At 65.3% G+C, this 56,037-nt stretch carries 53 protein-coding genes (2 of these 53 only partly in view); 26 read left to right on the top strand and 27 right to left on the bottom strand.

What is annotated here, in order from left to right; all coding sequences use genetic code 11:
• A protein-coding gene (locus IVB46_RS07810) for a protein-glutamate O-methyltransferase CheR (protein ID WP_063979740.1) crosses the window boundary here: on the top strand, nt 1-231 show its final stretch. Its footprint begins 642 nt before the window's first position; only the last 231 of its 873 coding nucleotides appear in the window; the start codon falls outside the window, past its left edge; it ends in the stop codon at nt 229-231.
• Between the two features lie 298 nt (nt 232-529).
• Nucleotides 530-970 (top strand): hypothetical protein, encoded by a 441-nt coding sequence (locus tag IVB46_RS07805; protein WP_223153690.1) that lies wholly within the window; start codon nt 530-532, stop codon nt 968-970.
• Nucleotides 971-1,026: 56 nt separating this feature from the next.
• Here IVB46_RS07805 and IVB46_RS07800 read toward each other — a convergent pair whose 3' ends face one another.
• From IVB46_RS07800 to IVB46_RS07785, 4 genes are all read right to left on the bottom strand, one after another.
• Nucleotides 1,027-2,187: a glutathionylspermidine synthase family protein gene (locus IVB46_RS07800; protein WP_247311608.1), complete on the bottom strand. Its 1,161-nt coding sequence runs from the start codon at nt 2,185-2,187 to the stop codon at nt 1,027-1,029.
• Nucleotides 2,188-2,272: 85 nt separating this feature from the next.
• A complete protein-coding gene (locus IVB46_RS07795; protein ID WP_071916422.1) occupies nt 2,273-2,656 on the bottom strand; it encodes a hypothetical protein in 384 nt (127 codons plus the stop codon).
• Nucleotide 2,657: 1 nt separating this feature from the next.
• The gene (locus IVB46_RS07790; RefSeq protein ID WP_014497691.1) at nt 2,658-3,062 is read right to left on the bottom strand and encodes a DUF350 domain-containing protein; all 405 of its coding nucleotides are present in this window, start codon (nt 3,060-3,062) and stop codon (nt 2,658-2,660) included.
• Nucleotides 3,063-3,232: 170 nt separating this feature from the next.
• The gene (locus IVB46_RS07785; RefSeq protein ID WP_008138878.1) at nt 3,233-3,934 is read right to left on the bottom strand and encodes a response regulator transcription factor; all 702 of its coding nucleotides are present in this window, start codon (nt 3,932-3,934) and stop codon (nt 3,233-3,235) included.
• Between the two features lie 431 nt (nt 3,935-4,365).
• Here IVB46_RS07785 and fliI point away from each other — a divergent pair, with 431 nt between their 5' ends.
• The 6 genes from fliI (at nt 4,366) to IVB46_RS07755 (ending at nt 10,557) form a co-directional block, all read left to right on the top strand.
• On the top strand, nt 4,366-5,691 hold the full coding sequence (fliI, locus tag IVB46_RS07780) for a flagellar protein export ATPase FliI (RefSeq protein WP_038936482.1): 1,326 nt from the start codon (nt 4,366-4,368) through the stop codon (nt 5,689-5,691).
• A gap of 121 nt (nt 5,692-5,812) precedes the next feature.
• Nucleotides 5,813-6,232, top strand: a complete 420-nt coding sequence (gene fliJ, locus IVB46_RS07775; protein ID WP_008138882.1) for a flagellar export protein FliJ — start codon at nt 5,813-5,815, stop codon at nt 6,230-6,232.
• 180 nt (nt 6,233-6,412) lie between these two features.
• Nucleotides 6,413-6,958: a sigma-70 family RNA polymerase sigma factor gene (locus IVB46_RS07770; RefSeq protein WP_041955015.1), complete on the top strand. Its 546-nt coding sequence runs from the start codon at nt 6,413-6,415 to the stop codon at nt 6,956-6,958.
• 37 nt (nt 6,959-6,995) lie between these two features.
• Entirely contained in the window at nt 6,996-8,051 is a 1,056-nt protein-coding gene (locus IVB46_RS07765; RefSeq protein ID WP_247311610.1) for an anti-sigma factor, read from the top strand.
• A 210-nt stretch (nt 8,052-8,261) separates the two neighbouring features.
• Nucleotides 8,262-9,221, top strand: a complete 960-nt coding sequence (locus IVB46_RS07760) for an AraC family transcriptional regulator (protein ID WP_028149526.1) — start codon at nt 8,262-8,264, stop codon at nt 9,219-9,221.
• A 115-nt stretch (nt 9,222-9,336) separates the two neighbouring features.
• The gene (locus IVB46_RS07755) at nt 9,337-10,557 is read left to right on the top strand and encodes an NAD(P)/FAD-dependent oxidoreductase (RefSeq protein ID WP_247311612.1); all 1,221 of its coding nucleotides are present in this window, start codon (nt 9,337-9,339) and stop codon (nt 10,555-10,557) included.
• 270 nt (nt 10,558-10,827) lie between these two features.
• Here the strand turns inward: IVB46_RS07755 and IVB46_RS07750 are convergent, their stop codons facing one another.
• From IVB46_RS07750 to IVB46_RS07715, 8 genes are all read right to left on the bottom strand, one after another.
• Nucleotides 10,828-11,031 carry a hypothetical protein gene (locus IVB46_RS07750; protein ID WP_014497685.1) on the bottom strand — a complete coding sequence of 68 codons (204 nt, stop codon included), beginning with the start codon at nt 11,029-11,031 and terminating at the stop codon, nt 10,828-10,830.
• 294 nt (nt 11,032-11,325) lie between these two features.
• Nucleotides 11,326-13,467 carry a flagellar biosynthesis protein FlhA gene (gene flhA, locus IVB46_RS07745; protein WP_071916417.1) on the bottom strand — a complete coding sequence of 714 codons (2,142 nt, stop codon included), beginning with the start codon at nt 13,465-13,467 and terminating at the stop codon, nt 11,326-11,328.
• A gap of 358 nt (nt 13,468-13,825) precedes the next feature.
• Entirely contained in the window at nt 13,826-14,128 is a 303-nt protein-coding gene (locus tag IVB46_RS07740; protein WP_247311619.1) for a copper-binding protein, read from the bottom strand.
• A gap of 14 nt (nt 14,129-14,142) precedes the next feature.
• On the bottom strand, nt 14,143-14,598 hold the full coding sequence (locus IVB46_RS07735; RefSeq protein ID WP_028149531.1) for a cupredoxin family protein: 456 nt from the start codon (nt 14,596-14,598) through the stop codon (nt 14,143-14,145).
• Between the two features lie 35 nt (nt 14,599-14,633).
• A complete protein-coding gene (locus IVB46_RS07730) occupies nt 14,634-15,971 on the bottom strand; it encodes a copper oxidase (RefSeq protein ID WP_247311622.1) in 1,338 nt (445 codons plus the stop codon).
• Between the two features lie 13 nt (nt 15,972-15,984).
• Nucleotides 15,985-17,409, bottom strand: coding sequence for a TolC family protein (locus IVB46_RS07725; RefSeq protein ID WP_247311625.1), 1,425 nt, complete (start codon nt 17,407-17,409; stop codon nt 15,985-15,987).
• 9 nt (nt 17,410-17,418) lie between these two features.
• Nucleotides 17,419-17,703 carry a hypothetical protein gene (locus IVB46_RS07720; protein WP_247311628.1) on the bottom strand — a complete coding sequence of 95 codons (285 nt, stop codon included), beginning with the start codon at nt 17,701-17,703 and terminating at the stop codon, nt 17,419-17,421.
• 79 nt (nt 17,704-17,782) lie between these two features.
• The gene (locus tag IVB46_RS07715) at nt 17,783-18,220 is read right to left on the bottom strand and encodes a hypothetical protein (RefSeq protein ID WP_247311631.1); all 438 of its coding nucleotides are present in this window, start codon (nt 18,218-18,220) and stop codon (nt 17,783-17,785) included.
• 150 nt (nt 18,221-18,370) lie between these two features.
• On the opposite strand from IVB46_RS07715, the gene IVB46_RS07710 reads away from it, so the two are divergent.
• Entirely contained in the window at nt 18,371-19,636 is a 1,266-nt protein-coding gene (locus tag IVB46_RS07710) for an MFS transporter (RefSeq protein ID WP_247311634.1), read from the top strand.
• On the opposite strand, the gene IVB46_RS07705 is transcribed toward IVB46_RS07710, so the two are convergent.
• Both IVB46_RS07705 and IVB46_RS07700 read right to left on the bottom strand, forming a co-directional pair.
• On the bottom strand, nt 19,633-20,040 hold the full coding sequence (locus tag IVB46_RS07705; protein WP_247311637.1) for a DUF4864 domain-containing protein: 408 nt from the start codon (nt 20,038-20,040) through the stop codon (nt 19,633-19,635). The genes IVB46_RS07710 and IVB46_RS07705 overlap by 4 nt on opposite strands.
• A 65-nt stretch (nt 20,041-20,105) precedes the next feature.
• Nucleotides 20,106-20,747, bottom strand: a complete 642-nt coding sequence (locus tag IVB46_RS07700; protein WP_247311841.1) for a TetR/AcrR family transcriptional regulator — start codon at nt 20,745-20,747, stop codon at nt 20,106-20,108.
• Between the two features lie 252 nt (nt 20,748-20,999).
• Between IVB46_RS07700 and IVB46_RS07695 the strand changes: the two genes are divergently transcribed.
• The 3 genes from IVB46_RS07695 to IVB46_RS07685 are packed head-to-tail and all read left to right on the top strand — an operon-like array spanning nt 21,000 to nt 24,803.
• Nucleotides 21,000-21,497 carry a 2Fe-2S iron-sulfur cluster-binding protein gene (locus IVB46_RS07695; protein ID WP_247342405.1) on the top strand — a complete coding sequence of 166 codons (498 nt, stop codon included), beginning with the start codon at nt 21,000-21,002 and terminating at the stop codon, nt 21,495-21,497.
• The gene (locus IVB46_RS07690; protein ID WP_247311640.1) at nt 21,494-22,549 is read left to right on the top strand and encodes a xanthine dehydrogenase family protein subunit M; all 1,056 of its coding nucleotides are present in this window, start codon (nt 21,494-21,496) and stop codon (nt 22,547-22,549) included. Before IVB46_RS07695 ends, IVB46_RS07690 begins: the two co-directional genes overlap by 4 nt.
• The gene (locus tag IVB46_RS07685) at nt 22,542-24,803 is read left to right on the top strand and encodes a xanthine dehydrogenase family protein molybdopterin-binding subunit (RefSeq protein WP_247342403.1); all 2,262 of its coding nucleotides are present in this window, start codon (nt 22,542-22,544) and stop codon (nt 24,801-24,803) included. The genes IVB46_RS07690 and IVB46_RS07685 overlap by 8 nt, the downstream gene beginning before the upstream one ends.
• A gap of 43 nt (nt 24,804-24,846) precedes the next feature.
• On the opposite strand, the gene IVB46_RS07680 is transcribed toward IVB46_RS07685, so the two are convergent.
• Both IVB46_RS07680 and IVB46_RS07675 read right to left on the bottom strand, forming a co-directional pair.
• Complete coding sequence (locus tag IVB46_RS07680) at nt 24,847-24,999, bottom strand: hypothetical protein (RefSeq protein ID WP_166082130.1); 153 nt, start codon at nt 24,997-24,999, stop codon at nt 24,847-24,849.
• Between the two features lie 146 nt (nt 25,000-25,145).
• Nucleotides 25,146-25,694, bottom strand: coding sequence for a cupin domain-containing protein (locus IVB46_RS07675; RefSeq protein ID WP_015688264.1), 549 nt, complete (start codon nt 25,692-25,694; stop codon nt 25,146-25,148).
• A 149-nt stretch (nt 25,695-25,843) separates the two neighbouring features.
• Here IVB46_RS07675 and IVB46_RS07670 point away from each other — a divergent pair, with 149 nt between their 5' ends.
• Both IVB46_RS07670 and IVB46_RS07665 read left to right on the top strand, forming a co-directional pair.
• Nucleotides 25,844-27,172: an aspartate aminotransferase family protein gene (locus IVB46_RS07670; protein WP_049826414.1), complete on the top strand. Its 1,329-nt coding sequence runs from the start codon at nt 25,844-25,846 to the stop codon at nt 27,170-27,172.
• Between the two features lie 70 nt (nt 27,173-27,242).
• Entirely contained in the window at nt 27,243-28,508 is a 1,266-nt protein-coding gene (locus IVB46_RS07665) for a D-amino acid dehydrogenase (protein ID WP_247311648.1), read from the top strand.
• A gap of 265 nt (nt 28,509-28,773) precedes the next feature.
• On the opposite strand, the gene IVB46_RS07660 is transcribed toward IVB46_RS07665, so the two are convergent.
• On the bottom strand, nt 28,774-29,433 hold the full coding sequence (locus IVB46_RS07660; protein WP_247311650.1) for an XRE family transcriptional regulator: 660 nt from the start codon (nt 29,431-29,433) through the stop codon (nt 28,774-28,776).
• A 179-nt stretch (nt 29,434-29,612) separates the two neighbouring features.
• Here IVB46_RS07660 and IVB46_RS07655 point away from each other — a divergent pair, with 179 nt between their 5' ends.
• From IVB46_RS07655 to IVB46_RS07640, 4 genes are read left to right on the top strand one after another with little or no spacing between them, the layout of a single operon-like run.
• Nucleotides 29,613-30,371, top strand: a complete 759-nt coding sequence (locus IVB46_RS07655) for an ABC transporter substrate-binding protein (protein WP_247311652.1) — start codon at nt 29,613-29,615, stop codon at nt 30,369-30,371.
• 26 nt (nt 30,372-30,397) lie between these two features.
• The gene (locus IVB46_RS07650) at nt 30,398-31,051 is read left to right on the top strand and encodes an amino acid ABC transporter permease (protein WP_014497665.1); all 654 of its coding nucleotides are present in this window, start codon (nt 30,398-30,400) and stop codon (nt 31,049-31,051) included.
• Complete coding sequence (locus IVB46_RS07645) at nt 31,048-31,779, top strand: amino acid ABC transporter ATP-binding protein (RefSeq protein WP_028149547.1); 732 nt, start codon at nt 31,048-31,050, stop codon at nt 31,777-31,779. The genes IVB46_RS07650 and IVB46_RS07645 overlap by 4 nt, the downstream gene beginning before the upstream one ends.
• A gap of 12 nt (nt 31,780-31,791) precedes the next feature.
• Nucleotides 31,792-33,078 carry an FAD-binding oxidoreductase gene (locus IVB46_RS07640; protein WP_247311655.1) on the top strand — a complete coding sequence of 429 codons (1,287 nt, stop codon included), beginning with the start codon at nt 31,792-31,794 and terminating at the stop codon, nt 33,076-33,078.
• A gap of 56 nt (nt 33,079-33,134) precedes the next feature.
• Here IVB46_RS07640 and IVB46_RS07635 read toward each other — a convergent pair whose 3' ends face one another.
• Entirely contained in the window at nt 33,135-33,359 is a 225-nt protein-coding gene (locus IVB46_RS07635) for a hypothetical protein (RefSeq protein ID WP_049826409.1), read from the bottom strand.
• Between the two features lie 91 nt (nt 33,360-33,450).
• Nucleotides 33,451-35,040, bottom strand: a complete 1,590-nt coding sequence (locus IVB46_RS07630) for a gamma-glutamyltransferase (RefSeq protein WP_247311658.1) — start codon at nt 35,038-35,040, stop codon at nt 33,451-33,453.
• A gap of 128 nt (nt 35,041-35,168) precedes the next feature.
• Here IVB46_RS07630 and IVB46_RS07625 point away from each other — a divergent pair, with 128 nt between their 5' ends.
• The gene (locus tag IVB46_RS07625; RefSeq protein ID WP_247311662.1) at nt 35,169-35,942 is read left to right on the top strand and encodes an enoyl-CoA hydratase-related protein; all 774 of its coding nucleotides are present in this window, start codon (nt 35,169-35,171) and stop codon (nt 35,940-35,942) included.
• A gap of 21 nt (nt 35,943-35,963) precedes the next feature.
• Here IVB46_RS07625 and IVB46_RS07620 read toward each other — a convergent pair whose 3' ends face one another.
• Both IVB46_RS07620 and IVB46_RS07615 read right to left on the bottom strand, forming a co-directional pair.
• Nucleotides 35,964-36,140, bottom strand: coding sequence for a hypothetical protein (locus IVB46_RS07620; RefSeq protein WP_014497659.1), 177 nt, complete (start codon nt 36,138-36,140; stop codon nt 35,964-35,966).
• A gap of 9 nt (nt 36,141-36,149) precedes the next feature.
• A complete protein-coding gene (locus tag IVB46_RS07615; protein WP_014497658.1) occupies nt 36,150-36,383 on the bottom strand; it encodes a hypothetical protein in 234 nt (77 codons plus the stop codon).
• Nucleotides 36,384-36,590: 207 nt separating this feature from the next.
• Here IVB46_RS07615 and IVB46_RS07610 point away from each other — a divergent pair, with 207 nt between their 5' ends.
• From IVB46_RS07610 to IVB46_RS07600, 3 genes are all read left to right on the top strand, one after another.
• Nucleotides 36,591-38,657, top strand: coding sequence for a PQQ-dependent sugar dehydrogenase (locus IVB46_RS07610; protein WP_247311665.1), 2,067 nt, complete (start codon nt 36,591-36,593; stop codon nt 38,655-38,657).
• Entirely contained in the window at nt 38,614-39,555 is a 942-nt protein-coding gene (locus IVB46_RS07605; RefSeq protein WP_247342399.1) for an SMP-30/gluconolactonase/LRE family protein, read from the top strand. The genes IVB46_RS07610 and IVB46_RS07605 overlap by 44 nt, the downstream gene beginning before the upstream one ends.
• Nucleotides 39,556-39,683: 128 nt before the next feature.
• Nucleotides 39,684-40,709: a histone deacetylase family protein gene (locus IVB46_RS07600; protein ID WP_247311671.1), complete on the top strand. Its 1,026-nt coding sequence runs from the start codon at nt 39,684-39,686 to the stop codon at nt 40,707-40,709.
• A 178-nt stretch (nt 40,710-40,887) separates the two neighbouring features.
• On the opposite strand, the gene IVB46_RS07595 is transcribed toward IVB46_RS07600, so the two are convergent.
• Both IVB46_RS07595 and IVB46_RS07590 read right to left on the bottom strand, forming a co-directional pair.
• Nucleotides 40,888-41,727, bottom strand: coding sequence for a Crp/Fnr family transcriptional regulator (locus IVB46_RS07595; protein ID WP_247342396.1), 840 nt, complete (start codon nt 41,725-41,727; stop codon nt 40,888-40,890).
• An 83-nt stretch (nt 41,728-41,810) separates the two neighbouring features.
• On the bottom strand, nt 41,811-42,068 hold the full coding sequence (locus IVB46_RS07590; RefSeq protein ID WP_247311677.1) for a hypothetical protein: 258 nt from the start codon (nt 42,066-42,068) through the stop codon (nt 41,811-41,813).
• 19 nt (nt 42,069-42,087) lie between these two features.
• On the opposite strand from IVB46_RS07590, the gene IVB46_RS07585 reads away from it, so the two are divergent.
• The 3 genes from IVB46_RS07585 to IVB46_RS07575 are packed head-to-tail and all read left to right on the top strand — an operon-like array spanning nt 42,088 to nt 45,093.
• Nucleotides 42,088-43,452: an ABC transporter substrate-binding protein gene (locus tag IVB46_RS07585; RefSeq protein ID WP_247311844.1), complete on the top strand. Its 1,365-nt coding sequence runs from the start codon at nt 42,088-42,090 to the stop codon at nt 43,450-43,452.
• A 4-nt stretch (nt 43,453-43,456) separates the two neighbouring features.
• Nucleotides 43,457-44,257, top strand: a complete 801-nt coding sequence (locus IVB46_RS07580; protein ID WP_247311680.1) for an ABC transporter permease — start codon at nt 43,457-43,459, stop codon at nt 44,255-44,257.
• Nucleotides 44,254-45,093: an ABC transporter ATP-binding protein gene (locus tag IVB46_RS07575; RefSeq protein WP_247311683.1), complete on the top strand. Its 840-nt coding sequence runs from the start codon at nt 44,254-44,256 to the stop codon at nt 45,091-45,093. The genes IVB46_RS07580 and IVB46_RS07575 overlap by 4 nt, the downstream gene beginning before the upstream one ends.
• Here the strand turns inward: IVB46_RS07575 and IVB46_RS07570 are convergent.
• From IVB46_RS07570 to IVB46_RS07555, 4 genes are all read right to left on the bottom strand, one after another.
• The gene (locus IVB46_RS07570) at nt 45,090-46,070 is read right to left on the bottom strand and encodes an LLM class flavin-dependent oxidoreductase (RefSeq protein WP_247311686.1); all 981 of its coding nucleotides are present in this window, start codon (nt 46,068-46,070) and stop codon (nt 45,090-45,092) included. The genes IVB46_RS07575 and IVB46_RS07570 overlap by 4 nt on opposite strands.
• Entirely contained in the window at nt 46,067-46,798 is a 732-nt protein-coding gene (locus tag IVB46_RS07565) for a 4'-phosphopantetheinyl transferase superfamily protein (RefSeq protein ID WP_014497649.1), read from the bottom strand. Before IVB46_RS07565 ends, IVB46_RS07570 begins: the two co-directional genes overlap by 4 nt.
• Nucleotides 46,799-47,031: 233 nt before the next feature.
• Entirely contained in the window at nt 47,032-47,205 is a 174-nt protein-coding gene (locus tag IVB46_RS07560; protein ID WP_193375704.1) for a hypothetical protein, read from the bottom strand.
• Nucleotides 47,206-47,347: 142 nt separating this feature from the next.
• Nucleotides 47,348-53,791 (bottom strand): non-ribosomal peptide synthetase, encoded by a 6,444-nt coding sequence (locus IVB46_RS07555; RefSeq protein ID WP_247342393.1) that lies wholly within the window; start codon nt 53,789-53,791, stop codon nt 47,348-47,350.
• Nucleotides 53,792-53,926: 135 nt separating this feature from the next.
• Between IVB46_RS07555 and IVB46_RS07550 the strand changes: the two genes are divergently transcribed.
• Nucleotides 53,927-56,037, top strand: the 5' portion of a protein-coding gene (locus IVB46_RS07550) for an AAA family ATPase (protein ID WP_247311692.1). 1,360 nt of this gene lie beyond the right edge of the window; only the first 2,111 of its 3,471 coding nucleotides appear in the window; its start codon is at nt 53,927-53,929; its stop codon lies off the right edge, out of view.

Raw genomic sequence — 56,037 nt, 5'->3', positions numbered from 1 at the left:
CTGATCTATTTCGACCAGGACACCAAGGCCGTGATTTTCGAGCGTATGGCGAAGGGACTGGAAGCCGACGGCACGCTGCTGCTCGGTGCCGCCGAATCCGTCGTCGGCATCACCGACGCGTTCCGCCCGATCACCGAGCGCCGCGGTCTCTATCAGCTCAATCCCGCGCGCTCCGGCCGCCCGATGGGCGGATTGATGCCGCAGCCGCTGAAAATCGCAGCGGCGAGGTGATTCGCCGAACGACAGGCAATCTCACTGAACGCCGTCGTCGCGAATGATCGGCAACAACTGGCGGATATCGTTCCGTCAGAGTGCGTGACGCTTCACACGCGTTTGAGCATGGCGGATTACTCGACTACCGCGCAGTAGAGCTCGTGCCGCGATGCAATGCAATCGCGGCTCTGATCAGCATCTGACGGTTGTGCTATGCTGGCGATGGTCCCGCCCGAACCGAGGCGGGATTCCGTTCCATCATGAATTGTACTGAGGAGGACATACCATGCGAATGTCTTGTGCCTCGTATTTCTTGTTGGCGGCGCTTTCGTTGCCCGCCACTGCTCTCGCTGGCGAGCAGGTCCTCGAATTCAAGCTTGTCACCAAGCCGATGGACTTAAAGGTCACCGAGGTCGCGAACGTCGAAGGTCAGACGGTCATGTCTGGCAAAATGTTTGGCGTTGCCTTCTTCAAGGACGGCCGCGTTGCGGTGAAGGACTTCGTCCACTCCGCCGACCTGATCAAGGGCTCAGGACCCATCTACGGCTACAGCACCTACACCTTCGACGACGGATCCTCGATCACGGCGCGCTACGCCGGCGCGATCAAGGATGGTCGGGCGAAAGGCGAATACACGATCCTGTCGGGCACCGGGGCGTATGCAAACGCGACGGGCACGGGCGGCTTCGAAAGTGCGCAAGCCGGCTTCAAGGGCGCGGGCCTCTACGACGGGAGATTCATCGTCAAGACACCCTGAGTAAGCACGCAAGTCTCTGCGCTCGCGTCCCGTTCCGATGAGGTCGCGAGCGCATTTCACAAAATCGCATGCGGCAGAAACCGCGAGCGGTTGCCGGTGATCGGGCTCTCGTCCTCGCGGATCGACAGGCCGCACGGCTCGTGGTTCACCAGCCAGCTTCCGACCACCACGTAGAAGCCCGAGAAATTCGGCAGCGGCGACAGCGCCTGCCGCACGAAGCCTTCTGCGCCGTAAGGTCCTGCCTGCTCGTCGAGCGGCGTGCCACCGGACACCAGCGTGACATTGGCGCCTTCGCGCGACAGCAGCGGCTTGCGGACGTAGGAGCTGCCGAGTTCGGCTGCCCGCGCATCGTCCTCGAAGAAGGCCGGCAGCAGATTGGGATGGTTCGGAAATATCTCCCAGAGCAGCGGCAGAATGCCCTTGTTGGAGAGCACCGCCTTCCACGGCGGCTCGATCCAGCGTGTCGGCGCGCTCATCAGCTTGGCGCCGAAGGCGTCGTGGAACATCCATTCCCAGGGATAGAGCTTGAAGGCGAACGCGATGTCGCCGTCGTCGAGATCGACGAAGCCGCCAGGCTCGTCGCGCCAGCCGATCTCCTCGATGTCGAGCATCCTGGTCGAGAGCCCCGCCTGGCGCGCGGTGTCCTCGAGATAAGCGAGCGTGCCGGTGTCTTCCTCGTTGCCGGTGGTGCCGGCGAGATGGACATGGCGGCCTGCGGCAATCTCCTTCCACGCCGCGATCAGCCGCTCGTGGATGGAGTTGAACTGGTCGGCGCGCGCCGGAATGATGCGGCGTTCGATCGCCTGTTCGAGCCAGGTCCATTGAAACACCGCGGCCTCGAAAATCGAGGTCGGCGTATCCGCGTTGTATTCGAGCAGCTTTGCAGGCGACTGTCCGTCGAACTTCAGATCGAGCCGGCCATAGAGGCTGCGATCGTCGCGCTCCCAGCTCTCGGCGATCAAGCTCCAGAACGCCTCCGGAATCTTCAAGCGTCGCAGATAGCGCTCGTCACCGATCACGCGGCCGGCAAGCTCCAGGCACATCGCGTCGATCTCGGCTGTCGGCGTCTCGATGCCGCGCTCGATCTCATCGAGCGTGAAGGCGTAATAGGCGCTCTCGTCCCAATAGCGTTCGCCGTCGATGGTGTGGAAGGCGAAGCCGCATTGTTCGGCGGTCTGCCGCCAGTCGTCGCGCTCGGGGCAGACGATGCGTCGCATGTTATTTCCTGCGCATGATCTCCGCGCAAACGCGTTCCGCGTTTGTCGCGAGGGAAAATCGGTGGCCGCTTTTCCGGATCATGCGCTAGCCGCCGCCCGAGAAGCCATGGCCGAACGAGCCGAAGCCGCCACGGCTCACGCTGCTGGAGCCTGAGTCCGAAGAGGTTCCCGACGAGGAATGGCTCGAGGAATCGCTGCTGAAGAAGCTCGATCGCGACGACCAGCGCGAGCTGCTGCCGCCCGATGAACTGCTGCTACTGCTGCACGTCGTGGTCGTCTGGCCCGGCACGGCTCCGGGCGAGGGCTCGCAGTGCTGCCGTGGCATCAGCGTGTAGGCGGTGGTGCCGACCGCGATCGTGCCCATCACCAGCAGCGCGACATGGCCGGAGCGCTTCACCGGCGGCCCCGATGGCGGCGCCGCGGGCGCCGGCCGGCGCTTGCCGAACTCCTTTTTGGAGGGTTTGGCCATGTCAGTAGATCATGCAGGCGGCGTTCAACAGGCCCGCCGCGAGGGAGGACAGCCCGAGCCAGATCGCCGGCGCAAGCTCGCCTGCGGCAATCCGTGCCGACAGGTTCGGCACCGGGACCTTCACCAGAAAGAGCACGATGATCTGCACGATCAGCGCGATGACCGCCCAGATCAGGCAGTCCAGCACATTGGCCGAATGCGCGATCGCGCTGACCAATGGCGCCACGAAGCCGAGCAGGCTGAGGCCGAGCGCGATCGCGGCGGCCGGCTCGTTGTCGCGGATGAGCTGGAACTCATTGTGCGGAGTGATGCGGGTGTAGACGAACAGATACGCCACGATCGCGATCAGGCCGGTGCAGAAATAGACCAGGAAGGCGGGCAGGCCGGCCAGTGATTGCAGGATCATCGTTCCCCCATCGTGCAGCGACCATTCGTCGGCGGGGGGAGGATAGCGGTTCAATGGCGCAAGGACGATGAGGCCGCGTTGGCGTCCCCAAAAAACAAAACCCCGCCATTTGCGGCGGGGTCCAGGCTGGGAGGAGCGAGCCCCGGGGGCTCGCGACGTAAACTTAGTGATCAGGCGGGAATGCGCTCTTCGTGCTCGTGCGGCTCGCGCAGCACATAGCCGCGGCCCCACACGGTCTCGATGAAGTTGCGGCCCTCGGAAGCGTTGGCGAGCTTCTTGCGGAGCTTGCAGATGAAGACGTCGATGATCTTCAGCTCGGGCTCGTCCATGCCGCCATAGAGATGGTTGAGGAACATTTCCTTGGTGAGGGTCGTACCCTTGCGGAGCGAGAGGAGCTCCAGCATCTGGTATTCCTTGCCGGTCAGATGCACGCGCTGGCCGCCGACTTCCACCGTCTTGGTGTCGAGGTTGACGACGAGGTCGCCGGTCTGGATGACCGACTGGGCGTGACCCTTGGAGCGGCGCACGATCGCGTGGATGCGGGCCACCAGCTCGTCCTTGTGGAAGGGCTTGGTCATGTAGTCGTCGGCGCCGACGCCGAGACCCTTGACCTTGTCCTCGATGCCGGCGAGGCCGGAGAGGATCAGAATCGGTGTCTTGATCTTGGAGACCCGAAGCTGCTTGAGCACGTCGTAACCGGACATGTCGGGCAGGTTGAGGTCGAGAAGAATAATGTCGTAATCGTATAACTTACCGAGATCGACGCCTTCTTCCCCCAAATCGGTCGTGTAGACGTTGAAGCTCTCAGACTTCAGCATCAGCTCGATCGACTGCGCGACGGCGCTGTCATCTTCAATCAGCAAAACGCGCATGCCAGTTCCCCATAGTCGCCGCTCCTGGGCGTCAGGTCGGCCGCATTCGCGGCACTCAACAAAACGCCTTTGAACAACTGATTCGGATCCTGACAACAGATGGTTAACAAACTCTGATTCTGGAACGCAAGTCCCCCCGGTGCAATTTTTGTCGAATCGCCCTAAGGTCTTGCGCGCGAAGCAGCTTTCGTCACCCCGTACCGTTCAAGTTCCACTTTAAGAGACGGGCCTAACCGACTCCCGCGACTCAGCCTTCTTCTGAAGGGGAGTCACGCTCAGTCACAAAGACAGTGACGCAATGATTAACGATGCGGGTAAACACGAAGTTAAGCGCCGTTCAGAAATATGGCGAAACTTAAGTCTTTCGCCATGATGCCCGGGATCGGAGGCGATCACCTGATGAAGGTCCTCTTATTAAAGGTGCGCCCCTGATGAAGGCTCTTGCCGAACAGATCGGCGACATCGACGGCGTCAACATCTATGGCCGCGTGGTCGGCGTTCGCGGCCTGATGGTCGAAGTGGCCGGACCCATTCACGCGATGTCGGTCGGTGCGCGGCTCGTGATCGAGACCGGCGCGAACCGTTCCATTCCCTGCGAGGTGATCGGCTTCTCCGGCAACAACGCTGTCGTGATGCCGTTCGCCGGCCTGGACGGCGTGCGCCGCGGCTGCAAGGCCGTCATCGCCAATGCCGCCAATCAAGTGCGTCCGTCATCGGCCTGGCTCGGCCGCGTCGTCAACGCGCTGGGCGAGCCGATCGACGGCAAGGGGCCGTTGCCGCAGGGCCCGGCGCCGATGCCATACCGCAATTCGCCGCCGCCGGCGCATTCGCGCAAGCGCGTCGGCGCCCCGCTCGATCTCGGCGTGCGCGCGATGAACACGTTCCTCACCTGCTGCCGCGGCCAGCGCATGGGCATTTTCGCAGGGTCCGGCGTCGGCAAATCGGTGCTGCTGTCGATGCTCGCGCGCAACGTCGATGCCGCGGTCAGCGTCATCGGGCTGATCGGCGAACGCGGCCGCGAGGTCCAGGAATTTTTGCAGGACGATCTCGGCGAGGAGGGCCTGGCGCGCTCGGTCGTGGTGGTCGCGACCTCCGACGAGCCGGCGCTGATGCGGCGCCAGGCCGCCTATCTGACGCTCGCGGTGGCCGAATATTTCCGCGACGAGGACAAGGACGTGCTCTGCCTGATGGACTCGGTGACGCGCTTTGCCATGGCCCAACGCGAGATCGGCCTGTCCGCCGGCGAACCGCCGACCGCCAAGGGCTATACGCCGACCGTGTTCACCGAGCTGCCGAAGCTTCTGGAGCGCGCAGGGCCCGGCCTCGGCGAGGGCGCGATCACCGCGATCTTCACGGTGCTGGTCGACGGCGACGACCATAACGAGCCGATCGCGGATGCCGTCCGCGGTATCCTCGACGGCCATATCGTGATGCAGCGCTCGATCGCCGAGCGCGGCCGTTACCCCGCCATCAACATCCTCAAATCCGTCTCCCGAACCATGCCGAAATCGGCCGATCCGCAATTCTGGCCGACCATCCAGCGGGCCCGCCAGGTGATGGCGACCTATGCCGACATGGAGGAGTTGATCCGGCTCGGGGCCTACCGGGCCGGCTCCAGCCCCGAGGTCGACGAGGCGATCCGGCTGCACGAGCCACTGGAGGCGTTCCTGCGCCAGCGCAAGGACGAAAATGCATCACTGGCGGACGGCTACCGCCAGTTGGCGCAAATCCTCGGTGATTTGGAAACGGAACGCTAACTTTGTCAGGTCATCATCCGCTCTCACAGAGTAGCAGAGCCGGTCTTGGCCCAAATTGGGCCTGTGGGGAGACCGGTGACGTCCCACGTGCAGCCAGGGGACTTCTGGGGAGTATGAGTCGATGAAGTCACGTGATACCCTCATCCGCCTGAAGAAATTTCAGGTCGACGAGAAGCGCCGCCGGGTCACCCAGATCGAGACCATGATCGCCGACTTCCAGCGGATGTCGACCGATCTTGAACGCGAGATCACGACCGAGCAGGAGCGTGCCGGGATCAACGATCCCTCGCACTTCGCTTATCCGACCTATGCCAAGGCCGCGATTCAGCGCCGTGAGAACCTGACCCGCTCGGCCGACGAACTGAAGGGCCAGCTCGACGAAGCCAAGGCCGCGCTGGCCGAAGCCTTCGAGGAACTGAAGAAGGTCGAGCTCCTTGATGAGCGTGACCAGGCCCGCGAGCGCGCCGAAGAAAACGCCCGCGAGCAGGCCGACCTCGACAGCATCGGCCTGATGCGCGCCCGCATCGGCGCCGTCGCCTGACGACGCAGCGAGCGGTCCAACAGCCGAGAATTCGTCGAACCCGGACCCGCAAGGTCCGGGTTTCGCGTTTGCTATCCACAGTGTGGCGCGCCGCCCCTTGGTGATGGGCTTTGCCGCGCGCTATGGTAGCGGAGTGCCAGGGCCTGCGCCGAACGCGACAGGCCGTGCGTGGGGGGCTGAATGCTGACGCCAGCAGAGCTGGTCGGGCTGATTGGGGAGGTCGCCAGGGGCGATCAGGCCGCGTTCGAGCGCCTCTACGTCGCCACGCGCGCGAAACTCTATGGCGTCGTGCTCCGTATCTTGCGCCGACAGGATCTCGCAGAGGAGGTCATTCAGGAGACCTACGTCAAGATCTGGAACGGCGCCGGCCAGTTCAATCCGGCCTTGTCGTCGCCGATCACATGGATGGCATCGATCGCGCGCAACCGCGCCATCGACATCGTGCGCAAGAAGACGGAAGTCTCCATCGAGGAAGAGCCGCAGGCGATGGAAGTCGCTGCCGACAGCCCCGATCCGCTGGCGCGGAGGGAGATGACCGAGGAGTTGAAGCGGCTCCTGGAATGCATCGGCCGGCTCGAGCCGGATCGTCAGAGGCTCGTGCTTCTCGCCTATTACAATGGCTGGAGCCGCGAGCAATTGGCGGAAAAATTCGCCGCGCCCGTCAACACGGTGAAGACGTGGCTCCGGCGCAGCATGTTGGATATCCGCGAGTGCCTCGGACTATGAGGGCTCGCATTGTGAGGGTGGTTCTGGACTGGAAGTGATGGCCTACACGGAGGACCATATCGCGCTCGCCGCGGAATATGCGCTCGGTACGCTCGACGCCAGTGAGCGCGCGCAGGTCGAGACCATGATGGCCGTGGACAAGGCGTTCGCCGATGTCGTGCAGGCCTGGGCTTACCGGCTCGGCGTCCTCAACCAGATGGTCGGCTCGGTCGAGCCGCGTCCGATCGTGTGGGAGAACATCCGGTCCGAGCTTGCGCGGACGGACTTTGCGCAGGAGACGCCTGCGCCGGAAGCTTCGCCGCCGCCACCTGTGCCGGAGTCCTCCTCGATCGAAGCTGCACCGCCTGAGCTGGCACCGGACGGCGCGCCGCAACCGGAGCAGCAGCCTTCCGAAGCAGAGCAGCCCGGGACGGCGCGGCCGGCACCCGATGCGCTTCCCGACATCGCGCCGATATTCATGCCGCAGGTGCATGCGCCCGATCCTGACGTCGCGCGCGCGCCGCCGGCGCCGGTCGCCGACAACAGCAACGTCATCCGGCTCGAGGGCCGCGTGAAGCGCTGGCGCACGATCGCCTCCGCGGTGGGCGCGCTTGCGGCTGCACTGCTGGTGACGCTGTCGCTTCAGATCTTCCAGCCCGATGCGCTGCCGGGCGGCTTGCGCCCGGCGCCGCGCATCCAGACGGTGGAAGTGAAGACGCCGGCGCCGCTCACGGCTGCTGCGCAATATGTCGCGCTGTTGCAGGGCCAGGGCGGCGGGCCCGCCTTCATCCTCACCGTCGACGGCGCGACGCGGAATTTCACCGTGCGCAAGGTCGGCGCGACCCCGGAGGCCGGCAAGAGCTTCGAGCTCTGGCTGATCTCCGACAAGCTGCCGCGTCCGCGCTCGCTCGGCGTGATTGGCGCGGGCGATTTCACCGCGCGCCCGGTGCTCGGCTCCTTCGATCCCGAGGTCGTCAACGGTGCGACCTACGCCGTCACGGTCGAGCAGGCCGGCGGCTCGCCCAACGGCCAGCCGACCTCGGCTCCGGTGTTTTCCGGCAAGCTGATCGAGACGGTGCCGCCGTCTCAGCCACAGGCGCCCGCGAAGAAGTAGGTGTCGTGGCGCCGTAGCCCGGATGGAGCGTAGCGCGATCCGGGCTACGCGGCGCTCGACCGTCGCCAAGGTCCGTCCAGCCGTCGCAACCCGACAAGTCCCGCCGAATCCACTCCCGCGTTGAACCTCCCCGCAATCCACGGCGTCAAATGCCCGGAATTTGCAGTCGGCGCCGCACATCATGGCGCCGGAAAAGGGGCTAGAAGTCAGATGGATGCAGCTAAGACGCCGGGCATCTTCGTCCACCAATATGCGGGCCTTCCGCATGGTCCGGCCTTCGAACATTGGCGCGAGCGGGCCTTCGGTCCCTGCGGCCTCGACGTCGGGCCGAGCCATGGCGACAGCATCGATTGCCGGCTCCAGGTCAGCGTGGTCGACAATATCGCGTTGGCCATTCCCGAAGGTGCCTCCGCGCAATATTCGCGCACGCAGAGCCATCTTGCCGACGGCAGCGACGATCTCGTCCTGATCGCCGCGCATGCGGGTCTCGTCCGCGTCGGGCAGAACGGCCACACCGTCGAGCTTGCGCCCGCGCAGATGGTGCTGGTCGACATGGGCGTCACCGGCACCGTCGGCCACACCCAGGAAGATCGCTTCACCAGCATCCGCATGCCGCGCCGCGCGCTGCTCGACATCAATCCGCGTGCCGAGGACAAGCTGTCGCAAGTGCTCTCGGACGGCGCGGTGGCCGAGACGATCTTCCGCTACCACGCACTCGCCGCCAATCACGCGCCGCATCTCGACGCCGTCGGCCAGCGCCTGACCGCGCAGCACGTGATCGATCTCGTCGGCCTGCTGCTCGGCACCGATGCGGAGCATGCAAGCCTTGCGCGCGGTCGCGGACATGCGGCGGCCCGTCTCGATCTCATGCGTGCCGACGTGATGGCCGCGCTCGGCCGCAACGATCTCTGTCTGTCCGAGATCGCGACGCGCTCAGGGCTCAGCCCGCGCCAGGCGCAACGCTTGTTCGAGCAGGCCGGCACGACCTTCACCGAATTCGTGCTGGAGCAGCGCCTGTTGCTGGCACGCAAGCTGCTCGGCGATCCCCGCGCGAGGGCGCGCAAGATCAGCGACATCGCGCATTCCTCGGGCTTCTCCGACCTGTCCTATTTCAACCGCGCCTTCCGCAAGCGTTTCGGCGCGACGCCATCGGAGCTGCGCGAGGCCTGAGCCGCGATTTTATGCTGCGGAGCGGCGCCGCCGCAGTTGGTCGATCCGGGCGAATGGGCTATATCTACCTGCGCGGGCAGACCGCCGGAATTCTTGGACAAAGCAGTATACGGACATGGCGCGTATCGTCGTGCTCGGCGCGGGGTTTGCGGGTCTATGGGCGGCCATCGGCGCCGCGCGCAAGCGCGACGAGATCGGCGCGGCCGGCCCTGACGTCGAGATCCGTGTCGTCGATCGCAATCCCTATCACAACATCCGGGTGCGCAATTACGAGGCCGACCTCAGCGAGGTCGCACTGCCGTTGCCGCAACTGCTCGATCCGATCGGCGTCACTCATGGCATTGGCGAGGTCGAAGCCATCGACCCGTCACGGCGCGAGATTTCGCTCGTCACGAGCAGCGGCGAGGAGACGCTGAGCTACGACCGCCTGGTGCTGGCGCTCGGCAGCGAAGTGATGCGTCCCGCCATCCCCGGCCTTGCCGAGCATGCTTTCGATGTCGATACCTATGCCGCCGCGCTCATCCTCGAAAATCATCTCGTCTCGCTCGGACACAGCGCGCCCTCGCCGGGGCGCTCGACGGTCGTGGTGGTCGGCGCCGGATTCACCGGCATCGAGGTGGCGGCCGAGATGCCGGACAGGCTGGCGCGCGCCGGCATCACCGGCAGCCGCCGCATCGTCCTGGTCGATCCCAACCCTGCGGTCGGCGCCACCATCGGCGCGCATGCGCGTCCTGTCATCGAGACGGCATTGGCCTCGCTCGACGTCGAGACGCGGCTTGGCGTGCGCGTCGTGTCCGTCGAGGCCGCCGGCATGCACCTGAACTCGGGCGAATTCATCCCGGCGCAGACCGTGATCTGGTGCGCCGGGATGCGCGCGAGCCGGCTGGCCGAGAGCTTCGCGGGCGCGCGCGATCGCCTCGGCCGCCTGCTGGTCGATCCTTTCATGCGGGTTGCCGATGTGCCGGGCGTGTTCGCCGCCGGCGATGTCGCCTCGAGCGTGGTCGACGGACTGCATCCGACGGTGATGTCCTGCCAATTCGCCCGTCCCATGGGCCGCTTCGCCGGTCACAACGTCGTGGCCGATCTCGCCGGCCTGCCGATGCTGCCGCTCCGCATCGACTGGTACGTGACCGTGCTCGACCTCGGCGGCTGGGGCGCGCTCTATACCGAAGGGTGGGATCGCGAGGTTCGCACCACTGGCGCGGCCGCAAAGGCGACCAAGCAGACCATCAACTGCAAGCGCATCTACCCGCCGCTCACCGGCCGCAAGGACGAGCTCTTCGCTGCCGCAGCGCCGACCGTGCAGGCGCCGCCGCCGACTTATGGAGCGCGGTAGAATTTGATCGGGGCTGGTTGGAGGATCGCGGCTGTGCCAATTGCTCCGTCATTGCGAGCGTAGCGAAGCAATCCAGAATCTTTCCGCGGCGACAGTCTGGATTGCTTCGCTACGCTCGCAATGACGAGGTACCCCAGACATGAGAAAGCGCCCGTGGGGGGCGGGCGCTTTCCGTAGTCGACTTGGGGTTGGGGTCGTCTACATATCCACGTGGCGACTTTGGGGGGCTGGTAAAGAGCCGCGTGAATTCACAAAACTCGTCAAATCTCCTTATCGAACGAGGGATGCGTTCGAGCTGGTGATAACAACCGGCTTGCCGGCCTTGATGACGCGGGCGGTCTGGGTCAGGCCTTCGTCCGAACCCGTGCGCGCCGCCGTGATGCCGAAGCCTGCCACCGCGATGCCGGCGACGAGGGCTACGACCACGATTTTCAAGTGGGTCGAGCGATCAGCGCTGTAAATCGAGTGGTTCATGGAGGGCTCCTGCCGCCATCTACCCGAAGTAGTCGCTACCCTGTTGGGGGAGGTTCATGCTTCCGGTCCTCAACAACCTAGTATTGGGGGGATTCGTTCCCAAGGGGCGATCACAAGAGCGTGACAGGACGTGAAAGATCGCGATCGAAGCGACCCCTCAATCGTGCGATTATATAATTATTTCAAAGGTGTAATGTGCTTGCGAGGCGCCTTGTTTGCATTTGGTCGACAAGGCGCCAGGAACTCAAAAACCATTTGCCTGTGGCCGAAAAACATACGGCTTCTTAAGGCAAATCAGATGCTTCCGACCGTTTTCAATCTCGCCCTGGGGTGGATTTCAGCCTGCGACAGCACCGTCGTCTGGGCCCGGAACCGCTCGACGAGGGAGCGTACGAAGGGACGAATTGCCGCAGACGTGACCAGCACCGGCGCCTCGCCTTCGCGCGCGGCGCGCTCGAAGGCCTCGCGCACGCCGGTCATGAATTCCGACAGCTTCGAGGGCTGCATCGCGAGGCTGCGTTCCTCGCCCTGGCCGATGATGGATTCGGCGAAGGCCTGTTCCCACCGCGCCGACAGCGCGATCAGCGGCAGATAACCGCTGTAGGAGGTGTTTTGCGCGCAGATCTGCCGCGCGAGGCGGGCGCGGACATGCTCGACCATGGTCGCGGGATTGCGCGAGAAGGCGAGCGAGTCGGCGATGCCTTCCAGGATGGTCGAGAGGTCGCGGATCGAGATGCGCTCGGCGAGCAGCAGCTGCAGCACGCGCTGGATGCCGGAGACCGTGACCTGGCCCGGCACGATGTCCTTGACCAGCTCGCCCTGCTCCTTCGGCAGCTCCTTGAGCAGCTTCTGCACCTCGCCGTAGGAGAGCAGGTCCGACATGTTGGCCTTGAGCAGCTCGGTGAGGTGGGTCGAGAGCACGGTCGCGGCGTCGACGACGGTGTAGCCCTTGAGCGAGGCTTCTTCCTTGAGGCTGGCATCGACCCAGGTTGCGGGCAGGCCGAAGGTCGGCTCGGTGGTATGGATGCCGGGCACCTGCACCTGGCTGCCGCCGGGGTCCATGACCATGAACTGGTTCGGCCAGATCTTGCCGGTGCCGGCGTCCACTTCCTTGATCTTGATGATGTAGGTGTTGGCTTCGAGCTGGACGTTATCGAGGATGCGCACGGCGGGCATCACAAATCCCATCTCGATCGCGAGCGAGCGGCGCAGCGCCTTGATCTGCTCGGTGAGGCGGTCGGTGCCATCAGGGCCGTTGACGAGCGGCAGTAGCGCATAGCCGAGCTCGATCTTGAGATCGTCGATCTTGAGCGCGGCGGAGATCGGCTCTTCGGCCGCAGCGGCGCCAGGTGAACCCGGCGTTCCCGGAGCGGGTGCGGTCTTTGCAACTTCGTCAGCCCTGGCAGTCGCCCGGTTGCGGTTGCGGGCGTGCCAGGCGAGCGCACCGGCGCCGCCGCCGAGCGCCAGGAAGGGGATGGTCGGGATACCCGGCAGCGCCGCCAGCACCAGCATGACCGCCGCGGACATCGCCAGCGCCTGCGGATAGCCGGAGAACTGTTTCATCAGCGCCTTGTCGGCGGCGCCGGACACGCCGGCCTTGGAGACGAGCAGGCCGGCCGCGGTCGAAACGATCAGCGCCGGCACCTGGGTGACGAGGCCGTCACCGACGGTCAGCAGCGTGTAGCTGCGCCCGGCATCGGCGAAGGAGAGGCCTTGCTGCGCGACACCGATGATCATGCCGCCGACGATGTTGATGAAGACGATCAAAAGGCCCGCGATGGCATCGCCGCGGACGAATTTGGAGGCACCGTCCATGGCGCCGAAGAAGCCGCTCTCGTCCTCGAGGTCCTTGCGGCGCTGCTTGGCGACCTTCTCGTCGATCAGGCCGGCGGAGAGATCGGCGTCGATCGCCATCTGCTTGCCGGGCATGGCGTCGAGGTGGAAGCGGGCGGCGACTTCGGCGATACGGCCCGAACCCTTGGTGATGACGACGAAGTTGACGATGATCAGGATGGCGAAGACGATGATACCGATGACGAAATTGCCGCCCATCACGAAGCTGCCGAAGGCTTCGATGACGTGCCCGGCGGCATCCGTGCCCTCGTGCCCGTGCGACAGGATCAGGCGGGTCGAGGCCATGTTGAGCGACAGGCGCAGCATGGTCGAGATCAGGAGGACGGTCGGGAAGGCGGAGAATTCCAGCGGCGCCTGGATGAACAGCGACGTCATCAGGATCAGGATCGAGAGCGTGATCGAGATCGCCAGGAACAGGTCGAGCACGATCGCGGGCAGCGGCAGGATCAGCACCACCAGGATGGTGAGGACGCCGAGCGCCAGCGCGATATCGCCGCGCTTGAGGATGTTGCCGATCTCGGTAAGGGTCGGGAAGCCGGCGTTCGTGCTGCCTACGCCCTGTCCCGCGGTGACGTCGACCATGGTAGCTGCTCCCCCGCGCGACTGCCGTCCGCGCGCCCCAAATGTCTGCGCGGCGGCCGAAGGGCCGCCGTTTCGAAAGTGAGGCACCGCACTGGCGTCCACGGGGGACCTCCCGTTCTACGCGGCTGACGACACTCGACTTCACCCGGCAATTCTTGCCGGGTGTATGGTTAGCAAAGGGTTAACGGAGGGTGCGGCAGGAGGTCAGACCGGGGTGTTTCGGGCACCTGGCAGGGACGAAGTCGTCATGCCCGAGCTTGTCCTGCTTGCGCGGCCGAAGCCGTGAATGGCCGGGACGAGCCCGGCCATGACGTTGTGGAAGCGTTTGGCGCCGAAATCAGCTGCGGAGGACGTAGCCCTACTTCGCCTTCTGCATCGTCGTCACCGTGTACCCCGAAGCCGCCTCCTCGGCCTCGAAGGTCACCTTGTCGCCGACCTTCACCTGCTTGAGCAAAGCGGGGTCCTTGACGCGATAGACCATGGTCATGGGTTCATCCATGCCGAGGCTTTTCGCCGGTCCGTGCTTGAGCGTGACCTTGCCGGCGCCTTCGTCGATCTTCTTGACCTCGCCGCTGATCGCGGCGCCCTGGGCCGCGAAGGCTTCGGCGGCAAGGCCGACGGTCAGCGCCAGCGCTGCGGCGATACGGATGGTGCGGTTCATGGGAGTCTTCCTTGTTACTTCACGGTGACGTGGCCGACCATGCCGTAGTCGCGGTGGTCGGGAATCAGGCAGGAGAATTCGAACGTGCCGGCCTTGCTGAACTTCCAGAGGATCTCGGCCGTCTTGTTCGGTGCGAGCCTGACGCCGTTGGGGTCGTCGTGCTCCATGTGCGGATGCTTCTTCATCTCCACGGCATGCGCGAGATTCTCCTTCGTCGTGGCGAGCAGGAATTCATGGTCCTCCTTGCCGACATTGCGCAGCACGAAACGAATCTGCTCGCCGCGTTTGACCTCGATCCTGGCGGGCGCGTAGTCCATCTCGTTCAGCAGAATCTCGATCGTGCGCGCGGGCTTCCTGGGATCGCCAGGCTCGCCGGCCGAAAAGGTCCCGTGCCCGTGCTGGTCGTGGGCAAATGCCGGCGCGGTCGAAAGCGCAGCCAGCGCAAGTCCGAGTTTGATCGTCTTCTTCATCTTGTTCTCCAGTTGGTGGTGGTTCATCGAAACGCTCACATCTTCATGTTCTTCATCGGTGGGCTGCCCGGCTTTTGCCGCGCCGGCTCTGCGGCCGGCGGGGTGACCTCGTAGGCGACGGTGCCTTGCGGGAATTTGTAGGGGCCGGGATCGCGGTAATCGTCGCGCGCGAGGTCCTCGCGGATCTTCATCACCGTGAACATGCCGCCCATCTCGATCGGGCCGAACTGACCGGTGCCGGTCATCATCGGCAGCGTGTTGTCGGGCGCGGGCATCTCCATGTTGCCCATGGCCATGCCGGTCGAGCCCATCGCCATGCTGTCAGGCGCGAGCTTGCGGACGGCCCTGGCGAGGTCCTTGCGCGACACGCCGATCAGATTGCGCACCTCGTGCCCCATCGCGTTCATGGTGTGGTGCGACTTGTGGCAGTGGAACGCCCAGTCGCCGGGATTGTCGGCGAGCACGTCGAACACGCGCACCGCGCCGACCGGCACGTCGGTGGTTGTCTCCGGATATTGCGCGCTCTCCGGAATCCAGCCGCCATCGGTGCAGGTCACCGCAAAGCTGTGGCCGTGCAGATGAATCGGATGGTTGGTCATGCTGAGATTGCCGATGCGCACGCGCACCTTGTCGCCGAGCCTGATCGGCAAGGGATCGATGCCGGGAAACACCCGCGAATTCCAGGTCCACATGTTGAAGTCGGTCATCTCGTTGACCTGCGGCAGGTATGTGCCGGGATCGACGCGATAGGTGCTCATCACGAAGACGAAGTCGCGGTCGACCGGCCGGAAGCTTTGATCGCGCGGATGCACGACGACCATGCCCATCATGCCCATCGCCATCTGCACCATCTCGTCGGAATGCGGGTGGTACATGAAGGTCCCGCTCTTCTTCATCTCGAACTCGTAGACGAAGGTCTTTCCCGGCTGGATGTGCGGCTGCGTCAGTCCGCCGACACCGTCCATGCCGCTGGGAATGATCATGCCGTGCCAGTGCACGGTGGTGTATTCGGGCAGTCTGTTGGTGACGAAGACGCGAACCTTGTCGCCTTCGACCGCCTCGATGGTCGGACCCGGCGACTGGCCGTTATAGCCCCACAGATTCACTTTCATGCCCTCGGCGAACTCGCGCACCACGGGCTCGGCGACGAGATGGAATTCCTTCCAGTCGCCGTTCATGCGGAACGGCAGCGACCATCCGTTCAGCGTGACCACGGGGCGATAGTCCGGGCCGCTGATCGGATGCAGCGGCGGCTGCATCACCACCTTGTCCATGTGAGGCGCTTCCGGAATGGACGCGGCCTGCACACGGCCGCTGATGGCCGACGCGCTGGCAAGCGCGGCGGTGCCCAAAAATCCTCGGCGGGAATACATGTTGGCCTCCATCTCAGTGACCGCCATCGGCAGGCGCTGCCGCGGCGATGGTGGTTGAAGTGTCGCCGCCCGACGCAGGTGCGCCGCCGCCGTTGACGGCGGTCTGGAGGTCGGACTGGGCGAGGAAGAATTTTTGCTTGGCATCGATCGCGCCGCGCAGCGATGCCAGGCGCTGCCGCGCTTCGGTGAGCAGCGCGAAAATATCGACCTGCATGCTGGAGAAGCGCAGCTGCATCTCCTCCGTGATGATTTTTCGCAAGGGCAGGATTTCGCGCTGATAGTGGCTGGCGATGTCGTAGCTGGAGCGATAGACACGATAAGCATCGCGCGCCTCGGAGCGGACGTTGACGGCGCGCTCGGTCAGGCGGTTGAAGGCGAGATTGTAGGTCTCCGCCGCCTGCCGCACCCGCACCTCGCCGCCGTCGAAGATCGGGATCTGGAACTGCACATCGAAACCGCGTTCGCGGAACGGCGGGCCCTCGGGATCCTGGGTGCGGCGGGAGATGCCGGCGAGGTCGAGCAGCGTGACAAAGCGCGTCGCCTCGGTGAGGTTGAGCGACTTTGCCAGCGCCGTCAGCTCCAGCCGCGCGATCTGTAGATCGATGCGATGGGCAACAGCATCAGCCTCGATCGAGGGCAGTGCCTGCGGCCGGCGCGGCAGCGGCGGCAATTGATCGGGCAGACGGAAGTCGAGGCCGCCGTCCCACAGCCCCATCAGGCGCGCGAGCCTTTCGCGCGCGCTCGTTGCCGCCTGCCGCGCGGTGGCGAGGTCGGCCGTGGTCTCGGCATAAAACACCTGCTCGCGGGCCTGGTCGAGCTTGTTGATCGAGCCGGTCTCGCCGAGTTTGACCGCGAGCTGCGCCGTCGATTCCGCCGTCGCCTTCGCGTCGGTGAGCAGCGCCACCATTTCGTTGCCGGCGACCGCACGGATATAGGCGCGCCGGACATCTGCGGCCAGCCGCAGCGTCGCCAACGCCGCGCGCAATTGCGCCTGACGGAAACGGTCGCGGGCGATGTCGGAGCGGAACGGCAGGGTGGCCAGCGCGAGGATGTCGCCAACCACCTGACGCTCTATCTCGCTCGCGCCATTGCCTGCGATGCGCGAGATCGAAAACACAGGATTGGGCGGCAGGCTCTGCTCGACCAACTCGGTCTCGGCCAGCGCCAGCTCGTTATAGGTCGCTTGCAGTCCCTTGTTGTTGAGCAGCGCGATCTGCACGGCCGTCTCGGTGGTCAGCGTGCGCGCCAGCAAGCGGCGGACGGTCGCGTTGACGGCCTCCGCACCTTCGGCCGTTCGCACGAAGGCGACGTCCTTGTTGATGGTCTGGCTGGTGAGGTCCGAGACCGTCGTCATGCCTCCGTCCGGCGAGAATGCCATGCAGCCGGAAAGTCCCAGCGCAGTGAGCACGAGCAGGCCCCGCGCAAAATGATGCGTCATGGCGCGCCCCTACCGGTCTTGCTTCGGCTGCGGTGCGACAGCGTCGTTGCGGTCGCGCCATGGCCCCGGCGTCGCAGGTCGCAGGCTGGTATAGGGCGCGATGGTCGACCGATAGCTGGCGCGTGCGACCTTTGCCGCAGGATCGGCAGGATCGGCGCCGGCCACGGGCACAGTTGCCGGCATGCAGCCGGACAATATCAATGTGGTTGCGGCCAGCAGCGGCCAATAGAATCGAAAGTGTCGTCCACGCGCCGCGGATGCGGCGGCGAACTTCGCCCCGGAAAGCGTAAGCATGAGTCATCCCTAATCTGTCGTAGAGACCACAGGTTCGCGCGCGCGGATGCGCGTCCGAACCTGACGTCGTCGCGTCAGATCAGGCGATGGGAGGGCGGTAGTGCTGAGGCGGCGCCGCGCTGTGCAGGCTGACCACGATCTCGGGCGCGCAGGCGGAAATCGGCTGCAGCGGCTTGGCGACGCCGGGCAGGTCGGCCGGCAGCGCGCTCACGCACATCATCGCGCAGCACGGGCCAGCCTTGCCGTCATGGTGATGTTGGGCGGGCGCATCCTGTGCGGCAGCCCGGTGATGCGCGTGCATGCCTGCGTGGTCATGCGGCACATCGCCATGCATGTGGCTGGCCTGCATCTGGTGATGCACCGGCACGAGATCGGCGAGGAGCGCGTCGTCGAGGCACGGCGCCGGGCCGCTGCCCCAGGCGAGGGCTGCTGCCGGCGCGAGCACGCAGAACAGATAGGCGAGGGCGATGATCCGCCCCACCCTGATCCGCATCGATCGCGTCAATCGCAACAGCATTCCGCCGACAGGCTCCTCGCGCGGCAATGTTGCACACGCAGATTGCAAACTAATGGCAAAGCGCGGCTTCGCCAAGCATCTTCTTACCGCAGTGCACCGCGCATGCCCAATATCGCGGCACGTTGCTTGACCGCGCGGCGATCAGCGAACATGGTCCGGCCCGTGCACGCGCCAAATCTCCCAGGACAGAGACCGGCCTCATTCACCCCTGATTCGCGTCAGGCTTGGGTGCGGCTGTTGCTCGCGCTGCTGATCGGTTCGATCGGTGGCGTCGGCATGTGGGCCGTCGTCGTGGTGATTCCCGTCGTGCAGGCCGAGTTCGCCGCCACGCGTGCTGCGGTGTCGCTGGCCTTCACACTGATGATGTTCGGCTTCGGCCTCGGCGGCGTGATCGCCGGCAAGATCACCGACAAGTTCGGCATCGTGCCGGCGATGGCGATCAGCATCGCTTTCATCGGCGTTGCCAACGTGCTGGCGGGGCTCTCGACCCAGCTCTGGCAGTTCGTCGCGGCCTATTTCCTGATCGGGCTCGGCACCTCGGCGACCTTCGCGCCGCTGATGGCGGAGGCCTCGCACTGGTTCGAGCGCTATCGCGGACTTGCCGTGACCATCGTCGCGAGCGGCAATTACGTCGCGGGCACGATGTGGCCGCCGCTCATCAGCGAGGGCATGCAGACGATCGGCTGGCGCACCACGCATATCGGCATCGCCCTCGTTTGCGTGGTCTTGATGACGATCCTGGTGCTGGTCCTGCGCGCACAGATGGGCGACGACAAGGTCCGCAATCACGCCAATGCGCGCCCGCCGCAGGTCGATCTCAAGCTTTCGACCAACACGCTGACCGTGCTGCTCTCGATCGCCAGCATCTCCTGCTGCGTCGCCATGGCGATGCCGCAGGTGCACATCGTCGCCTATTGCGGCGATCTCGGTTACGGCGTGGCGCGCGGCGCCGAGATGCTGTCGCTGATGATGGCCTGCGGCATCGTCAGCCGCATCGGCTCGGGCTACCTTGCCGACAAGATCGGCGGCATCCGCACGCTGCTGGTCGGATCGCTGGCGCAGGGCTTTGCGCTGGTGTTCTATCTGTTCTTCGACAGCCTGACTTCGCTCTATCTCATCTCCGCGATGTTCGGCCTGTTCCAGGGCGGCATCGTGCCGAGCTACGCCATCATCGTGCGCGAGGCGATGCCGGCGAACGAGGCGGCAACCCGCGTCGGCATCGTAATCTTTGCCTCGGTGTTCGGCATGTCCTTCGGCGGCTGGGTGTCGGGCGTCATCTTCGACGCGACGGGCTCCTATGCTGCGGCGTTCGCGAACGGCGTGGCGTGGAATGCCCTCAATGTCGGCATCGTCTTGACGCTGCTGATCCGCTCGCGGATGAACGCGGTCAAGACGGGACCGGGTTTTGCGACCTAGACTTCTCGTCCCACCTTCAGCAGCGAGCAACCGGTGATCTTGTAGCTGCCGTCCGCCTGCTGCTCGAGCGTGTAGAGCGCTTCCCAGGCTTCGCCATTGGCGTCGATGATGTGGACGTGCTGGGAGATCCAGTTGCCTTCGCTCTTGCTCTCGCCAAACTCAAAGCTCTTGTGCCGGTAGACCGGCGCGTAGCCGTTTTGCACCATGGACATGAAGATGTCAGGGGCGGGGAAGATTTCCCTGATCGCAGGCGCGGCGTGGGAATAGGCCGCGGCCGCATCGTCGCGCGCAAAGGCCTGCTCCTGGGCACGGATGACGCCCTGTGCCGCAGTGACGTCGGCGGCGCATGCTGGAGCGGCACCAAGGATAATCATGAGGGCGACGAGCAAGGCGGCGATGCGCATGACAGGCTCCGCGTTGAAATCCCGGCGATGCCAATCCTAGCACGCCCTCAGGGAAATACGGCGCGCTATCGCTTCCGTTTCACCGCGGGCTTGGCGGCGCGCGCCTTGGTCTTGGTGCCGGACTTGCCGGCCGGCTGCACCCGCAGCCCGTCCACGAACACGTCGAGCATGCGCAGCACCGAGGATTGCCAACCGGGCTGGTCGTGCATGTAACACATGCCGACCAGTGCCCTGAGCAGATCCTCCGGGCTGACATCGCCGCGCATCTGGCCGGCGGCGACCGCGCGGTCGAGCAGCGAGCCGATCGCCTTGGTCAGCCGGTCCATCGAGAACGCCGCGAGTTCCGACGAGCTCTGGAACGTCAGCGCCAGCGCGGCCGACATGCCCTTTTTTGTGGCAACGAATTCGACGTTGGAGCGCAGCCAGCGCCGCAGCGCATCGACCGGGTCCTTGGCGTTCTTCAATTGCTCAGCGAGCTCGCTGAGCTGCTCGACCTCGCGCCGGTACACCGCCTCGAACAAATCCTCGCGAGTCGGAAAATGCCGATAGAGCGTGCCGATGCCGACGCCGGCGCGTTTGGCGACGGCTTCCAGGCTCGCCTCGGGACCGCCCGCGTTAAACACGATTTTCGCCGCCTCGAGCACGCGCTCGCGATTGCGCACGGCGTCGGCACGGGGCTTCCGAATCTGGTCGGTCTGGTCGTCCATGGCGGTAATGTAGATCACGAATTGGTTAGATTGAACCCTCGCAATGAACCCTTGCAAGGCTGCATCGCGTTGTCTGCGCTTGGGCTTTTGACGAATTCCAAATATTTTTCGGCGGCCCTTGTTAAGCGGAGGGTGCCTCCGTATCTTCCTTGAGATGTTAGCCGGGTTCCGCCTGGCCAACGCATATCGACAGCGGCCACGGAGGTGGCGCGCTGGCCGATGACTCATGTCCATATCTGATCGGAGCCTTGTATGAACCACTCCATCAGCCTCACCGTGAACGGTGCGCGGCGCGACTTCGTCCTCGACGATCCGCGCGTCACGCTGCTCGATCTCCTGCGTGAGCGCCTCCATCTGACCGGAACCAAGAAGGGATGCGATCGCGGCCAGTGCGGCGCCTGCACCATTCTCGTCGACGGCAAGCGCATCAACTCCTGTCTTGCTCTGGCCATCAGCCATGACGGCGCCGACATCCTCGCCATCGAAGGCGTGGCGCGCGGCGACCAGCTTCATCCCGTGCAGGCGGCCTTCATCGCCCATGACGGATTCCAGTGCGGCTTCTGCACGCCCGGCCAGATCATGAGCGCGATCGGCATGATGCAAGAGGCGCAGGCCGGCAACGATCCCGAGCGCATCCGCGAATGCATGAGCGGCAATCTCTGCCGCTGCGGCGCTTATGCCGGCATCGTCGATGCCGTGCTGGAAGCCCAGGCCGGCACGGACGAATCCAATCAGAGGCGCTCCGCATGAAACCGTTCGATTATATCAGGCCGGCCACAGTGGCCGAGGCCGTTGCGGCGGCCGCTCAGCCGGGCGCTGTTTATCTCGCCGCCGGCACCAATCTGCTCGATCTGATGAAAGGCGGCATCAGCCGGCCGGATCGTCTGGTCGACGTCACGCATCTCGACGGACTCGATCAGATCGAGACTCTCGCTGACGGATCGTTGCGCATCGGCGCGCTGGTGGGCAACGCCGATCTCGCGCATGACGCAAACTTCGCGAGGTCCTACCCGGCCGTTGCCGAGGCGCTGCTGTCCGGTGCGTCCGCGCAACTGCGCAATGCCGCGACCGTCGGCGGCAATCTGCTGCAGCGGACGCGCTGCGCGTATTTCTACGACACCGCCAGCCGCTGCAACAAGCGCGAGGCCGGCTCTGGCTGCGACGCGCGCGACGGCGAGAACCGCACCCATGCCGTGCTCGGTTGGAGCGAAAGCTGTATCGCCACGCATCCGTCGGACTTCTGCGTACCCCTGCTTGCGCTCGATGCCGTCGTCGAGATCGAGGGCAGGAACGGCCGCCGCGAGATCGCGCTCGACGCGCTGCATCGCCTGCCGGGCCATACGCCCGAGCGTGAATCGGCGCTCGAACCCGGCGACCTCGTCGTCGCGGTGCGCCTGCCGCCGGCGGCGCGCAGCTTTGCCACGCATGCGCGCTACCTCAAGGTTCGTGAGCGCACGTCTTACGCCTTCGCCGTGGTCTCGGCCGCGGCTGCGTTGCGGATCGAGAACGGCAAGGTCGCGGAGGCGCGGCTGGCGCTCGGCGGCGTCGCAGCAAAGCCCTGGCGGGCTCGTGCCGCGGAAGACGTGCTCAAGGGCGTTACGCCCACGGCAGATGCCTTCCAGGAAGCGGCCTGGCGCGCTCTTACCGACGCAAAGCCGTCCGGCGACAACGCCTTCAAGATCGAGCTCGCACGCCGCATCGTCGTGCGCGCGCTGACCCTTGCCGCTGCCGGTACGCCCGCGCGTATTCCCGCGCTGCCGGCCTCTCCCTTTGCCTCGACGTCCGGAGCCATCCATGCCTGAGCTTAATCTATCCAGCTCTCCCGCCCATCTGCGCCACGGCTCTAACATCGGTCAGCCGCTGACCCGCCGCGACGGCGTCCTCAAGGTCAAGGGGCAGGCGACCTACGCCGCCGACAACCATCCGCCCGGCATGCTGTTTGCCGTGATGGCGGTCGCCAGCATCGCGCATGGCCGCGTCACCTCGCTCGATGTCGCCGCCGCAAAACGCCATCCCGGCGTCGTCGACGTCATGACACCCGAGCACAAGCCGCAGCTCGCAATCGATCCGGAGATCAAGACCAATCCGTTCGTGTTCCGGATGGAGGTCTTGCAGAGCAATGAGGTCCGCTACGCCAACCAGCCCATCGCAGTCGTGATCGCCGAGACGCTGGAGGCGGCGACCGAAGGCGCGGTGCTGCTGGCGCCGCGCTACGAGACGCTGCCTGCGCTGGTCGGTCTCGATGCCGGCGAGAGTTACGTGCCGCCTGTCGTCGGCGTCGGCAACCCCACGGAAAATCACCGCGGCGATGTCGAAGCAGGTCTCGCCGCAGCCGACAAGCAGATCGACTCGATCTACGAAACGCCGCCGCAATATCACAACGCGATGGAGCCGCATGCGATCGTCGCGTCATGGGATGGCAACAATTTGCAGATCGACATGCCCACGCAGGGGCTGATGCTGTCGCTTGCGCGCGTGGCAGAGTTGTTCGGCATCGCGCATGACAAGATCCACATCCGCAGCCCGTTCCTCGGCGGTGGCTTTGGTTCGAAGGGGCTGATGGCTGGTCCGCCGGTCCTCGGCATCATGGCGGCAAAGCTGGTCGGCAAGCCGGTCAAGCTGGTGCTGCGCCGTGAGCAGATGTACGGCCCGGTCGGTCACCGTGCACCGACGCGTCAGCGGCTGCGCATTGGCACGGACGGCGAAGGGCGCCTGACCGCGCTCGATCATCACGCCAGAACCGTGTCGAGCACGTTTGACGATTTCTACGAGCCGGCCGCGGATGCCTCGCATACACTCTATGCCAGCCCGTCAATCCGCACCTCGCATGACGCCGTGCGCGTCAACACCGGTACACCGCTGTTCATGCGTGCGCCCGGCGAGGCCACCGGCTCGATCGCGCTCGAAAGCGCGATCGACGAAATGGCCTGGGCCTGCGGCATCGATCCACTCGCCTTCCGCCTGAAGAACTACGCCGAGGTCGAGCCGATCACGGGAAAACCGTTCTCGTCGAAGGCGCTGCGTGCCTGCTACGAGCAGGGCGCGGCGCGGTTCGGCTGGGCGAAGCGTTCGCTCCAGCCGCGGCAGATGCGCGACGATGCAGGTCTCCTGGTCGGCTGGGGCATGGGCACGGCGACCTTCCCAGCGCTGATGTTCCAGGCCGAAGCGCGCGCAGTGCTCCGCCGCGACGGTAGCGGCGCGATGGAGATCGGCGCGCATGACATGGGGCAGGGCGCCTGGACGGCGCTCGCCCAGATTGCGGCCGATGAACTCGGCCTCGATATCGACCGCGTCGAGTTCAAGGCTGGTTCATCAGACTTGCCCGACGCCGGTATTGCCGGCGGCTCGGCGCACACCGCGACCGCGGGTGCCGCGATCCACAGCGCCGGTGCGGCCGTGGTCGCAAAGCTCGCCGATCTCGCCACCAGTGACGAGCGCTCGCCGCTGTTCGGTGCCGGCAATGCCGGCGTCATCGCACGCGAGGGCCGGTTGATCCGTCGCGATGACGAAAACCGCGGAGAGAGCTACGTCGAGATCCTCGCGCGCGCTGGCGTTGCCGAGGTCGAGGCGCGCGGCACCGGCGCGCCAAATCCTGCGGCGATGGAAGAGTATGCCATGCATGCCCACGGCGCGGTGTTCGCGGAGGTGAAGGTCGATCCTGAGCTCGGCCAGGTCCGCGTCACCCGCATGGTCGGTGCGTTCGCTGCGGGGCGCATCGTCAATCCGCATCTGGTGAAGAGCCAGCTGTTCGGCGGCATGATCTGGGGCATGTCCTTCGCGCTGCATGAGGAAGCCATCACCGACCGCCGCAGCGGTCGGATCATGAATGCCAATCTCGGCGAGTACCACATCCCGGTGAATGCCGACGTGCCGCCGCTCGACGTGATCACGGTCGAGGAGCACGATCCGCATGTGAATGCGCTCGGCATCAAGGGCGTCGGGGAGATCGGTATCACCGGCAGCGCCGGCGCGGTCGCCAATGCCGTCTGGCACGCGACAGGCGTGCGGGTGCGTCGTTTCCCGATCAAGATCGAGGAGTTGCTGACGCAGCGTTGAGGCAAAAAGGCGGGACGAGATCTTCTCGTTCCGCCGCGTCCTGCTAATGCAGTTTCTTGCGGAGCGCCTTCAGCGCTTCTCGCTGCGTCTCGATATAGTCGGCAATAGCCTTACGCAGCTCCTGCGAATGGAGCTTGTCGGTGTCGCGCTGCACTTCATCGAGCGCAGCCTCTGCATTGGCAAGCGTGATCTTCATCTTCGAGCCCAGTTATGAAGCGGCGCCGGAATGTCTCTCGGCTTGGGTTCGCAACATATAGAGGATCGACGCGCGGAAATTGAGATGCCTCAAGATCCGTAAGACACCGGGGCACTCCGTAAGATTCCGGATAATGTCGATGCGCCTCAAAACGTCGGCGGCGTGCAGGCCGAGATCACTTCGCACGGCTTGCCGCCGACGCAGCGGAAGCGATGCGGGCGACGGCTCTCGAAGTAGTAGGCATCGCCGGGATTGAGGATGCGGCGCTCGTCCTCGACGGTGACTTCGAGCTTGCCCGAGATCACGATGCCGCCTTCCTCGCCGTCATGGACGAGGTGAACGCGTCCGGTGTCGCTGCCGGGCTCGTATCGCTCTTTCAAGATCTGCAAGCTGCGGCCGAACAGATTGTCGCCGATCTGCCGATACGAGATCGGCTTCTTGCCGACCTCGGTCAGCTCTTCAGAGCGATAGAAGATCTTGCGCCGGCTCTCCGGCTCCAGCGCGAAGAACTCGGCGAGCCCCATCGGGATGCCGTCGAGGATGCGCTTGAGCGCGCCGACCGACGGGTTCATCTGGTTGGATTCGATCAGCGAGATCGTCGAATTGGTGACCCCGGCGCGCTTGGCGAGCTCGCGCTGCGACAGCTTGTGGTGTGCCCGGATGAATCGCAGCCGTCCACCGATGTCGACGCTCATGCCCCTGGTCCCTGTTGCAGGTGTTGCGGATCGCGCAAATATGGACCGGCACCCCCAGTGAAATCAATGGCTTGCAGGTGACCAGAAAAGGACTTGTTGCGCTTCCGAAGCCGTGCCTCTGCTATCCGGTCAGCAAAGGAGCGTGGCCCGTGACCCTTCATCAGATTCCGAACACTATCAAGACCGACTCGTTCTGGATGCCGTTCACGGCCAACCGTCAGTTCAAGAAGGCGCCGCGCCTGTTCTCCTCGGCCGAGGGCATGCACTACACCACCGTCGACGGCCGCAAGGTGATCGACGGCTCCGCTGGCCTCTGGTGCGTCAATGCCGGCCACGGCCGCAAGCAGATCGCCGCCGCCGTCGAGCGCCAGCTGATGACGCTGGACTTCGCGCCGTCGTTCCAGATGGGCCATCCGCTGGCATTCGACTTCGCCGAGCGTCTCGCCGAGATCGCGCCGAAGGGCCTCGACCGCGTTTTCTTCACCAACTCCGGCTCCGAGTCGGTCGACACCGCGCTGAAGATCGCGCTCGCCTATCACCGCGCCAACGGCCAGGCGAGCCGCACCCGTCTGATCGGCCGCGAGCGCGGCTATCACGGCGTCGGCTTCGGCGGCATGTCGGTCGGCGGCATGGTCGCCAATCGCCGCGCCTTCGCCACCCACCTGCCGGGCGTCGACCACATCCGCCACACCCACGATCTCACCCGTAACGCCTTCGCCAAGGACCAGCCTGAGCATGGCGCCGAACTCGCCGACGATCTCGAGCGTCTGGTCGGCCTGCACGGCGCCGAGACGATCGCGGCCGTTATCGTCGAGCCGGTGCCGGGCTCGACCGCGGTGCTGCCGCCGCCGAAGGGCTATCTCAAGCGTCTGCGCGAGATCTGCGACAAGCACGGCATCCTCCTCATCTTCGACGAGGTCATCACCGGCTTCGGCCGCCTCGGCACGCCGTTCGCCGCCGACTTCTTCGGCGTCACGCCGGACCTGATGACGACGGCCAAGGGCATCACCAACGGCACCATTCCCTGCGGCGCGGTTTTCGCAAGCCGCAAGGTTCACGACGGCCTGATGGTCGGCCCGGAGAACCAGATGGAGCTGTTCCACGGCTACACCTATTCGGCGCATCCGACGGCCTGCGCCGCCGGCATCGCGACGCTCGACATCTACAAGGACGAGGGCCTGCTGACGCGCGGTGCGTCGATCGCCGAATACTGGCGCGATGCGCTGCATTCGCTGAAGGGCCTGCCGAACGTCGTCGACATCCGTAATTGCGGCCTGATGGGCGCGGTGGAGCTGTCGTCGCGTGACGGTGCGGTCGGCGCGCGCGGCTACGACGTGATGGTCGACTGCTTCAATCGCGGTCTGTACTTCCGCATGAGCGGCGACTCCTTTGCGCTGTCGCCCCCGCTCATCGTCGAGAAGAGCCATATCGACGATATGGTCTCGATCCTCGGCGACGCCATCAAGCGGGTGGCTTGATAATTGCTCTCGCCGTTGCGGAGTTTGTTCTTGCAGCGGCGAGCGTGATGCCGCGGGAGTTTGACGAAGCGTGAAAGTTCTGATCCTCGGCAGCGGTGTCATCGGTGTCACCTCTGCCTACTACCTTGCGCGTGCCGGTCATGAGGTGACGGTCGTCGACCGTCAGCCCGAGCCGGCGCTGGAAACCTCTTTCGCCAACGCGGGCGAGGTGTCGCCCGGCTATTCCTCGCCCTGGGCCGGCCCCGGCGTGCCGGTGAAGGCGATCAAATGGCTGCTGATGAAGCACGGCCCGCTGGTGATCCGGCCGAAGCTCGATCCTGTGATGTGGGTCTGGCTCTCCAAGATGCTGCGCAACTGCACCAGTGCGCGTTACGCGGTCAACAAGAGCCGGATGATCCCGATCGCGGAATACAGCCGCGATTGCCTGCGCGATCTGCGCCGCGACATCGGCATCCAGTATGACGAGCGTTCGCAGGGCACGCTGCAGCTGTTCCGCTACCAGGCGCAGCTCGATGGCACCGGTGAGGACATCGCCGTGCTCAAGCAGTATGGCGTTCCTTTCGAGGTGTTGAGCCGGGAGGGCTGCATCGCGGTCGAGCCGGCGCTCGCCGCCGTGAAGGAGAAGTTCGCCGGCGGCCTTCGCTTGCCGCAGGACGAGACCGGCGACTGCCACATGTTCACGCAGGCGCTGGCCAAGCATGCCGAAGCGCTCGGTGTGCGCTTCATGTTCAATACCGGCATCGACCGCATTGTCACGGACGGCGCGCGCGTCAGTGGTGTCGTGACCAGTGCGGGCACGTTGCAGGCCGACGCCTACGTTCTCGCGCTCGGAAGCTGGTCGTCGCGGCTCGTTGCGCCGCTCGGCATCTCACTGCCGGTCTATCCGGTGAAGGGCTATTCGATCACGGTGCCGATCAAGGACGCCTCCGGCGCGCCGGAATCGACCGTGATGGACGAGAGCTACAAGGTCGCGATCACCCGCCTCGGCAATCGCATCCGCGTCGGCGGCACCGCCGAGATCTCCGGCTATTCGAGCCAGCTCTACGACGCCCGCCGCGCTACGCTCGATCATTCGCTGACCGATCTGTTCCCGCGCGGCGGCGATCTCTCCAAGGCGACGTTCTGGAGCGGCCTGCGTCCGATGACACCGGACGGCCCGCCGGTGATCGGCCCGACGCAGTACGGCAACCTCCACCTCAACACCGGCCATGGCACGCTCGGCTGGACCATGTCCTGCGGCTCCGGCCGCGTGCTCGCGGACATGCTGTCGGGCAAGAAGCCGGAGGTCGATGTGAGCGCGCTGACGGTGGACCGGTACAAGTATCGGTTTGGCTAAGACTCTATCTGCTCGTCATTGCGAGCGCAGCGAAGCAATCCAGTATCTTTCCGCGGTGGCAGCCTGGATTGCTTCGCTGCGCTCGCAATGACGGTGGAGACGCATCGTGCACTCACTCCATCTCCGTCACCCTGAGGTGGCCGCTTCTTCAGCGGCCCTCGAAGGGCGACGGCCCGGCTCTATCGGGCCGTGCATCCTTCGAGGCTCGCTGCGCGAGCGCCTCAGGATGACGGGACTGGAATTGCGCTAGCCGCGCGAAAAGAAGCTACCCCGCCCCCGTCACGCAATTCACCCACAGCACCACAGCCTTCGCATCATTGGCCGGATTGGAAAAACGGTGCGGCCTTCGGCTCGCGAACCGAAAACTGTCGCCCGTCTTCAGCGACCACGTCTCGCTGTCCACCGTCAGCATCATCTCGCCTTCGAGCACCAAGCCGGCCTCTTCGCCATCGTGAGTGTAGAGCTCGTCACCGGTGGAGCCACCCGGTTCCAGATGCACCAGGAACAGGTTGAGCTTGTTGTCGGCGCTCGCCGGGCTCAGCAATTGTTTCGATACGCCGGTGCGCCAGAGCTTCAGCTCGGGGCGCTGCAGCCCGCGCGTCACGACCTGATCCGATACACCGTCGGCACTTGGGCTCGCGCCGAACAGCGCGGCGATGCCGACGCCGAGCACGTCTGCGAGCGTGGCCAGCACGCGCAGCGAGGGCGACGACAGTCCGCGCTCGATCTGGCTGAGGAAGCCGATCGACAGGTCCGTGCGTGCGGCCACCGTCTCCAGCGAGAATTGCCTGACGCGCCGGAGATCCCGGATGCGGCGGCCGACCGCGACATCCATCGCGGGCTCGGCCGGCTTGGTGACAGCCTTGACCGGCACCTTCCTGGCCTTCACCGTCCTCGCCGGCTTTGCGGCGGCCGGTTTGCGCATTCTTTTGCCACCGCTCACGTCAAACCGCTTCCTTCATGTGCATGAAAACCGCTTGCATCGCCCGCGAAAGTGTGACCAAATTTTCATATTGGTGAAAATAGGCCGAAACGGCTTGGCCCGCAACGTCTGATCACGACATGCGCGAGCGCCGACATCGGCCAAGCCCAAAGGGGGATGCGATGAAGCGTTTTGGTCTGGCCGCGGTCGCGGCGCTCGCGATTGCAGCGGTGATGCCGGCTTCGGCGCAGCAGGTGCTGAAGGTCGGCTCGACGCCGACAGGCATTCCCTTCACCTTCCTCGACACCAAGACCAACACGATCCAGGGCATCATGGTCGACATCGTCACCGAGATCGGCAAGGACGCCGGCCTCAGCGTGCAGATCGAGCCGATGGCGTTCTCGGCGCTGATCCCGTCGCTGACATCGGGCAAGATCGACATGATTGCGGCTGCGATGTTCATCACCGCGCCGCGCAAGGAGGTCGTCGACTTCTCCGATCCGATCTACACCTACGGCGAGGGCCTGGTGGTCCCGAAGAGCGACACCAAGGCCTATGCCACGCAGGATGATCTGAAGGGCGAGACGGTCGGCGCCCAGGTCGGTACCGCCTTCGTCGATGCGCTGAAGAAGTCCGGCCTGTTCGCCGACGTCAAGGCCTACGACACCATCCCGGACATCCTGCGCGACGTGAACACCGGTCGCCTCAAGGCCGGCTACGCCGACTATCCGATCCTCGCCTACAATCTGAAGCAGGGCGGTTTCCCCGAGGTACGTCTCGTCGACGGCTACAAGCCCGTCACCGTCGGCTCGGTCGGCATCGGCGTCCGCAAGGGCGAGGCCGCGCTGCTCGGCAAGATCAACGCCTCGCTGGCGAAGCTGAAGGCCAACGGCACCATCGACAAGATCCTCGAGAAGTGGGGTCAGAAGGCGCAGGGTTGATCGACAGAGGCTGGTAAGGCTGACCGATGAAAGGCTTCTGGCACGACGCCGTCGAATTCTTCCCGATCCTGATGAGCGGCGTCGCGCTGACGATCGTCGTCACTATCGGCTCGCTGCTGCTCTCGACGGTGCTGGGTCTGATCTGGGCGATGATGCGGGTCTCCGGCATCAAGGTGCTGTCGATGCTCAGCGCTAGCCTGATCAACGTGATCCGCGGCATCCCGATCATCGTGCTGTTGTTCTACCTCTATTTCGTGATGCCGGATCTCGGTGTCACGCTGTCGGCCTTGCAGGCCGCGATCCTCGGGCTCGGCATCGCCTATTCGGCCTACCAGGCCGAGAATTTCCGCGCGGGCATCGAGGCGATCGACAAGGGCCAGATCGAGGCGGCGCAGTCGATCGGCATGGGCTGGTGGCTCACCATGCGCCGCGTGGTGCTGCCGCAGGCAGTGCGCATCGTGCTGCCGCCTTACGGCAACGTCATGATCATGATGCTGAAGGATTCTTCGCAAGCCTCGACCATCACGGTCGCCGAGCTTGCCCTTCAGGGCAAGCTGATCGCGTCCTCGACCTTCAAGAACACCAACGTGTTCACGCTGGTGGCGCTGATGTATCTCACCATGAGCATCCCGCTGATCCTGCTGGTCCGTCACTTCGAGAAGCGGGCGGGCAAGAAATGATCGAGCTCACCGACGTCCACAAGAGCTTTGGCCAGAACGAGGTGCTCAAGGGCATCACGGCCTCCGTCCAGAAGGGTGAGGTGGTCTGCATCATTGGCCCCTCGGGCTCCGGCAAGTCGACGATCCTGCGCTGTATCAACGGGCTGGAAAGCTACGACCGCGGCGAGATCAACGTCGAGGGACTGAAGGTCGACCGCGATGCGCCCTCCATCGTGAAGGTCCGCACCCAGGTCTCGATGGTGTTCCAGCGCTTCAACCTGTTCCCGCATCGCACCGTGCTGGAGAACGTCGTCGAAGGTCCGCTCTTTGTAAAGAAGGAGCCGCGTGCGCAGGTGCTCGAGCGCGGCCGCGCGCTGCTCGGTCAGGTGGGCCTCGCCGAAAAGGCCGATGCGCATCCACCGCAGCTCTCTGGCGGCCAGCAGCAGCGCGTCGCCATCGCGCGCGCGCTCGCGATGCAGCCAAAGGCGATCCTGTTCGACGAGCCGACCTCGGCGCTCGATCCCGAACTGGTCGGTGACGTGCTCGGCGTGATGCGCAAGCTCGCCGATGACGGCATGACCATGGTCGTCGTCACCCACGAGATGGGCTTTGCCCGCGACGTCGCCGACCGCGTGCTCTTCATCGACGGCGGCGTCATCGTCGAGCAGGGCGCGGCGAAGGCCGTCCTCAATCAACCCCAGCACCCGCGCACGCAGGACTTTTTGCGCCGCGTGCTGCATCCGCTCTGATCGGTCCTCGTCATGACTATGCGCCTGCCTCTGCCGCCCTCGCCCTATGCCGACACCGCCGTCGCGCCGGTTGCCACGCCGCCGCTCGATGTCGACAAGACCGTCTCCGTTGCTATCGTCGGCGGCGGCTACACCGGGCTGTCCACGGCTTTGCATCTGGCGGAGCAAGGTGTCGAGGCGCTGGTGCTGGAGGCGCAGGAACCCGGCTGGGGCGCATCGGGCAATAATGGCGGTCACACCAATCCCGGCCTGAAGCATGATCCCGATCAGATCGAGGCCGATTTCGGCGCCGAGCTCGGCCGACGCATGATCGAATTCTCCTACGGCACGACCAATTTCACGCACGACCTGATCCGCCGCTACCAGATCCCCTGCGAAGCGCGGCAGAATGGCACGCTGCGCGCGGCCTACAACGAGGCCAGCGCTGCCGCGATCGAGAAGACGGCGGAGCAATGCATCCGCCGCGGCATGCCGGTGCAATATCTGAACCGCGAGCAGTTGCGCGAGATGACCGGCACGGACCGCTACATCGGCGCGATGCTGGACACGCGCGGCGGCGATCTGCATCCTCTCAGCTACGCCCGCGGCCTTGCGCGCGCCGCGATCTCCGCGGGCGTGAAGGTCCATGGCGAAACGCCGGCGCTGTCGCTCCGTCGCGACGGCGCGCGCTGGCGCATCGAGACGCCGCGCGCGGTGGTGCATGCCGACAAGGTCCTGCTCGCCACCAACGGCTTCACCGACGATCTCTGGCCGGCGCTCCGCCGCACCATCGTGCCGGTGTTCTCTTCGATTGCCGCCACGGCGCCGCTCTCCGACGCGGTCGCTCGCTCGATCATGCCGACACGGCCGGTGCTCTACGAGAGCGGCCACATCACGGTCTATTACCGCATCGATCAGCACAACCGCCTCTTGATGGGCGGTCGCGGCCCGATGCGCTGGATCAAGTCGCCCAACGACGTCGCCTATCTCATGCGTTATGCCGAGCGGCTATGGCCGCAGCTCAAGGGCGCCGCCTGGACGCACGGCTGGAACAGCCGGCTCGCCATCACCAAGGATCATTATCCCCATGTGCACGAGCCGGCGGAGAGCGTCCTGATCTCGCTCGGCTGCAACGGCCGCGGCGTCGCGCTCTCGACCGCGATGGGCGCGCAGCTCGCGCGCCGGCTGATCGGCGGCGCCAAGGCCGAGATCGACATGCCCGTCACAGGCATCAAGCCGATTCCGATGCACGCATTTTGGCCCTTGGGGGTTACGACTGCTGTGATCACGGGCCGGGTGCGGGACCGGCTGGGCGTTTGAAGAAGAAGGCGCCGCCCCGTCAGGAGCGACGCCTTGCATGACTTGCGGATAGAGCGTCAGCAGCGGCCCTGTTTCCACAGGCCGGGCGGGCAGCCCCTGCCGCGCCAGCCGACCTTGCGCCCGTGATGCCATCCGGGAGGAGTGGCATGGCGGTGTCCATGGTATCCGCCATGATGGCCGTGGCCATGACCATGTCCGTGGCCGCCCCTGGCGAATGCGGCGTTTGGCATGGTGAAGCCGGCCGCGATGATCAGTGTTGCGGCGAGCGCAAGTTTCTTCATCCGAAATCTCTCCTGTTAGGCACGCATCTGTCCGTTCGACGAACGAACATCGATCGCGGTGTCGCGTGCAAATGCGGAGGAGTCGTGACGCTCAGGATTCGGCGACAGCGTCGGCCCAGGGCTGGAAGATCTCGACCGCGCCGGAATTCGTATCGCCCTCGCGCATCACCACGCTGGGGCAGGCGAACTTCTGCGGCAGGGCCTGCACTTGCGTCTCTTCATAATCGAAGCGTGCGGAAAGCGTTTTGCGTACGTCCGCCGGCAGTCTGATGTCGCCGATCACGACCGCGCCTTCGCTGGCGTCGATCCGCGGCTGGTGGATGGCCGTATCGAGGTCCATGCCGAAATCCATCGCAAAGGACACGAGCTGCATCACCGACGGCAGGATGCGGCGGCCGCCGGAGGCGCCGACCGCGAGACGCCTGCCGTCCTTCGTTTCGGCGATGACGGGCGTGTAGTTGCAGAGGCAGCGCTTCCCGGGTGCGAGCGAGTTGGTGGTGCCCGGCGTCGGGTCGAACCACATGATGCCGTTGTTCATGGCGATGCCGGTGTGCGGCGTCACGTATTTCGAGCCGAAGGACGAGAGCAGCGTCTGCGTCACCGCCGCGATATTGCCGTGGCGGTCGACCACGGAGAAATGCGTGGTGCAGGCGGGCGCCAGATATTCGGCGCCGAGCGAGCGCTTGCCGTCGGCATCGCCCATGTCCTTGAGCCGCTCGCGGAAGGCCGCTTGCAAGGCGAGCGCATATTCGCTGTAGGTGGTCGCGTCGGGTGCGCTTCCCGGCTTCAGACTCTGCTGCAACAGCCGCAGCGCATGCGCCATTGTCGGTCCGGCCGTGAGCTCCGGCGTCGCATACACCTTGCCGTCGCGATAGGGGATCGCCAGCGGCTCGCGCAGATGGGCGCGAAACGCGGCGAGATCCTCCACCGACAGCGAGCCGCCGTCGGCCTTGATGTCGGATGCGATGCTTTTGGCGAGATCGCCCTGGTAGAAATCGCGCGGACCGGCGGCGGCGAGGTGCGACAACGTTGCCTTCAACGTGGCCAGCGGCAGCCGCGTTTCGGACTTGATGCCCCACGGCGCGCTCGGCGGCAGGCCATCCTTTAGGAACGTGGCCGCGCTCGCGGGATAGCGCCTGAGATCGGCTGCCGATGCCGCGATCGTCAGCGTGGTCCACCAATCGACCAGCAGGCCTTCGCCGGCGAGCGCGGCGGCCGGCGCGACCAGATCCTTCCACGGCATCTTGGCGTAGCGGCGATGCGCCTCCTCCATGCCGGCGACGACGCCGGGCACGGCGACCGAGCCGGGGCCGTGAATGTTGCGATCGTCCTTGACTCGCGGCCACGGAAACAGATCGGAGGCCGCGCCTTCGCCGCTGAGCGGGTAGTCGGTGGTGCGCAGGCTCTGCGGCGCGCACATGCCGTAGTCGATCACCTCGGTTCGATTTTCCTTGGCGCGGTAGAGCACCATGGCGCCGCCGCCGCCGATGCCGCTGTTCCAGGGCTCCAGCACGTTCAGTGCGAAGGTGGTCGCGACGATCGCGTCCACGCAGTCGCCGCCCGCCGCCAGCACCTGCGCCCCCACTTCGGCCGCCCGTCGCGATTGCGAGGCGACGATGCCGCCCTCGGATGTGACGGCGGGTTTGCGGACGGCTTGGGCGAGGCTGAACTGATGAGGCATGATGTCGTCTTGATCTCTGGATTCGGCTGTTCTGGCTTCGTTGCGCTGATGCGGAAGCTGCAGCATTGGCGGGGCGCGCGAAGGATGGCACATTGCCGCCAACGAGAAAATCCAAAGGGAGAAGCGGCATGGCAGGTGTGAAACAGGCGCGGGATGGCGCCGTCGGAATTCTGACCCTCGACGAGCCGGCGAGCCTGAACGCGATGACGCCGGACCTGCTCGGCGCGCTGGCTGCCGCCGTCGCCGAGATGACCGGGGATGAGGGCATTCGCGCACTGATCCTCACCGGCGCGGGGCGCGGATTTTGCTCAGGACAGAATTTGAAGGCGTCGGAAGCGCTGGGCGAGGACATCGCCGCCGGCGTGATGCGCTTCTACTGGCCGGCGTTCAAGGCGTTGCGCGAATGCCGCGTGCCTGTCGTGGTCGCCGTCAACGGCGTCGCGGCCGGCGGCGGCTTCAGCCTTGCGATGGCCGGCGACATGATCGTTGCGGCGCGGTCGGCGAGCTTCATCCAGGTGTTCAGCCGCATCGCCTTGGTGCCCGATCTCGGTTCGACCTGGCTGCTGCCGCGGCTGGTCGGCCGGCAGCGCGCGCTCGAGCTGATGCTGCTGAACGAGCCCCTGACAGCCGAACGCGCGCAGGAGATCGGCCTGGTGTGGCAGGTCGTCGACGACGCGAAGCTGATGGACGAGGCGCTGGCCCTGGCGCGCCGTCTGGCGGACGGCCCGACGCGCGCTTTGGTCGCAACGCGTGCGCTTGTCGAGGAGAGCGAGCATGCGGCTTACGAGGCGCAGTTCCGCCGCGAGATCGAGGTTCAGGCCACGATCCGCAAGAGCGCCGACGCCATCGAGGGCCGCACCGCCTTCGTCGAGAAGCGCAAGGCGAAGTTTACGGGGAGGTAGGGGAGCAGCCGCGGACTGCGCTCAGAGCCTGCGGTCCAGCCGGCTGGCCTGATATTTGGCGTGCCATTTCGGGCCAGGCCCGCGCATGTAGTGCAGCTCGGGGCGGTAGGGGTTGCCTGCGATCCGCACCAGCTTCTGCCACTTGGTGGCGACGAAGTTGAGGGGCTGGCAGAGCAAGGTTAATGAAGCGAACAGCACGACATCACCTCAATGCGGCTTGCCGAGCATGGCGGTGAAGGGAAGGTCGAAGATCTCCTCGCCGTCGGAGCCGCTGACATGGATCACCCAGTCGCGCCAGTCCTCGGCACCCGGGGTGTAGATCATCGAGTGCATGATCTGGGCCGCACGGTCACGCGCCTCGGTCAGGCTGGCCACCGCGGTGCCGCTGCGATCGATCAGCGTGCCTTCGGTGTTGGAGCAGTGAAAATAGACCTGGACCATATGCGTCTCCTGTCGGGAGCGACTGGGATGGCAAATCGATACCACCCGAGGCCTTTGCGAAACATTCGGGGCGAGCCCGGTAAGGGAATCTACGGAGATTGGTCGCTGCGAAGGCCCGAGCGGGTTTGATCACAGGGGGGTGATGATCAACTGGACGGCGTTCCCATGGCATGGAACAACTTTGGACCGAAAGTCCGGGGGACCGCCGTGAACCAGCTCACATTCTGGCATGAACGCCGAAGCCTGTTTGCGGCGATCGTCGCCGGAGCGCTGTTCGGTCTTGCCCCGGGAGCCTCCTCCGAGCCGGTGAGGAAAAGCGGCTACGCGATCGGCACGGAAACCTGCGGCAGCGGCGATCTCGCCTTTCCCAGAATCCAGATCGACATGAAGACGGGATTCTGCGCCGGTCTCGTCGCCAGCGAAGAGGATCGCCTGAAATTTCCGCGCTCGATCATCCAGGTGCCGGGCCGTGACCTGTTCGTGGTCGCCGACATGGGAGGCTGGGGCCACACCGATGGACGGCTGCTGCTGCTCGATCCGCATGCGCCCCAGGGGCAGCGGTTCAAGGAGTTGCTGACCGCCATCGAATATCCGTTCGGCCTCGTGGTTGGCCCGGACAAGAAGTTGTACGCCTCGACCGCGGAGACGATCTTCCGGTTCGATCCGCTCGCCGACAATCCCCGCAGCACGGTCGAGACCATCATCCGGCACATGCCCGGCCGCCGGATCACATTGCCTGACGGCACCAGGCTCGACGAGAGTGCGCATCCGCTCAAGCAGTTCGTCTTTGACAGGAACGGGCGGCTGTTCGTCAATGTCGGCTCGCACAGCGACGACTGCATCACGCCGGCGCCGATCACAAGGCCATGCGCGGCGGCCGAGGGCGCGTCCGCGATGGCCTCGATCTGGCTGTTCACACCGCCCGCAGGCGGGACCTTCCCGGCGCTGAAGCCGGCCGATCCCGATCCGCCGCACACCGTCTATGCGCGCGGGCTGCGCAACTCGATGGCGCTGGCGCTGCATCCGAATTTTCCCGATGCCGGCTACGCCTTTCTGCAAGGCGAGAACGGCCGCGACCTGCCCGACATCTTCAAGCCGAACGAGGAGATCAACGCGATCGAGCAGGGCAGGCATTATGGCTGGCCCTATTGCTACGACCTGTCGACGCCGAGCCCCGAATTCAAGCTCGTGCTGCAATCCGGGGTCTACAAGGCGCTCTGCACGGCCAATGCGCTCTACAAGGCACCGTTCTCGCTGATGCCGCCGCACGGCGCGCCGCTCGCGATGCTCTATTATCACGGCGCGAAATTCCCGGAACTGGAAGGCAAGCTGCTGGTCGGCCTGCACGGCTATCGTCCGACCGGCAGCCGCGTCCTCGTCTATGACGTCGACGACCATGGCTTCCCGAAGCCCGCCCCGGCGCCGGTGCGCTACCACGTCAGTTGCGCGGCCGATCCGACCCACAGCTTTCAGACCGACGCCGGCGACGTCGCCGCCGCGCCATTCGACGAGCTGATCGCAGGCTGGCACCGCGTCAACGGCGCGCGGCCGCAAGGAGCGCCCGTCGGCATGACGGTCGCAGAGGACGGCGCAATCTGGCTGGTCGAGGACAAGAACCAGACGGTAATCCGCATCGATCGCGCTGCTGGCGATCCGCTGCCGTTGCCTTGCGACATGCGCAGCCAGGCGCTGATCGATCAGCTTGCCGCCTTCGTCGCAAAAGACGCGCAGAACAGCATCCGGCTCACCACGCTGCGCAAGGGCCTCGTCGAGAAGCATTGCGTCGGCTGTCATTCGGATTTCGGCCTGAAGGCAGGACAATCGGAAGCGGAAAAGGACGCGACGGTGCTACGCTTCATGCTGTCGCAGGACGGCTGGATCTATCCGGGCGATCCAGACTTCGGGAAGCTGCGCACGCGGCTGCGCGGTATCGGCGCCGAGAAGCTGATGCCGCCGGGCGGCGAAAGCCTGCCCAGGACCGAACCTGGCTACACGCGCCTGCTCGATACCGCGGACCTGCTGGTTGCGAAAATGGTTCCGGGCACGCGGATGCGGATCAAGTCCGGCCCGCCGCAGCGCAAGTTCTTTGGCAAGACCAACAAGGAATGCGGCGAAATACCGGCCGGCAAGGTCGTTGTCGTGACACAAAGGAGCGCTGTAGACAAACCCGGCTTCAGCCGATTCTTCCGGCCTGCCGATCCCTATCTGAATGGCGAGTGCAGCGACGACGATGGCTATTACATCCGGCAGGAATTTCTGGTGCCTGTGCAGTAGCGTCCTTCTCGTCATCGCGGCATCGCCGGCCCATGCGGAAACAAAGCTGTTCGAAAGCGTGCAGGTGACGCCGCCGGGCGAATACACCTTCGGCATCGAAGGGCCGGCGGCCGATCTCGACGGCAATCTCTTCGTGGTCAACTTTGGCAAGCCCGGCACCATCGGCAAGCTGCCGGTGGGCGGCGCGACTTCGGAGCAGTTTACGGCACTGCCCGCGGGCAGCGTCGGCAACGCCATCCGCTTTGCGCGTGACGGCACCATGTTCATTGCCGACTACAAGAAGCACAACATCTTCGCGATCCCGAAGGGCGCGAGCGAGCCCGTCGTCTGGTTTCATTCCGACGAGATGAACCAGCCCAACGACATCACCATCGCGCGCGACGGCACGATCTATGCGAGCGATCCGAACTGGAAGGGCAGGGAAGGCCACATCTGGCGCATCGCCAAGTCTGCGAACGGCACGGTGCAGGGGCAGGTGATGTCGGCGCCGCGCGCGATGGGCACCACCAACGGCATCGACCTCAGCCCTGACGGCAAGACGCTCTATGTCGGGGAATCCAGCAGCGGCGAAATCTGGTCCTACACCGTCAGCGGCAACGAGCTCACCAGCGCAAAACTCGTCAAAGCCTTTCAGCCCGACACCGTCGACGGCCTGCGCACCGACGTCGCCGGCCGTCTCTATGTCGCGCGCATCCTCAAGGGCACCATCGCGCTGATGAAGCCCAATGGTGCGGTCGAGCGCGAGATTGCGCTGAAGGGCAAGGAGCCGACCAATCTCGCCTTCGGCGGCAGCGACGGCAAGACCGTCTTCGTCACCCAGCGTCAGGGCGGCTTCGTCGAGTCCTTCCGCACCGACCAGCAGGGCCGCGAGCACTGCCTCCAGCGCGGGCGCTGCTAGAGCATCACGGGCGGTCTGCCTCCGGCGCAGAGCAGCACCAAAGCGGCGGCATTCTTCTTGCTTGCATCTGGCCGCCGCAGGCATTTAGACATCTGTGGGCACCGTCAACGCGACCACGGAGTGTTTGAGTGAAAGCCGTCCATACCGAACTGCATCGCAGCCACGATCCGCAATTCTTCCTGGTTCGCGGTGTCGTCAAGCGCACCACAGAGCAGCCCGAGCGCGCCGATCGCCTGCTCAAGGGGTTGAAGGACGGCAAGCATCAACTGGTCGAACCGACGACATTCGGACAGGGGCCGCGTGCGCGGATTCACAGCCCGGAATATCTGTCGTTCCTCAGCGAAGCCTGGGACGCTTGGACCGCGCTCGGCGATTCCGGCCCGGAGATGATCGGCAACATCCATCCCGTGCGCCATGCCGCGACCTATCCGACCCACATCGTCGGCAAGCTTGGCTGGCACACCGCCGATACCGCGGCGCCGATCGGTCCCGGCACCTGGGCCGCGGCCTGCGCTGCCACCGATGTTGCGGTCACGGCAGCGCAGATGGTGATGGACGGCGAGGATGCGACCTATGCACTCTGCCGTCCGCCCGGCCATCACGCCTACCGCGACATGGCCGGCGGCTTCTGTTTCCTCAATAACAGCGCGATCGCAGCCGCGCATCTGCGATTGAAGCACGAGCGCGTCGTGATCCTCGACGTCGACGTCCATCACGGCAACGGCACGCAAGGAATCTTCTACGCACGCCCTGACGTCTACACGGTGTCGATCCACGCCGACCCCATCGCGTACTATCCTTATGTGTGGGGCTACGCGCATGAGCGCGGCGAAGGACCCGGCCTCGGCGCCAATCTCAACATCCCCCTGGCCATCGGCACCGGTGACGACGGCTACATCCAGGCGATGGATGTCGCGCGCAAGGCGATCGAATCCTTTGCACCCGGCGCCCTCGTCATCGCGCTCGGCCTCGATGCCTCCGAGCACGATCCACTGAAGGGCCTCGCCGTCACCACGCCGGGCTTCCGCCGCATCGGCCAGGCGATCGCGAAGATGGGCCTTCCGACCGTGTTTGTGCAGGAGGGCGGCTATCTCTCGGATATTCTGGGCGCGAACCTGACCTCGGTGCTGGCGGGGTTTGAAGAGGCGCGGTGAGCTTCACCTCTCCCCGCGTGCGGCCGGCGATCGTCTGTGAACGTTTACGAGAGGTCGTCATGCCCGGGCTTGTCCCGGGCATCCACGTTCTTCGTGCCGTGTGATAAGGCGTGGATGGCCGGGACAAGCCCGGCCATGACGTTGTGGAAGTTTCAGCGCTCTTGCGGACAGATGCATCTCAATCCTTGAACAGGATCTGCTCCAGCAGGTCGATCCGCCTGATCTGGATGGTGCTGCCGTCGATGGCGATGATGCGGCGGTTCTGGAAACGCTTCAGCATCATCGTCACCCATTGCCGGGTCGAGCCGACCATGGCGGCGATCTGGTCATGGGTGATCTTGCGGTTGATGACGATGGTGTCGCCGTCGGCCGTGCCGTGCAACTCCGACAGCGTGAGCAGGAACTGCGCCAGCCGCTCGATCACCGAGCGCGTGCCGAGGATCTGTGCCATCGAGGAGTAGCATTTGCCCTTGGCGATGAGACCGTCGATCAGCGCCAGCGCGAAGCTCGGCATGCCGGTCAAGAGCTTCTCGAGCGCCGGGCCGGAGAGTGCCGCGATCTCGCAGGCCTCGATGGCGATGCCCGACCACATGTGAATGCCACCGCCGGATATCTCGGGGCCTCCGATGAAATGTCCCGGCGTCCAATAGGCAAGCGTGATCTCGCGGCCCGACGGCGCGGTGTAATAGACCCGCACCTGTCCGCGGCGGATGATGAAGATGCCGTCGTGGCCATCGCCCTGGCTGAATACCATTTCGCCCTGCGGCACCGTGATGATGCGGCCGGCCGCGTGCACGCGCGCCTGCTCCGACGCGGACAAACGGTCGAGGAAATGCGCGCCGGCATTCAGCCCGTCGATCGTCTCGCTCATGAACAGCGCCGAGCTTGCTGTCTTCACGCGTGTGCTGCGGACGCGCCGCGTCTTCTTGTGGTCGGTCCAGTCGAACGGAACGCCTGCATGAGGCCGGTCGGCGAAAGCGGCAGGCTCGGTCGCGGCAGCTTCCTTGAGTATGGTCATCGCAATCCGTCAGCTCTCCAGGGGCTTGCGAATAGGTAAGTGCGGCGGTGGTGCGATGTCCATCTCTTTGCGATCGTTCCAAATCACTTAGCAAGCTTGATGTGTGCGGCGACCGGCAGCGAAACGATTCCTCTGTCCATGGCTCCGTCCTGAGAAAATCCTTTGCGTCGTTGCGCGACGGAATCATGACGCGAACGTCCTGCGACAGCGACGCAAGTAATTGCTTCAAGCGTTGCGCCGCGCCTTCGATAGTGCCGGCCAGCGTTGTCGCCGGCACGCGCCCGGCCTCCCGAGGACAGTTCGATGATCGAATTCAGCTCTTTGAGATTCAGTGTGGCCATTGTGGCCATCACCGTTGCGATGGTCGCGCCGGCCCACGCGGAGACGATCCGTGTGGCTGTCGGGACGCAGGACACGACGATCAATTGCGCGACCGGCGGACTGCTCATTCGCGAGCTCAAGCTGCTCGAGAAATTCCTGCCCCATGACGGCAAGTACAAGGATGTCACCTACGACATCCAGTGGAAGAATTTTACGAGCGGCGCGCCGCTCACCAACGAGATGGTCGCAGGCAAGCTCGATTTCGGCGCGATGGCTGACTTTCCGGGCTCGCTCAACGGCGTGGCGTTCCAGAAGGCGGGACGCCGCAGCCTCTTCATCAGCGTGCTGTCCGGCAGCACCAAGGGCAGCGGCAACGGCATCGTGGTGCCGTCGAATTCGCCGGTGCAGTCGCTCGACGAGCTCAAGGGCAAGACCATCTCCGTTCCCTTTGCCTCGACGTCGCACGGCATGCTGCTCCGCGCCATCGAGTCCAAGGGCTGGAATCCCGAGACCGACGTCAACATCATCACGCAGGCACCGGAGGTTGCGGGGCCGGCCTTGCAGGCCGGCAAGATCGAGGCGCATGCCGACTTCGTTCCGTTCGCCGAGCTGTTCCCGTGGCGCGGCTTTGCGCGCAAGATTTTTGACGGCGCGCAGGCGAACGCGCCGACATTCCACGGCGGGCTGGTCGATGCCGATTATGCCGAGAAATATCCCGAGATCGTCGTCGCCTATCTGCGCGCAGCGCTGGAAGCGGACCGCCTGATCGCGGAAGAGCCGGAGAAGTACAGCGAGCTGATCGCGAAGGTGACCGGCATCGAGGCGGAGGTCGACTACCTCTTTCACGGGCCGCTCGGTCTCCAGACCCGCGATGTGACCTGGAAGCCGGAGTACCGCCAGGCGGTCGCAACCTCGATCAAGACGCTGAAGCTGCTCAAGCGCGCGGACAGCGATCTCGATATCAACCAGTTCGTCACCGACAAGTTCATCCGCGTTGCGACCGCGCAGGCGGGGCGGGACTATGACGCCGAGTTGAAGAACTACGCGCAGCTTCCGCTGAAAGCCAAGGATGCGGCGACGGGTGACCAGATCAGCGACTTCAGCCGCGTCGCGCAGATCTGGGTCAAGGACGAGGCTCATGTACGTCACTATGCCTCGCCCGAGAACGCGCTGAAGGCGCTCGCCGGCCTCGAGAAGGATGGCAAGACCATCCGCGTCGTCTACGCTCAGGATCGCGAGAGCGGCATCAAGCTGTTCGCAAACCAGGCCTGGTTCGTGCGATCGTCCAGGGGCGAGCTGAGCGCGTTCCTGCTCAAGCAGGCGGCCGAGGGCTGGTCGAAGACAAACGGGGGCGTGGTGCTCGACTTCGCGGCCGCGCGCGAGTCCCTCGTCGCGAGCCGGTGAGGCGATGGCCACCGCTATCCCGGCGCGACCTGCGGGCATCCGCTGGATGGTCCGCGGCCTTTCGATCCTGGCCTGCATCGCCCTTTGGCAGGTCGCCTCAGTGACGCATCTCAATCTGGGGATCGTCACCTTCCGCAACGTGCCGCCGCCGGTCGAGGTCGTTCAATCCGCGCTCGCCCTGTTTCGTTCGCCGAAATTGACGGCACATATCACCAGTAGCCTCTGGCGCGTGTTCGCGGGCTACGGGGCGGCGGTCGTGATCGGCGTGATCCTTGGTTTTGCCATCGGCCGGTCACGCGCCGCGAGCGACCTTTTGCTGCCGCCGCTGGAATTGCTGCGGCCGATACCGGCGGTGGCGTGGATACCGCTGTCGATCCTGATCTTTCCGTCGTCCGAACTCTCGATGATCTACATCACCTTCATCGGTGCCTTGTTTCCGATCGTGCTGAACACCGTCCACGGTGTCGCGAATGTCGACCGCCGGCTGGTTGCCTCCGCCCGCAGCCTCGGCGCGGGGGAGTTGGCGATCCTGAGGGAAGTCGTGCTGCCGGATGCCGCGCCCAGCATCGTCACGGGGCTTGCGATCGGCATGGGCACCTCGTGGTTCTGCCTCGTCACCGCGGAGATGATCTCGGGCCAGTTCGGCATCGGCTATTACACCTGGGAAGCCTACACGCTGCAGAACTACGCCGACATCATCGTCGGCATGCTGATCATCGGCCTGCTCGGCATGGGTTCGAGCTGGCTGCTGACGACGGCCGGGCGGCTTCTGATGCCCTGGCGTAGCCCGAAGGTGGCGCGATGAACATCCGGGTCGCGGATATCGGCACGAAGAGCGTCGGTCGGATCGACTTCGCCGATGTCTCGATTTCACTCGGAGCGGGCAGCGATGCATTCGAAGCGGTCAGCGGTCTCGATGTCGCGATTGCGCCGGGCGAGCTCGTCTGCATCCTCGGTCCCTCCGGCTGCGGCAAGTCCACGCTGCTCGGCGCGCTGGCCGGGCATTTGCCGATCACGGCTGGCCGTCTCACGGTCGACGGCCAGCAGGTCCAGAGCCCGAGCCCGGACCGGGGCATGGTGTTTCAGCAGCACACGCTGTTTCCCTGGAAGCGGGTGCGTGACAATGTCGCCTTCGGCCCGAAGATGCGGGGTCTCGGGAGGAGGGAGCGCGACCGTGCCGCCGACGCGATCCTGAAGCTGGTCGGCCTTTCCGGCTTCGAGGCGTTCTATCCCGCGCAATTGTCGGGCGGTATGCAGCAGCGCGTGGAAATTGCGAGGGTCTTGATCAACCAGCCGCGGGTGCTGCTGATGGACGAGCCCTTCAGCGCGCTCGACGCGCAGACGCGCAGCATGATGCAGGAGGTCCTGCTCGACATCTGGAGCAAGATCCCGACCACCACGGTCTTCGTCACCCACGACATCGACGAGGCATTGTTCCTCGCCGATCGCATCGTCGTGATGAGCGCAAGACCCGGCCGGGTGATCGAGGACATCGTGCTGCCGTTTGCGCGGCCGCGGAGCCACGATCTCGTCACCGAACCCGAATTCGTGCGCCTGAAGCGGCATGTCATGCAGCTCTTGCGGCGGCCGGAGGGCAGCGAGCCATTGGCGCGGCTCAGTCCGCTCGGCGCGACCTCCTAGAACATCCCGCTCGCCGCGAGCGCCTTGCGGACGTGCTGCATCTCGGCCTCGTCGGCGACCATGTCGAGCATGATCGTGGTCAGGCCCTTCGCTGCAAAATCCTTCAGCTTTGCGCCGATCTCGGTGTAGCTGCCGACGAGATAGGGGCAGTCGGCCCGGAAGGTGAGGTACGGCAGCAGCCAGTAACCATTGTCAGCGAGCTCGCCGCTCTGGCCTTCATAGAGCCGCCGCTTCCACACGGAATCGCTGTTCTCCACTGTGAGCGCGAGCAGCTCGCGATCATCGGGATTGTCGCGGAAGCGTGCCTTCGCGGCTTGCCGTGCCTCGTCGCGTCCCTCGCGGGCGAAGATGCCAAAGTTCATTCCGGGCGCATCGAGGCCGCGATCGAGATCGGGCGGCAGCATCTGCATCTTGATGCAGCCGGTCTCCTTCGCCACGCGCTGCGCCGCCTCCGACTGGCCCGCGACCAGGAATTCCGGCATCAGCTCCACCGGCAGGCGCGGGCGAAGTTGCAGATTGCTCGCGCGGTAGAACCGGCCCTCGAAATTCACCGGGCGGGGGCTCTCCAGCAATTGGCGCATCAGCGCGACGAATTCGCCGAGCCGGACGTAGCGGTCCGCATGCGACTGCTCGTCGCCCAGCCCTTGCAGGTCGCTGACCGCGGTCCCCGTGATCATGTTGAGATAGACCTTGCGGCCGTGGAGCTGCGCAAAGGACGAGACGAATTTTGCCGCGGTGAACGGGTGCATGTAGACCGGATTGACCGCGATCAGCGGCGAGCTTCGCGTGGTCTCACCCATGATGTGCTGGGCCATCGCCCAGGGCTCGACGAACACGTCGTTGCCTTCGAACAGCAGGATGCCTTCGAAGCCGTTGCGGTCGGCGAACTGTGCCACCCGCATCAGCTCGCCGACATATTTCTTGGGATCGCGGTTGCGCGAGATCGCGGGAAAGACGCGCAGCCGCGGGGGCGTCATTCAGCCGCTTCCTGGAACGGCCAGGAATTGCGGGTGATGGGAAGGCCGCCGTGCGCGCGGGAGCCGTCGGCGATCGCGAGGCGATGCGAGGGCGACGGCGAGCACAGCGAGAAGCGCCATGCATGCGGATCGTCGGCGATATCGGGCTTGAAGCTGATCTCGATGGCCTCGCGGGACACCTGCATCGCGAAAGCGTCGAGCGGCAGATTGAGCCCAAAGCCCCTCGCCTTGAGATAGGCCTCCTTGAGCGTCCAATAGTCGAAAAAGCGCTCGATCGCGGCGGGCTCCGGCAGTCCGCGCAACGTTTCGACCTCCTCCGGCGCAAAGAAGCGAAGCGCGGTGGACAGTGGCGCGACACGCCGCGACACGGTTTCGACGTCGACGCCGACGGTCTCATGCCCGGACACGACGCAGGCAACGCAGCCATCGGCATGGGACAGGCTGAAATGCAGCGCGGTCGAGGTCGCGGGCGCCGCGACAAACGGCCGCCCGTAGCGACCGGCCCCGAAGGACCAATCGGTGGGTGCGACGTTCGGCGCGGCCTGCGACAGCGCCAGGCGCAGCATCGCGTGCGCGAAGATATATTGCCGCCGATGCCGCTCGAACATGAAGCGATCGGCGCGGATCCGTTCGTCGACCGAGAGCAGGCGTCGGCACGCATCGACTGCGCCCGGAGCGTCAATGGTCTCGATCAGTCCGACAAACAGTTCAATTCTGTCGTCTGCCATCAATAAGGCCCATGGCGTCAGGCGGAGGCCAAGTCTCCGGCCCTGACGGAAGAATCAACTGAGCAAGAAGCAACTGAGCGGACCGCTTCTAACGGTCCACCCGGGCAATTTCTTGTCGATTTGCAGGCCGGTTTACAGGCGCAAGCTTGTGCGAGACCCCAACTCGACAAGCGAGCGGCCCATATCCGGAAAGTGAAGCCTGAGGATTCGTGCGGCGTCCCGGCCGACGATCCTTACTTCTTCTTCTTCTTCTTGGCTTTCTTCGCTCCGCCCAGCATCGAAAGGCTGGCGTCGACATCTTTGAGCGCGGACTGGAGCTTCTTCTTCTCGGCGCCCAGCAGCTTTTGCAGGGCCTTGCGGTCCTTGTCGCTCAACGAGGTACCCTTGGTAAATTTGATGAAACCCATAACATACTCCCCCGGTTGAAAATAATCGTCCAAATCAAATCGAGGGAATAATCTTGCGCGCTGGCGCCAAATAATCAAGATGCAACTTGGTCATGCACAGCTTTGGCGAGTGAACCTGTGTTCTCCCGGCCCGTACAGTCGGTCATGCCGCCCTGCGAGCGAGTAATCGGCCGAGCGGCGTGTTGGGGTGGGCGACGGCCGCATCCAGCAGCGCGACGAGATGCGCCATCCACTCACCGACCCTGCGGCCATCGAGCAGCTCGCCCTTGTAATTGCATGAGCCGGTGATTCCGGTGGGGCGCTCCTTGAGCATCAGCGACAGCCAGGTCTGGTCGATCGGCAGCACCGGCTGGCCTTCGCGCGCGACGTTGCCGAGCGATTCGATCGTGACGTCAGCCAGATCGAGCGGCTGGCGCAGCGGATTTTGCAGGGTGAAATAGACCTGGAGCAGCGAGGCCGGATCGATCCTCTCCTGCTCCAGATGGTCGGCCAGGATGTTGAACGGCAACTCCTGGCGCGCATGCGCGTCGAGCACGCTCTGGCGTACCCGGGCCAGGGCTTGCGCGAACGACAGCTCCGGCGTGATTCGGGTACGGACGATCACCGTGTTCTCGAACGGACCGACGACCCGGTCGGTATCCGGCTGGGCGCGATTGGCCATGGCGGTGGCGACCGAGATGTCGTTGCGGCCGCTCTGCGCCAGCAGCAGGGCCTTCAGGCCGGTGAGAAGGCACATGAACAGCGTGCTGTTATGCCGGCCGGCGAACGCCGTGAGCCGGCCGATCAGCTCGCGCTCGAGGCTGACGGGGTGATGCCCGGTGGACGCGCCGGGGCTTGCTTCACCGTCGAAGACGGGGGCTGCGCCGCGCAGATTCTCCGTCCAGTCGGCGGCCTGGCGGCGGGCGGCGTCGGTGCCGCACCACCAGCGCTGCCAGCGGGCGACGTCCGAAAAGGCGAGCGGCAGTTTCGGCAGCGGCACGGACGGACGTCCGGCCAGCGCCGCATAGCGGTTGGACAGCTCCTCGAACAGCACGCCGATCGACCAGCCGTCGGCAATGGCATGATGCAGCGTCAGCAGCAGCACATGATCGTCGGCATGGAGCCGCAACAGCCGCGCCCGCAACAACGGCGGCCGCGCGGTGTCGAACGGGGCGTAGGTCTCCTGCTCGATCAGGAGATCGATCTTCCTGAGTTCGAGGGCTTTGCGCCGCTTGTTGTCGTGGGGACGTCCGTCGCCGATGACCTCGATGGTGAGGGCCGGTCCGAGTTCGCCGGGGGTTGCGATGCGGCTGACGGGCTCTTCGCCGCTCCGGCCGAATCCGGTCCGCAGCGATTCGTGGCGGCGCACGATGTCGCCGAACGCCTGCGCGAGGGTGGTCGGATCGAGCGGGCCCTGCAGGCGGAAGGCGAAGGGCAGGTTGAACAGCGGCAAGCCCGGCAGGTTCTGCTCGATCCGCATCATCTGGTCCTGTGCGATCGAGAGCGTTGGGAGCCCGCTTTCAGCAGGCCGCAACATGCCTGTTGCCGGCTTGCGCGGCTTTGCTGCCACGGCCTCGTCAACCCGCCGGGCGAGTTCTTCGATCGTCGGAGCCTCGAAGATGGTCTTGATCGGTAAGGACACGCCGAGCGCACGGGCGACGCGCGCCATCGCCTGGCCCGCCAGCAGCGAATGGCCGCCGAGATCGAAGAAATTATCGGTCACGCCGAGGCTCTCGACCTTCAGCAGGTCGATCCAGATGTCCGAGAGCACTTTTTCGGTGAAGTGCCGCGCCGGCACGGCGGCGTCCGGTCCGGAGACGTCCTGCTGCGCGGGCGCCAGCAGCGCCGACCGGTCGATCTTGCCATGGGCATTGAGCGGCATCTGGTCCAGGAACAGGAATGCGGACGGAATGGCATGGCCCGGCAACCGGCTCTTCAGGAAGTCGCGCAGCTCGCTGGCGCTGCTCTGGCTGCCGGCCGTTGCGACGATATGGGCGATCAGCCTGACATCGCCGCTCGCCTCGCGGCGCGGCTCGACGATGCCGGCGCGCACCGCGGGATGGTCGGCAAGCGCGTTCTCGATCTCCTTGAGTTCGATACGGTAGCCCCGGACCTTGACCTGATGGTCGGCGCGGCCGAGGCATTCGATGGTGCCGTCGGCGCGGCGGCGTGCGAGGTCGCCGGTCCGGTACAGCCGCGCGCCTTCCTGGCGCGAGAACGGATCGGGCAGGAAGCGCTGCCGGCTCTGCGCGGGATCGTTGATGTAGCCGCGGCCGACGCCGGCGCCGCCGATGCAGAGCTCCCCGGTCACGCCGACCGGCAGCGGCTGGAGGTTTTGATCGAGCACATGGAGCTGGGTGTTGGGCAGCGGCGCGCCGACCGGGACGTTGCTCGTCGCCGCTGCCGGCGCCTTGGTCAGGCGATGCAGCGAGACGTCGTCGGAACATTCTGATGCGCCATAGGCGTTGATCAGCGGTACCTTCGGGCAGCGGGCGAACCAGGCGCGGCAGAGATCGACCGGCAGCGGCTCGCCGGTCGAGATCAGGAGCCGCAATCCCGCAAAGGCGCGCTGGACCTGCGCGTCGTCCATGCGGTCGAGGATCACCCGCAGCAGCGACGGGACGATCTCGAGCACGCTGATCCCTTCACGCTCGATCTCCCGCGCGAGCAGGATCGGGTCCTGCACGATTGCGTGGGCACAGACATGGACGCGCGCGCCGACCATGGGACCGGCAAGGAACTGCCAGACCGAGATGACAAAGCTCTGCGGCGCGGTCTGGGCGATCACGTCCCTGGCCGTAAGGCCAAGCTCGGAAATGAGCGACGCCAGATGGTTCGACAGCCCGCGCTGCTCGATCATGACGCCCTTCGGCGCGCCGGAGGAGCCGGATGTGTAGATGAGATAGGCGAGGCTCGCGGCTGCGCGCCGTGCGGCGCGGGCCGGCCTGGTCGATCCGGGTGCAATCGCGTCCTCGAGCTCGGCGACATGGATGCGCTCGACCAGCGGTTCGAGCAGCGCCTTGACCATGGCCGACTGGGCGCGCCCGGTCAGCAGCATGCGGGCGCAGCTCGATCCGAGGATGGTCGCAAGCCGCGCCGGCGGCTGGTCGGGATCGAGATTGAGGAAGGCCGCGCCCACGCGCTGCGCGGCGATCATCGCGGCGAGCAGGTCGGGCCCGCGATCCGCAAGCAAGGCGACAACGCTCTCGGCGCCGACACCTTCGCGCGCGAGCCAGCGTGCGGCCGCCTGGCTGCGGCGGGCGAGCTCCCGGTAGGTCAGGGAGGTGTGTCCGTCCGACACGGCAACTGCGTTCGGTGTCTTCTTCGCCTGGCGCTCGATGCGTTCGCAAAGATTGCCGCGCGTGGTGAAATTGGCCACCACGCCCTGGCTTTTCGCCAGCAACTGCCGGCGTTCGGCCTCCGTCAGGAGCGGCAGGCGCGAGATGCGCTGCTCCGGATTGGCGATCACGGCCTTGAGCAGGGTCTTGAACTGAGCGGCCATGCCTTCGATGGTCGCCGCGTCGAACAGATCGGTGGCGTATTCGAAGAAGCCGGTGAAGCGGCCGTCGGCCTCGACCAGTTCGAGCGTGATGTCGAAACGCGCGACTTTCGGGTCGACCTCCAGCCGTCGCGTCGACAGGCCGGGGAAACGTGCCGCCTCGATCGAGGCGTTCTGGAGGATGAACATGATCCGGAACAGCGGGTTGCCGTCGCTCCGGCGCGCGATCTGGAGCGCGCGCAGCACTTCCTCGATCGGGAGGTCCTGGTTGCGGTAGGCATCCAGCGTGACCTGCCGCACCCGCCGCAACATCTCGCCAAAACCCGGATCGCCGCCGAAATCGTTGCGCAGGATCAGGGTGTTGGCGAACAGCCCGATCAATCGCTCGCTCTCGATCTGGTTGCGGTTGGCGATCAGCGATCCCGTCGCGACATCCTCGTGTCCGGTGTGGCGGAACAACAGGCACTGGAAAGCCGCGAGCAGCGTCATGAAAGGCGTGACGCCCTGGTCCTGGCTGAGCGCGCGCAGATCGGCCGACAGTGCCTTGGAGAATTCGAGATAGTGACGGGCGCCGTGACCGCTCCAGACCTCCGGCCGTGGCCGGTCGGTCCGCAGCGGCAGCGTGGTGACGCCGTCGAGCTGGGTCCGCCAGTAATCGAGCTGCTCCTTCGCCGCCGGCGTCTGAGCCCAGCTCTGCTGCCATAGCGCAAAGTCACGATACTGGAAGGCGGGCGAGCGCAACGTCACCGCGCTTGCCTTGCGTGCAGCGGAATAATGGGCGGCAAGCTCCTCCCAGAACAGCCGTTGCGACCAGCCGTCGGTGACGAGATGATGGACGTTGACCACCAGCGCGTGGCTGGATTTGTCGAACGACAGTAGGGTAACCTTGAGCGGCGGCTCGTGCGCCAGGTCGAAGGGATATTGCGCGAGCTCGAGCGCCTCGCGCCGGATGATTGCGCCCTGCTTGTCCGCCGCGCAGGGCTTGAGCTTGATCCGCTCGAATCGCGGAGGTGATTGCAGCACCCGCTGCGCCGGCTCGCCCTCGCGTTCGATGAAGACCGAGCGCAGCGCCTCGTGGCGCGCGCAGATCGAGGCGAGGCTCGCAGAGAGCGCGGCGACGTCGACCAGGCCCTTGAGAACGGCGACCTCGACGACGTTGTAATTGTAGCGGGTCGGATCGAGCCGCGAGAGCACATACATCCGCTGCTGCTGGAACGACAGCGGCGCGTCGGCTGCCGCCGCCTGGCGCCATGCGGGCACCATCGTCTCGCGATGGGTTGTGGCGGTCTCGATCCGGGCCGCAAGCGCTGAGACTGTGGCGCAATCGAAGATGTCCTCGAAGGAGAAGTCGACATTGAAGCGTTCGCGCAAGCGCGAGCGCATCTGCGTCGCCGCGAGCGAGTCCGCGCCGAGCGCAAAGACATCCTGGTCGATGCCGACCTGCGGCAGCTCCAACAGACCGGCCCAGATCCCCGCGAGCTGGGTCTCCAGCGCGTTGCGTGGCAATTGCGCTTCGACGCCATGCTCCGCGGTTGCGATCAGATCGGCCAGCGCGTTGCGCTTGACCTTGCCGCTCGCGCCTTTCGGCAGTGCGGCCACGCCGCGGATCAGGCTCGGCACCTTGTAGGCCGCAAGACGTTTGCGCGCGAACTGCCGAAGCTGGTCCGGAGTTGCTTCGGAGTTCGGGCGCAGCACCACGACGGCGGCGACGTTTTCGCCGAGCTTCTGGTGCGGGACGGCGAACACGCCGGCCTCCAGCACCGCCGGATGGCTCAGCAGGACCTCTTCGACCTCCAGGGGCGAGATCTTCTGCCCGCCGCGGTTGATGACGTCCTTGATGCGGCCGACGATGAAGAGATAGCCGTCGGCGTCGAGATAACCGAGGTCGCCGGTCCGGAACCAGCCGTTGCGGAAGGCGGCCCGTGTCGCGGCCTCGTCATTATAATAGCCGCGGCTCATGTTCGGCCCGCGCAGCATGATCTCGCCATGCTCGCCGCTCGCTAGCGTGCGGCCCGCCCCGTCCATGATCGCGATCTCGGGGCCCGCAGCGCGGCCGACCGATCCGACCTTGCGAAGCTCGAACGGATTGGCCGCGATCTGCGAGGCCGCTTCCGTCATGCCGTAGGTCTCGAGCACGGGAACGCCGAACATCGCCTCCAGCCCGTTCAGGATCGCAGGCGCGAGCGAGGATGAGGCCGAGCGGATCACGCGCAGCGACGACGAGCGGGCGCGGTCCGGGTCGGCCTCGGCCGCCGTCAGCAGCGCGCGATGGATGGTCGGCACCGCCGTGTACCAGGTCGGTTGCAGCTCCCGCATCCAGCCGAAGAAGGACAATGCGTCGAAACCGTTGGTGCAGATCACGCTGGAGCCCGCGGCCAGCGCCGTCAGCAGGCCGGAGATCAGACCATGGGCGTGAAATAGCGGCAGGGCATTGAGCAGGCGGTCGTGCGCTGCGAGCGACAGCACGCGGCCGGCATTGTATGCGGACAGGCACACATTGCGCTGTGTCAGCGGCACCATTTTCGGCCTCGCGGCCGTGCCTGACGTCAACAAGATGAAGGCGTCATCGTCGCCGCGCGAGGCGCCGCTCGTGCTGGCCAGCCCGACTGCCGGGCCGATGAACGTGCAGCCGCCGAGATTGTCGTTCGGCCCCGGCACGAAATCGATCACCGCGATATCGAGCGCCTTGGCAACGTCACGACTTGGTGAATTCATGTCGGCCCGGGTGACGAGCGCGGTCAGCTTCAATTCGCTGAAATAGCGCTGCAGCTCGTCGGCCGTCAGATCGGGATTGACTGGGACGCAGGCGCCGGCCGAGGCGACCGCGATCAGCGCCAGCGCGCTGTCGGCGCCGCGCGGCAGCGCAACGGCAATCCGGTCGGCAGGGGCAATGCCGAGCCCCCGCAGGGTGCGGAGCAGTTGCTGGATCAACTCACCCAGCTTGCCGTAGGTGAGGGCCGGCCGGCCCGGCGCGAGGAGAGCCGGTGCCGACGGCGTCTTGCGCGCATAAAAGTCGAGAAGGCCGCCGATATCGGCAAACGTCCTGGTTTCGGCGCCTGCGCTGTCCGAATCCTCTCCCGCTACGGATGCAATGTGGGACAATGCCATTCCCTTTTGATCTGATTGAGCTATTCTTCCCAAGACTTAGGGAACGCGTCCAGTCTGAGGTGAAGTTCGGGCCCCAAAATCTGTGGTTGAGGGGCCTAAAGCCCTTCGACGGAGTGAAGGTCGGGCAGAATCACCATGCTGGAGAATGAACCTGTTACGGGGACGGAAGGCGGGTTGAAGCGCTGGCTCGAAGGCGTCGGTCTTGGACATTACACCGATCTCTTCGCGCAGCACCGCCTCGATCTCGATGTGATGGGGGACCTGACGGAATCCGACCTGGTCGAGCTCGGATTGCCGCTCGGCGATCGCAAGCGGCTTCAGCGCGCGATGTCGGCGCTATTCCACGCTGAGACCGCCGAGAAGCCCGATACGGCCGCGCGCCCGCAAGTCCGGGCGGAAGTCGGTGCCGAACGGCGTCAGCTCACCACCATGTTCTGCGACATGGTGGATTCCACCTCGCTGTCGGTGCAGTTCGACCCGGAAGACGTGCGCGACATGATCGCGAGCTTTCGCGAGACCTGTGTCCGTGTGGTGAAACATTATGAGGGGTTTGCCGCGCGCTTCGTCGGCGACGGTATCCTTGTCTATTTCGGCTATCCGACCGCGCATGAGGACGATGCCGAGCGATCGGTGCGCGCCGGGCTCGAGATCGTGCGGGTGCTGTCGACTGCGCGCGCGATCGAGCCGCGCGGTGCGCTGAGCCACGCCCCCGCGGTCCGCATCGGGATCGCAACCGGTCTCGTCGTGGTCGGCGACCTCGTTGGCCAAGGCACCGAGGAGCGCGATTCCGCGGTTGGAGAAACCGTCAATCTCGCCGCGCGCCTGCAAGGTCTGGCGCCGCCCAACGGCGTCGTGATCTCGTCCTCGACGCAGTCGCTGCTGAAGGGCAAGTTCGACTACCGCAATCTCGGTGTCCATGCGCTAAAGGGCATCTCGGAGAAGACGCAGGCCTGGCACGTGGTGCGCGCCTCGCGGGCGGAAACCCGCTTCGCCGCTGCCATGGGCGGGCGGTTGACGCCGCTCGTCAACCGCGAGGAGGAGATCGCGCTGCTGATGGGGCGCTGGCAGCAGGTCAAGGACGGCGACGGCCAGGTCGTGGTCAAGTTCGGCGAGCCCGGCATCGGCAAGTCGCGCATCATCCAGGAGATCTTCGATCGGATCGCGGGCGACCGCCATGGACACGTCTCGTTCCAGTGCTCGCCCTATTACACCTCCACGGCGTTCTATCCGTTCTCCGAGCAGCTCAAATTCTCGCTCGGCCTCGACCGCGAGGATCCATCCGCGACGTCGCTGGCGGGTCTGGAGACCGCGATCGCCGCCGCCCATGGCGACATCGAGCAGGTCACGCCGCTGTTTGCCGCGCTGCTGTCGATCCCGACCGGAGACCGCTATCCGCCGCTCGATCTGTCGCCGCAGCAGCAGAAGGATGCGACCGTCGCGGCGCTGGTCAATCATTTCCTCGGCCTTGCGCGCGACATGCCGCTGGTGATCGCGCTTGAGGATCTGCACTGGATCGACCCGACCTCCCGCGAGGTGATCGACCTCCTCGTCGCCCGGGTGCAGAACCAGCCGGTCCTTGTCATCATCACCGCGCGCTCCGAATTCCAGCCGAGCTGGAACGCGCATTCGCACATCACCACGCTGGTGCTGAACCGCCTGAGCCGGCAGCTGCGCACGACGCTGGTCGAGCGCGTCGCGGGCCGCGAGCTTCCCAAGGAGGTGGTCGAGGAGATCATCGTCAAGACCGACGGCGTGCCGCTGTTCCTGGAAGAGCTGACCAAGACCGTTCTCGAATCCAACCTCCTGACCGAGCGGCACGGGCGCTACGTGCTGTCGGGCCCATGGCGGCAGCTCGCGATCCCGGCGACCCTCACCGACTCGCTGATGGCGCGGCTGGACCGGATGGGGCCGTTCAAGCGCATCGCGCAGATCGGCGCCACCATCGGTCGCGAGTTCTCCTACGAGACGCTGCACGCGGTCGCCAATACGCCGGCGGAGCAGATCGAGGCCGCGCTCAATCATCTGGAGGAGGCCGGGTTGATCATGCGCCGCGGCCATCCGCCCGGCGCGCTCTACTCCTTCAAGCACGTGATGATCCAGAACGCCGCGCACGACAGCCTGCTGCACAGTGAGCGGCGCAAGCTGCATTCGCGGATCGCCCAGGTGCTCGCCGAGATGTATCCGGAGAAGACCGAGCGCGAACCGGAGCTGCTGGCCCATCACCTCACCGAATCCGGCCAGAGCGA

The organism is Bradyrhizobium sp. 61, assembly GCF_023073075.1.
In the GTDB taxonomy this organism is placed as follows: Bacteria; Pseudomonadota; Alphaproteobacteria; order Rhizobiales; family Xanthobacteraceae; genus Bradyrhizobium; species Bradyrhizobium barranii.
This window is presented reverse-complemented; position numbering and strand designations above follow the sequence as displayed.

Excerpts from the sequence above, each read along its gene's own strand:
- IVB46_RS07800 (WP_247311608.1), bottom strand. The coding sequence starts at position 2,187 with ATGCGACGCATCGTCTGCCCCGAGCGCGACGACTGGCGGCAGACCGCC.
- IVB46_RS07795 (WP_071916422.1), bottom strand. The coding sequence starts at position 2,656 with ATGGCCAAACCCTCCAAAAAGGAGTTCGGCAAGCGCCGGCCGGCGCCC.
- IVB46_RS07790 (WP_014497691.1), bottom strand. The coding sequence starts at position 3,062 with ATGATCCTGCAATCACTGGCCGGCCTGCCCGCCTTCCTGGTCTATTTC.
- IVB46_RS07785 (WP_008138878.1), bottom strand. The coding sequence starts at position 3,934 with ATGCGCGTTTTGCTGATTGAAGATGACAGCGCCGTCGCGCAGTCGATC.
- fliI (WP_038936482.1), top strand. The coding sequence starts at position 4,366 with ATGAAGGCTCTTGCCGAACAGATCGGCGACATCGACGGCGTCAACATC.
- fliJ (WP_008138882.1), top strand. The coding sequence starts at position 5,813 with ATGAAGTCACGTGATACCCTCATCCGCCTGAAGAAATTTCAGGTCGAC.
- IVB46_RS07770 (WP_041955015.1), top strand. The coding sequence starts at position 6,413 with ATGCTGACGCCAGCAGAGCTGGTCGGGCTGATTGGGGAGGTCGCCAGG.
- IVB46_RS07765 (WP_247311610.1), top strand. The coding sequence starts at position 6,996 with ATGGCCTACACGGAGGACCATATCGCGCTCGCCGCGGAATATGCGCTC.
- IVB46_RS07760 (WP_028149526.1), top strand. The coding sequence starts at position 8,262 with ATGGATGCAGCTAAGACGCCGGGCATCTTCGTCCACCAATATGCGGGC.
- IVB46_RS07755 (WP_247311612.1), top strand. The coding sequence starts at position 9,337 with ATGGCGCGTATCGTCGTGCTCGGCGCGGGGTTTGCGGGTCTATGGGCG.
- IVB46_RS07750 (WP_014497685.1), bottom strand. The coding sequence starts at position 11,031 with ATGAACCACTCGATTTACAGCGCTGATCGCTCGACCCACTTGAAAATC.
- flhA (WP_071916417.1), bottom strand. The coding sequence starts at position 13,467 with ATGGTCGACGTCACCGCGGGACAGGGCGTAGGCAGCACGAACGCCGGC.
- IVB46_RS07740 (WP_247311619.1), bottom strand. The coding sequence starts at position 14,128 with ATGAACCGCACCATCCGTATCGCCGCAGCGCTGGCGCTGACCGTCGGC.
- IVB46_RS07735 (WP_028149531.1), bottom strand. The coding sequence starts at position 14,598 with ATGAAGAAGACGATCAAACTCGGACTTGCGCTGGCTGCGCTTTCGACC.
- IVB46_RS07730 (WP_247311622.1), bottom strand. The coding sequence starts at position 15,971 with ATGTATTCCCGCCGAGGATTTTTGGGCACCGCCGCGCTTGCCAGCGCG.
- IVB46_RS07725 (WP_247311625.1), bottom strand. The coding sequence starts at position 17,409 with ATGACGCATCATTTTGCGCGGGGCCTGCTCGTGCTCACTGCGCTGGGA.
- IVB46_RS07720 (WP_247311628.1), bottom strand. The coding sequence starts at position 17,703 with ATGCTTACGCTTTCCGGGGCGAAGTTCGCCGCCGCATCCGCGGCGCGT.
- IVB46_RS07715 (WP_247311631.1), bottom strand. The coding sequence starts at position 18,220 with ATGCTGTTGCGATTGACGCGATCGATGCGGATCAGGGTGGGGCGGATC.
- IVB46_RS07710 (WP_247311634.1), top strand. The coding sequence starts at position 18,371 with ATGGTCCGGCCCGTGCACGCGCCAAATCTCCCAGGACAGAGACCGGCC.
- IVB46_RS07705 (WP_247311637.1), bottom strand. The coding sequence starts at position 20,040 with ATGCGCATCGCCGCCTTGCTCGTCGCCCTCATGATTATCCTTGGTGCC.
- IVB46_RS07700 (WP_247311841.1), bottom strand. The coding sequence starts at position 20,747 with ATGGACGACCAGACCGACCAGATTCGGAAGCCCCGTGCCGACGCCGTG.
- IVB46_RS07695 (WP_247342405.1), top strand. The coding sequence starts at position 21,000 with ATGAACCACTCCATCAGCCTCACCGTGAACGGTGCGCGGCGCGACTTC.
- IVB46_RS07690 (WP_247311640.1), top strand. The coding sequence starts at position 21,494 with ATGAAACCGTTCGATTATATCAGGCCGGCCACAGTGGCCGAGGCCGTT.
- IVB46_RS07685 (WP_247342403.1), top strand. The coding sequence starts at position 22,542 with ATGCCTGAGCTTAATCTATCCAGCTCTCCCGCCCATCTGCGCCACGGC.
- IVB46_RS07680 (WP_166082130.1), bottom strand. The coding sequence starts at position 24,999 with ATGAAGATCACGCTTGCCAATGCAGAGGCTGCGCTCGATGAAGTGCAG.
- IVB46_RS07675 (WP_015688264.1), bottom strand. The coding sequence starts at position 25,694 with ATGAGCGTCGACATCGGTGGACGGCTGCGATTCATCCGGGCACACCAC.
- IVB46_RS07660 (WP_247311650.1), bottom strand. The coding sequence starts at position 29,433 with ATGCGCAAACCGGCCGCCGCAAAGCCGGCGAGGACGGTGAAGGCCAGG.
- IVB46_RS07655 (WP_247311652.1), top strand. The coding sequence starts at position 29,613 with ATGAAGCGTTTTGGTCTGGCCGCGGTCGCGGCGCTCGCGATTGCAGCG.
- IVB46_RS07650 (WP_014497665.1), top strand. The coding sequence starts at position 30,398 with ATGAAAGGCTTCTGGCACGACGCCGTCGAATTCTTCCCGATCCTGATG.
- IVB46_RS07645 (WP_028149547.1), top strand. The coding sequence starts at position 31,048 with ATGATCGAGCTCACCGACGTCCACAAGAGCTTTGGCCAGAACGAGGTG.
- IVB46_RS07640 (WP_247311655.1), top strand. The coding sequence starts at position 31,792 with ATGACTATGCGCCTGCCTCTGCCGCCCTCGCCCTATGCCGACACCGCC.
- IVB46_RS07635 (WP_049826409.1), bottom strand. The coding sequence starts at position 33,359 with ATGAAGAAACTTGCGCTCGCCGCAACACTGATCATCGCGGCCGGCTTC.
- IVB46_RS07630 (WP_247311658.1), bottom strand. The coding sequence starts at position 35,040 with ATGCCTCATCAGTTCAGCCTCGCCCAAGCCGTCCGCAAACCCGCCGTC.
- IVB46_RS07625 (WP_247311662.1), top strand. The coding sequence starts at position 35,169 with ATGGCAGGTGTGAAACAGGCGCGGGATGGCGCCGTCGGAATTCTGACC.
- IVB46_RS07615 (WP_014497658.1), bottom strand. The coding sequence starts at position 36,383 with ATGGTCCAGGTCTATTTTCACTGCTCCAACACCGAAGGCACGCTGATC.
- IVB46_RS07605 (WP_247342399.1), top strand. The coding sequence starts at position 38,614 with ATGGCTATTACATCCGGCAGGAATTTCTGGTGCCTGTGCAGTAGCGTC.
- IVB46_RS07595 (WP_247342396.1), bottom strand. The coding sequence starts at position 41,727 with ATGACCATACTCAAGGAAGCTGCCGCGACCGAGCCTGCCGCTTTCGCC.
- IVB46_RS07590 (WP_247311677.1), bottom strand. The coding sequence starts at position 42,068 with ATGGCCACACTGAATCTCAAAGAGCTGAATTCGATCATCGAACTGTCC.
- IVB46_RS07585 (WP_247311844.1), top strand. The coding sequence starts at position 42,088 with ATGGTCGCGCCGGCCCACGCGGAGACGATCCGTGTGGCTGTCGGGACG.
- IVB46_RS07580 (WP_247311680.1), top strand. The coding sequence starts at position 43,457 with ATGGCCACCGCTATCCCGGCGCGACCTGCGGGCATCCGCTGGATGGTC.
- IVB46_RS07575 (WP_247311683.1), top strand. The coding sequence starts at position 44,254 with ATGAACATCCGGGTCGCGGATATCGGCACGAAGAGCGTCGGTCGGATC.
- IVB46_RS07570 (WP_247311686.1), bottom strand. The coding sequence starts at position 46,070 with ATGACGCCCCCGCGGCTGCGCGTCTTTCCCGCGATCTCGCGCAACCGC.
- IVB46_RS07565 (WP_014497649.1), bottom strand. The coding sequence starts at position 46,798 with ATGGCAGACGACAGAATTGAACTGTTTGTCGGACTGATCGAGACCATT.
- IVB46_RS07560 (WP_193375704.1), bottom strand. The coding sequence starts at position 47,205 with ATGGGTTTCATCAAATTTACCAAGGGTACCTCGTTGAGCGACAAGGAC.
- IVB46_RS07555 (WP_247342393.1), bottom strand. The coding sequence starts at position 53,791 with ATGGCATTGTCCCACATTGCATCCGTAGCGGGAGAGGATTCGGACAGC.